51 protein-coding genes and 1 pseudogene (1 of these 52 only partly in view) are annotated in these 55,551 nt (G+C 71.6%); 29 read left to right on the forward strand and 23 right to left on the reverse strand.

The genetic code is table 11. The features are described 5' to 3' along the window. Both FFT10_RS22240 and FFT10_RS22245 read left to right on the forward strand, forming a co-directional pair. Window positions 1–394 (forward strand): annotated as a pseudogene (locus FFT10_RS22240) (hypothetical protein); the annotation flags it as partial. A gap of 13 nt (window positions 395–407) precedes the next feature. After that, window positions 408–713, forward strand: a complete 306-nt coding sequence (locus tag FFT10_RS22245; RefSeq protein ID WP_137735080.1) for a hypothetical protein — start codon at window positions 408–410, stop codon at window positions 711–713. Here the strand turns inward: FFT10_RS22245 and bchO are convergent, their stop codons facing one another. After that, complete coding sequence (gene bchO / locus FFT10_RS22250; protein ID WP_137735081.1) at window positions 714–1,619, reverse strand: alpha/beta fold hydrolase BchO; 906 nt, start codon at window positions 1,617–1,619, stop codon at window positions 714–716. A gap of 68 nt (window positions 1,620–1,687) precedes the next feature. On the opposite strand from bchO, the gene FFT10_RS22255 reads away from it, so the two are divergent. Beyond that, window positions 1,688–2,335, forward strand: coding sequence for a biliverdin-producing heme oxygenase (locus tag FFT10_RS22255; protein WP_137735082.1), 648 nt, complete (start codon window positions 1,688–1,690; stop codon window positions 2,333–2,335). 91 nt (window positions 2,336–2,426) lie between these two features. On the opposite strand, the gene FFT10_RS22260 is transcribed toward FFT10_RS22255, so the two are convergent. Together FFT10_RS22260 and ppsR (FFT10_RS22265) are read right to left on the reverse strand one after the other, a co-directional pair. Then, window positions 2,427–4,637 (reverse strand): GAF domain-containing protein, encoded by a 2,211-nt coding sequence (locus FFT10_RS22260; RefSeq protein WP_228027245.1) that lies wholly within the window; start codon window positions 4,635–4,637, stop codon window positions 2,427–2,429. A 74-nt stretch (window positions 4,638–4,711) separates the two neighbouring features. Continuing rightward, complete coding sequence (gene ppsR, locus FFT10_RS22265) at window positions 4,712–6,172, reverse strand: transcriptional regulator PpsR (RefSeq protein WP_137735084.1); 1,461 nt, start codon at window positions 6,170–6,172, stop codon at window positions 4,712–4,714. Window positions 6,173–6,343: 171 nt separating this feature from the next. Here ppsR (FFT10_RS22265) and FFT10_RS22270 point away from each other — a divergent pair, with 171 nt between their 5' ends. The 3 genes from FFT10_RS22270 to FFT10_RS28645 are packed head-to-tail and all read left to right on the forward strand — an operon-like array spanning window position 6,344 to window position 9,180. Further along, window positions 6,344–7,918, forward strand: a complete 1,575-nt coding sequence (locus FFT10_RS22270) for a phytoene desaturase (protein WP_137735085.1) — start codon at window positions 6,344–6,346, stop codon at window positions 7,916–7,918. Window positions 7,919–7,928: 10 nt separating this feature from the next. Next, complete coding sequence (locus tag FFT10_RS22275) at window positions 7,929–9,020, forward strand: phytoene/squalene synthase family protein (RefSeq protein WP_137735086.1); 1,092 nt, start codon at window positions 7,929–7,931, stop codon at window positions 9,018–9,020. 25 nt (window positions 9,021–9,045) lie between these two features. Then, window positions 9,046–9,180: a hypothetical protein gene (locus FFT10_RS28645; protein ID WP_265575361.1), complete on the forward strand. Its 135-nt coding sequence runs from the start codon at window positions 9,046–9,048 to the stop codon at window positions 9,178–9,180. Window positions 9,181–9,236: 56 nt separating this feature from the next. Here the strand turns inward: FFT10_RS28645 and FFT10_RS22280 are convergent, their stop codons facing one another. Beyond that, on the reverse strand, window positions 9,237–10,166 hold the full coding sequence (locus tag FFT10_RS22280; RefSeq protein WP_137735087.1) for a carotenoid 1,2-hydratase family protein: 930 nt from the start codon (window positions 10,164–10,166) through the stop codon (window positions 9,237–9,239). Then, window positions 10,124–11,692: a 1-hydroxycarotenoid 3,4-desaturase CrtD gene (gene crtD / locus FFT10_RS22285; RefSeq protein WP_137735088.1), complete on the reverse strand. Its 1,569-nt coding sequence runs from the start codon at window positions 11,690–11,692 to the stop codon at window positions 10,124–10,126. The genes FFT10_RS22280 and crtD overlap by 43 nt, the downstream gene beginning before the upstream one ends. Before the next feature lie 149 nt (window positions 11,693–11,841). Here crtD and FFT10_RS22290 point away from each other — a divergent pair, with 149 nt between their 5' ends. The 15 genes from FFT10_RS22290 to FFT10_RS22355 all read left to right on the forward strand — a co-directional run bounded on the left by FFT10_RS22290 (window position 11,842) and on the right by FFT10_RS22355 (window position 25,638). Next, the gene (locus FFT10_RS22290; protein WP_137735089.1) at window positions 11,842–12,735 is read left to right on the forward strand and encodes a polyprenyl synthetase family protein; all 894 of its coding nucleotides are present in this window, start codon (window positions 11,842–11,844) and stop codon (window positions 12,733–12,735) included. Window positions 12,736–12,750: 15 nt separating this feature from the next. Then, complete coding sequence (locus FFT10_RS22295; RefSeq protein WP_137735090.1) at window positions 12,751–13,944, forward strand: methyltransferase; 1,194 nt, start codon at window positions 12,751–12,753, stop codon at window positions 13,942–13,944. A 157-nt stretch (window positions 13,945–14,101) separates the two neighbouring features. Continuing rightward, window positions 14,102–15,064 (forward strand): chlorophyll synthesis pathway protein BchC, encoded by a 963-nt coding sequence (gene bchC / locus FFT10_RS22300; RefSeq protein WP_137735091.1) that lies wholly within the window; start codon window positions 14,102–14,104, stop codon window positions 15,062–15,064. Window position 15,065: 1 nt separating this feature from the next. Beyond that, entirely contained in the window at window positions 15,066–16,094 is a 1,029-nt protein-coding gene (locus FFT10_RS22305; RefSeq protein ID WP_137735092.1) for a chlorophyllide a reductase iron protein subunit X, read from the forward strand. Window positions 16,095–16,107: 13 nt separating this feature from the next. After that, the gene (gene bchY / locus FFT10_RS22310; RefSeq protein ID WP_137735093.1) at window positions 16,108–17,628 is read left to right on the forward strand and encodes a chlorophyllide a reductase subunit Y; all 1,521 of its coding nucleotides are present in this window, start codon (window positions 16,108–16,110) and stop codon (window positions 17,626–17,628) included. Then, window positions 17,628–19,109: a chlorophyllide a reductase subunit Z gene (gene bchZ / locus FFT10_RS22315; RefSeq protein ID WP_137735094.1), complete on the forward strand. Its 1,482-nt coding sequence runs from the start codon at window positions 17,628–17,630 to the stop codon at window positions 19,107–19,109. Before bchY ends, bchZ begins: the two co-directional genes overlap by 1 nt. Continuing rightward, window positions 19,106–19,276: a hypothetical protein gene (locus tag FFT10_RS27705; RefSeq protein WP_154694098.1), complete on the forward strand. Its 171-nt coding sequence runs from the start codon at window positions 19,106–19,108 to the stop codon at window positions 19,274–19,276. Before bchZ ends, FFT10_RS27705 begins: the two co-directional genes overlap by 4 nt. Window positions 19,277–19,291: 15 nt before the next feature. Then, window positions 19,292–19,441, forward strand: a complete 150-nt coding sequence (pufB, locus tag FFT10_RS22320; RefSeq protein ID WP_137735095.1) for a light-harvesting antenna LH1, beta subunit — start codon at window positions 19,292–19,294, stop codon at window positions 19,439–19,441. Window positions 19,442–19,484: 43 nt separating this feature from the next. Further along, window positions 19,485–19,706, forward strand: a complete 222-nt coding sequence (locus FFT10_RS22325) for a hypothetical protein (protein WP_137735096.1) — start codon at window positions 19,485–19,487, stop codon at window positions 19,704–19,706. 11 nt (window positions 19,707–19,717) lie between these two features. Then, window positions 19,718–19,903, forward strand: coding sequence for a light-harvesting antenna LH1, alpha subunit (gene pufA, locus FFT10_RS22330; protein ID WP_137735097.1), 186 nt, complete (start codon window positions 19,718–19,720; stop codon window positions 19,901–19,903). Window positions 19,904–20,044: 141 nt separating this feature from the next. Beyond that, entirely contained in the window at window positions 20,045–20,863 is an 819-nt protein-coding gene (gene pufL, locus FFT10_RS22335; RefSeq protein ID WP_228027246.1) for a photosynthetic reaction center subunit L, read from the forward strand. A 48-nt stretch (window positions 20,864–20,911) separates the two neighbouring features. Further along, window positions 20,912–21,883 carry a photosynthetic reaction center subunit M gene (gene pufM / locus FFT10_RS22340; RefSeq protein WP_137735099.1) on the forward strand — a complete coding sequence of 324 codons (972 nt, stop codon included), beginning with the start codon at window positions 20,912–20,914 and terminating at the stop codon, window positions 21,881–21,883. 98 nt (window positions 21,884–21,981) lie between these two features. Next, window positions 21,982–23,112 (forward strand): photosynthetic reaction center cytochrome PufC, encoded by a 1,131-nt coding sequence (gene pufC, locus FFT10_RS22345; protein WP_137735100.1) that lies wholly within the window; start codon window positions 21,982–21,984, stop codon window positions 23,110–23,112. Window positions 23,113–23,151: 39 nt separating this feature from the next. Beyond that, entirely contained in the window at window positions 23,152–24,132 is a 981-nt protein-coding gene (gene ispH / locus FFT10_RS22350; RefSeq protein WP_137735101.1) for a 4-hydroxy-3-methylbut-2-enyl diphosphate reductase, read from the forward strand. Window positions 24,133–24,210: 78 nt separating this feature from the next. After that, the gene (locus FFT10_RS22355) at window positions 24,211–25,638 is read left to right on the forward strand and encodes a PucC family protein (protein ID WP_137735102.1); all 1,428 of its coding nucleotides are present in this window, start codon (window positions 24,211–24,213) and stop codon (window positions 25,636–25,638) included. Between the two features lie 129 nt (window positions 25,639–25,767). Here the strand turns inward: FFT10_RS22355 and FFT10_RS22360 are convergent, their stop codons facing one another. From FFT10_RS22360 to bchF, 14 genes are all read right to left on the reverse strand, one after another. Then, window positions 25,768–26,031, reverse strand: a complete 264-nt coding sequence (locus FFT10_RS22360) for a light-harvesting protein (RefSeq protein ID WP_137735103.1) — start codon at window positions 26,029–26,031, stop codon at window positions 25,768–25,770. An 11-nt stretch (window positions 26,032–26,042) separates the two neighbouring features. Beyond that, window positions 26,043–26,198, reverse strand: a complete 156-nt coding sequence (pufB, locus tag FFT10_RS22365) for a light-harvesting antenna LH1, beta subunit (protein WP_137735104.1) — start codon at window positions 26,196–26,198, stop codon at window positions 26,043–26,045. Between the two features lie 1,161 nt (window positions 26,199–27,359). After that, a complete protein-coding gene (gene puhE / locus FFT10_RS22370) occupies window positions 27,360–28,178 on the reverse strand; it encodes a putative photosynthetic complex assembly protein PuhE (protein ID WP_137735105.1) in 819 nt (272 codons plus the stop codon). Window positions 28,179–28,226: 48 nt separating this feature from the next. Continuing rightward, entirely contained in the window at window positions 28,227–29,315 is a 1,089-nt protein-coding gene (gene acsF, locus FFT10_RS22375) for a magnesium-protoporphyrin IX monomethyl ester (oxidative) cyclase (RefSeq protein WP_137735106.1), read from the reverse strand. Window positions 29,316–29,341: 26 nt separating this feature from the next. Then, entirely contained in the window at window positions 29,342–29,851 is a 510-nt protein-coding gene (gene puhC / locus FFT10_RS22380; protein ID WP_137735107.1) for a photosynthetic complex assembly protein PuhC, read from the reverse strand. Window positions 29,852–29,886: 35 nt separating this feature from the next. Continuing rightward, window positions 29,887–30,582: a photosynthetic complex putative assembly protein PuhB gene (puhB, locus tag FFT10_RS22385; RefSeq protein ID WP_137735108.1), complete on the reverse strand. Its 696-nt coding sequence runs from the start codon at window positions 30,580–30,582 to the stop codon at window positions 29,887–29,889. Beyond that, window positions 30,579–31,355, reverse strand: coding sequence for a photosynthetic reaction center subunit H (gene puhA / locus FFT10_RS22390; protein WP_137735109.1), 777 nt, complete (start codon window positions 31,353–31,355; stop codon window positions 30,579–30,581). The genes puhB and puhA overlap by 4 nt, the downstream gene beginning before the upstream one ends. A gap of 51 nt (window positions 31,356–31,406) precedes the next feature. Continuing rightward, window positions 31,407–32,867 carry a BCD family MFS transporter gene (locus tag FFT10_RS22395; protein ID WP_137735110.1) on the reverse strand — a complete coding sequence of 487 codons (1,461 nt, stop codon included), beginning with the start codon at window positions 32,865–32,867 and terminating at the stop codon, window positions 31,407–31,409. Next, window positions 32,864–33,577 (reverse strand): magnesium protoporphyrin IX methyltransferase, encoded by a 714-nt coding sequence (gene bchM, locus FFT10_RS22400; protein WP_137735111.1) that lies wholly within the window; start codon window positions 33,575–33,577, stop codon window positions 32,864–32,866. The genes FFT10_RS22395 and bchM overlap by 4 nt, the downstream gene beginning before the upstream one ends. A 20-nt stretch (window positions 33,578–33,597) precedes the next feature. Then, window positions 33,598–34,521 carry a ferredoxin:protochlorophyllide reductase (ATP-dependent) iron-sulfur ATP-binding protein gene (bchL, locus tag FFT10_RS22405; protein WP_137735112.1) on the reverse strand — a complete coding sequence of 308 codons (924 nt, stop codon included), beginning with the start codon at window positions 34,519–34,521 and terminating at the stop codon, window positions 33,598–33,600. Then, entirely contained in the window at window positions 34,518–38,342 is a 3,825-nt protein-coding gene (locus FFT10_RS22410) for a magnesium chelatase subunit H (RefSeq protein WP_137735113.1), read from the reverse strand. Before FFT10_RS22410 ends, bchL begins: the two co-directional genes overlap by 4 nt. Continuing rightward, the gene (gene bchB / locus FFT10_RS22415) at window positions 38,314–39,969 is read right to left on the reverse strand and encodes a ferredoxin:protochlorophyllide reductase (ATP-dependent) subunit B (RefSeq protein WP_137735114.1); all 1,656 of its coding nucleotides are present in this window, start codon (window positions 39,967–39,969) and stop codon (window positions 38,314–38,316) included. The genes FFT10_RS22410 and bchB overlap by 29 nt, the downstream gene beginning before the upstream one ends. A 12-nt stretch (window positions 39,970–39,981) precedes the next feature. Beyond that, the gene (locus FFT10_RS22420) at window positions 39,982–41,289 is read right to left on the reverse strand and encodes a ferredoxin:protochlorophyllide reductase (ATP-dependent) subunit N (RefSeq protein WP_137735115.1); all 1,308 of its coding nucleotides are present in this window, start codon (window positions 41,287–41,289) and stop codon (window positions 39,982–39,984) included. After that, window positions 41,286–41,822, reverse strand: coding sequence for a 2-vinyl bacteriochlorophyllide hydratase (gene bchF / locus FFT10_RS22425; protein ID WP_137735116.1), 537 nt, complete (start codon window positions 41,820–41,822; stop codon window positions 41,286–41,288). The genes FFT10_RS22420 and bchF overlap by 4 nt, the downstream gene beginning before the upstream one ends. Window positions 41,823–42,053: 231 nt before the next feature. Here bchF and FFT10_RS22430 point away from each other — a divergent pair, with 231 nt between their 5' ends. The 8 genes from FFT10_RS22430 (at window position 42,054) to FFT10_RS28040 (ending at window position 51,149) form a co-directional block, all read left to right on the forward strand. Then, complete coding sequence (locus tag FFT10_RS22430) at window positions 42,054–42,989, forward strand: cobalamin B12-binding domain-containing protein (protein ID WP_137735117.1); 936 nt, start codon at window positions 42,054–42,056, stop codon at window positions 42,987–42,989. 34 nt (window positions 42,990–43,023) lie between these two features. Continuing rightward, the gene (gene ppsR, locus FFT10_RS22435) at window positions 43,024–44,481 is read left to right on the forward strand and encodes a transcriptional regulator PpsR (protein WP_137735118.1); all 1,458 of its coding nucleotides are present in this window, start codon (window positions 43,024–43,026) and stop codon (window positions 44,479–44,481) included. A 51-nt stretch (window positions 44,482–44,532) separates the two neighbouring features. Next, window positions 44,533–45,456, forward strand: a complete 924-nt coding sequence (gene chlG / locus FFT10_RS22440; protein WP_373282579.1) for a chlorophyll synthase ChlG — start codon at window positions 44,533–44,535, stop codon at window positions 45,454–45,456. Beyond that, window positions 45,453–46,820 carry a BCD family MFS transporter gene (locus FFT10_RS22445; RefSeq protein WP_228027247.1) on the forward strand — a complete coding sequence of 456 codons (1,368 nt, stop codon included), beginning with the start codon at window positions 45,453–45,455 and terminating at the stop codon, window positions 46,818–46,820. The genes chlG and FFT10_RS22445 overlap by 4 nt, the downstream gene beginning before the upstream one ends. Further along, complete coding sequence (locus FFT10_RS22450) at window positions 46,817–48,046, forward strand: geranylgeranyl diphosphate reductase (protein WP_137735120.1); 1,230 nt, start codon at window positions 46,817–46,819, stop codon at window positions 48,044–48,046. Before FFT10_RS22445 ends, FFT10_RS22450 begins: the two co-directional genes overlap by 4 nt. A gap of 7 nt (window positions 48,047–48,053) precedes the next feature. Continuing rightward, the gene (locus tag FFT10_RS22455; protein WP_137735121.1) at window positions 48,054–48,392 is read left to right on the forward strand and encodes a hypothetical protein; all 339 of its coding nucleotides are present in this window, start codon (window positions 48,054–48,056) and stop codon (window positions 48,390–48,392) included. Between the two features lie 133 nt (window positions 48,393–48,525). Continuing rightward, window positions 48,526–49,518, forward strand: coding sequence for a DNRLRE domain-containing protein (locus FFT10_RS28650; RefSeq protein WP_137735122.1), 993 nt, complete (start codon window positions 48,526–48,528; stop codon window positions 49,516–49,518). Between the two features lie 26 nt (window positions 49,519–49,544). Beyond that, a complete protein-coding gene (locus FFT10_RS28040) occupies window positions 49,545–51,149 on the forward strand; it encodes a DVUA0089 family protein (RefSeq protein WP_137735123.1) in 1,605 nt (534 codons plus the stop codon). An 18-nt stretch (window positions 51,150–51,167) separates the two neighbouring features. On the opposite strand, the gene FFT10_RS22470 is transcribed toward FFT10_RS28040, so the two are convergent. The 4 genes from FFT10_RS22470 to FFT10_RS22485 form a co-directional block, all read right to left on the reverse strand. Further along, the gene (locus FFT10_RS22470) at window positions 51,168–52,754 is read right to left on the reverse strand and encodes an acyl-CoA synthetase (RefSeq protein WP_137735124.1); all 1,587 of its coding nucleotides are present in this window, start codon (window positions 52,752–52,754) and stop codon (window positions 51,168–51,170) included. 97 nt (window positions 52,755–52,851) lie between these two features. After that, window positions 52,852–53,268, reverse strand: a complete 417-nt coding sequence (locus FFT10_RS22475) for a BLUF domain-containing protein (RefSeq protein WP_137735125.1) — start codon at window positions 53,266–53,268, stop codon at window positions 52,852–52,854. Between the two features lie 107 nt (window positions 53,269–53,375). Continuing rightward, window positions 53,376–54,770 (reverse strand): MmgE/PrpD family protein, encoded by a 1,395-nt coding sequence (locus FFT10_RS22480; RefSeq protein WP_137735126.1) that lies wholly within the window; start codon window positions 54,768–54,770, stop codon window positions 53,376–53,378. Between the two features lie 60 nt (window positions 54,771–54,830). After that, window positions 54,831–55,551: the 3' portion of an NAD(P)-dependent oxidoreductase gene (locus tag FFT10_RS22485; protein WP_137735127.1), read on the reverse strand. It continues 215 nt past the right edge of the window; 721 of the gene's 936 nt are visible here — the last part of the coding sequence; the start codon falls outside the window, past its right edge — the gene reads right to left on this strand; it ends in the stop codon at window positions 54,831–54,833.

A 55,551-nucleotide genomic window follows, 5' to 3' on the forward strand; every position in this document is an offset into this window, starting at 1 on the left:
GCCATGGCAGCGGGTGGATCAGCGGAGGGTCTCGGCGGTGGCCAGTGCCTTCGCCGCCGCGCTGGCCGCCACCCTGCTGCGCCGCGGCGGCACGCCGGTGCTGGTGCTGCTGACCGATGCCCGCGCCAACATCGCCCGCAACGGCGCGCCGGGACGCGACCTGGCCACCGCCGACGCGCTGGCCAGCGCCCGCCAGCTGCGCGCGCTGGGCCTGGGCATGCTGGTGGTCGACACCGCGCCGGGCGCCAGCCGCAGCACCAACGGCGCCGCGCCCAGCGTGGCGCGGCAACTCTCCGACGCGCTGGCCGCGCGCTATCTGCCGCTGCCGCAGATGGATGCGGCCGGGCTGTCGCGGGCGGCGAAGGCACTGGCCACCGCCGAGACCCTCCGCTGATCCACCCGCTGCCATGGCCCTGCAATCCACCTCCAAGCTGCGCTGGTCGGTCTTCGGCGGCATGACCGCCACGATGCTGGGTGGCGTGGCGCTGGCGTTCTGGCCGTTCTTCTCGGCCGACCGCCAGCTGCAGGCCTTCTGCGCTGCCCAGGCCGCCGGCACGCCGCTGGCCCGGGTGCAGGCCCAGGCCGCGGCGCATGGTTATGCGGTGGCCGCTGCCGCCTCGGGCGCGGTGGTGGTCGATGATCCGGCGGGCTTCGGCCGCCGGCAGTGCATGCTGGCGCTGGACGCGCAGGGCCGGGTGGCACCGCCCCGCTGATCAGGCCGCCTGGCGCGGCGGCCGCCGGTGCAGGCCGGCCACGCCCAGCACCGCCAGTGCATCGGCCACCCGCTGCGGCGCCTCTTCATGCGCCAGGTGGCCCAGGCCGTCGAGCAGCTGCACCCGGGTGGGCGGCAGCTTCAGCCGCACCCGTTGCGCCTGGGCCGGCGGCACGGTGCCGTCCTGCCCGCCGGCCAACAGCAGCAGCGGCGCCGGCAGCCGGGGCAGCTCTTGCCAGAGGCTGTCCAGGTCCCAGTCGGCCATCATCGCCAGCGCACCGGCCACATGGGCCGGGCTGCGCATCAGCCGGGCGTACAAGGCCAGGCCCTGGGCATCCAGCGTGGAGCCGGTGGCGGCCACCAGGCGCTGCACCGCCGCCGCATCGCCGGCACGGCGGGCGAACAGCCACGGCACCCAGGCCTGGCGGGCCATCAGCCGCGCCATCGGCGCGAACACCCGGCCGGCCAGCCCTTCGAACGGCAGCAGCGCCGCATTGATGCCGACCAGCTGCTGCGGCGCCAGGTGGCCATCGAGCACGGCGCGCACGGCCAGCGCGCAGCCGGCCGAATGGCCCAGCACGGCCGTCGGCGGCAAGGCCAGGGCATCGGCCAGCGCCGCAAGCGACCGCGCCATCGTCGGCAGCGATGCACCACGCAGCGGCCCGCTGAAGCCATGGCCCGGCAGATCGGGCACCACCAGCGTGGCATGCGGCGCCAGCAGGGCCATCAGCGCGCGCCAGGAATGGCTGGCCGCGCCGGTGCCGTGCAGCAGCCACAGCACCGGCTGGCCCGGCGCGCCGCGCAGCACCTGCACATGCCAGGCACAGCCGCCGGCCTCGACGAACCGGCTGGCGCCACGGTGCGGCCAGTGCGCGCCATCGCGCGACCAGTCGAGCGCGCCGGTCATGGTGCGGCCGCTATCATCGGCCGATGGGGCCGCCAACCGGGCCGCCCTCCGGCAGCGCGAAGGCATGCATGAACCTGGGTCTGGCGCAGCGCCTGCGTGATGGCACCTCGGCCTGGCACGCCGCCGCCGAGCGGGCGGGCGTGATGCCGGCCCTGCTGCGCGGCACCCTGCCGGCGGCCGGTTTCTGGCAGCTGCAGCGCAACCTGCTGCTGGTCTACCAGGCGCTGGAAGCCGGTCTGGAGCAGCATGCCGCCCACCCGCAGCTGGCCCCGCTGCAGCTCGGCCCGCTGGCCCGCAGCGCGGCCCTGCAGACCGACCTGGCCGACCTGGCGCCGCTGGCCGCCACCGCCGACACCGCCGTGTTGCTGCACGCCGACGCGGCCACCGTCTATGTGCAACGGCTGCAGACGCTGGCGGACCAGCAGCCGCCGGTGCTGGCCGCCCATGCCTATGTGCGCTATCTGGGCGATCTGGCCGGCGGCCAGGCGCTGCGCCGGGTGGCCCAGCGGGCCTACGGCCTGCAAGGTGACACCGGCACCCGCTTTTTCGACTTCGGCCCGCCAGCGCAGGTGGCGCAGCGGGGCCAGGCCCTGCGCCGGGCGCTGGACGGCCTGGTGCTGGACGAGGCGACAGCGCAGGCCCTGGTGGCCGAGGCGCAGTGGGCGTTCGCGCAGCATGTGCGGCTGTTCGAGGAGCTGGCCGGGCCGGTGCACTAGCGCAACGCGTCCGGGCTGCCCCACGGCCTCGCAGAGCTCGGCCGCTTCGCCAGGCGCATGACAGGACGCAGGTCCTGTCCCGCGTCCGGGCTCAGACCAGCTGACGGATGCGGCCATAGAGCACCGCGGCGCGGCGCGCCGAGGCCTCCACCTCTTCCAGCAGCGGCGCCACGCCGGGGCCGCCGGCGCTGTCGGCGATGTCCATTGCCGCCAGGCTGGCATTGGTGAGGATGGCGCTGATGACCTGGTCGGCCGGGCTGCCAGGGACCTCGGCGGCGGCATCGTTGCGGCCGCCGCGGCCAGCCTGCTGCAGCGCGTCTTCCAGGTGGCGGCGGGCGGCGTCGGCGCGGTGGCTGTCGCGCAGGTCGCTCAGCACCAGGATGTAGCCCAGCACCTGGCCGTCACGGCCGGGCACCAGCTCGATGCGCAAGCCCACCGGCAGCGCCTCGCCGCCGTCGCCGTCGCCGCTGCGGCGCAGGCCCAGCTCGCCGCGCCAGGCCTGGTGCAGGCTGCGCACCGAGTCCAGCCCGGCCTGCAGCTGGGCGGGGTCGGTGAAGGCGGCGGCCAGCGCATCCAGCGTGGCCAGGCTGTCGGGCGCGCGGCCCATCAGCGCGGCGAAGGCCGGGTTGGCGAACAGCAGGTGGCCGTTGCCGTCGGCGATGGCCACCGGCTCGCGCGAGCTCTGCACCGTGGCGCGCACACCAGCCAGCTGGTGCTCGGCCACCAGCAGCCGCACGGCATTGACCTGCACGATGATGTCGACCAGCGAGGCGCCGATGGCCCGGCCCAGCGCCAGCTCGGCCGCGCTCCAGGGCAGCGCGGTGCCGCGCACGATCTCGCTCCAGGCGGCGAACGAGCGCCGTGGCGACAGCGTCAGCGGGTCATCGTCGACCGTCGGCTTGGCCGGGTCACCGGCCCAGGTGACGGTGCGCAGCTGCTCCTTGCGGAACCACAGCAGGTAGTCGGGCCGCTGGTTCGACAGCTTGACCGCCAGCACGCCGCTGGCCACCGGCGTCAGCGATTCCAGCAACGGCTCGTCGCGCCCCACCGAGGCGGTGGCGAACGGCGCCTCGGCATAGCGTTCATCCACCCACAGCAGCAGCTGGCGCAGCTCGGGCGTGGACGGCACCTCGCCGGTGGTCAGCCATTCGCCGTCATGGAACAGCGCGGCGCCGGTGGCCTCCAGCGGCTGCAGCAGGGTGCGCGGGTTGCGGAACAGCGCCAGCCGCCAGTCGCCCTCGGTGGACGTGGCCTCGACCAGGCGCTGCTCCAGCCGCCGCACCAGGATGGCCACCTGGGCATGCGCATAGTTCTCGATCGCGGCGATGCGGGTGGCCGCCACCTCGGCCAGCAGGTCGCAGGCGGCGCGCAGTGCCGGCGAGATCGCCCGGGGCGTGTCATGGTGGGCGGCGATCAGGCCCCACAACCGACCCTCGCGCACCAGCGACACCACCAGCGTGCCGGTGACGCCCATGTTCTTCAGGTACTGCAGATGCAGCGGCGACATGCTGCGCAGCGCGCACATCGACATGTCGAGTTCCTCGGCCTGCGGCCGGCCGCCGTCCGGGTCGGCCGGCAGCTGCACCGGCACCAGCGGCACCGGCTGGTAGTGCACGTCGACCAGCACCCGCACCCGGTTGGCCAGGTACAGCGCGCGGGCGCGCTGCGGGATGTCGGTGGACGGGTACTGGTGGCCCAGCAGCGTCTCCAGCCGGGGATGGCGGGCCTCGGCAATGATCTTGCCGTGGCCGTCGGGGTCGAACTTGTAGACCATCACCCGGTCGTAGCCGGTCAGGTCGCGCACGCAGCGGGTGATGCCGTCACACAGCGCCGGGATGGTGGCGGCCTGGCCGAAGCGCTGCACCGCCTCCGACAGACGCGCCATCAGGGACGGCGTCTCGGCCACCAGCACTTCCGGTGCACTGCCGCCGGCGGCCTCGAACTCCAGCGCCAGCACACCCTGCTGCGGCACCCGGTGCAGCACCAGCAGCCATTCCCGGGCCTTGCCAGCCACCACGGTGTGGGCCTGCAGCGGCCGCGGCTCGGCCAGGTCGGGCGCCGCCGACAGCAGCCGCACCCGGGCGTCCAGGTCGCCACCCAGCACCGACAAGGGGCGCATCAGCAGGCGGTCGGCGGGCAGGCCCAACAGATCACCGCAGTTGGCGGAGGCTTGCACCACCAGGCCGTCACGCTCGCGCAGCACCAGCAGCGCACCGTGCGGCTGGATCGAGCCGGCGAGGTGGATGAGCTCGCGCTCGCAGTTGCTGAGGTCGGCCTGGCCGAAGGCGGGGCTGTGGTCCACGGGCGCGAGGTTAACCCAGCCCGCAGCGGCCGCGCCGGCGGCAATCCCGGGCTTGCGCTGGGCGCCGCCTGGTGTCAGTTCAGCAGCGGCGGGGTCTCGCCGTCGGCAACCAGGCCATGCCGCATCAGCCGCAGCGACAGGCTCTCGGGCGTGATGCCCAGCCATTCGGCCGCGGTGGCGGCGTGGCCGCGCGAACGCTCCAGCGCGCTGCGGATCAGGTGGCGCTCGGCCAGGTGGGTGGCCTCCTGCATCAGCTCGGGCAAGGAGACGCGCCCCAGCTGCGCGGCCAGGTTCTCGATGGCCATCGCCAGGCCGTCCACCGGCTGCAGCGGCAGGTCGGAGCGCGGCGACTGGCGGCGCAGGATGAAGCCGATGCACTCCTGGTCACCCTCGGCCAGCAGGGCGGCCGAGACCTCGACCTCGTCGGTGCGCACGCCCATCCAGGGGCCGCGCAGCCCGCCGATGGGCGCGCGCACCTGGCTGGCGATGCCGTTGCGACGCACCTCGGCCACCAGGGCGGCCAGGCGGTGGCCGGGATCGCCCAGCAGATCGCCCAGGTTGCGGCCCTTGACGGTGCTGTCGGTGGCGCCGGCGGCACACAGCGCCAGGAAGGCCGGGTTGGCGCTCTGCAGGCGGCCATGGCTGTCGGTGATGACCACCGCATCGGGCGTGTGCTCGACGAAGTCGGCCAGCCGGCGGGCGGCATCGCTGCCGCGGCGCTCGGTGCTGCGCACCCGCACCAGCAGCAGCAGCTGGCTGGTGCCGTCGGCAGTGGCGCGGAACGGCGTCGCCGACACATCCACCAGCGCCAGGCTGGTGGTGCCGCCCGGGCCGGCCAGGCGGGCGCGGATCTCGGCCGGCTTGCCGCTGGCGCGGGCGGCGCTGAGCAGTTCCTCCACCGCCGGGCGCGAACCGGCATCGATGCCGGCGGCCGCCTGCTGGCCGGCCATCTGCGCCGGCGCGCTGCCGAACAGCTCGGCCGCGGCGCGGTTGGCCTCGATGATGGTCAGCGTGGCGGCATCGACCACCAGCACCGCATCGGTGGCCACCTGGAACAGCAGGCGGTAGCGAGCTTCGGTCTGGCGCTGGCGCCAGTAGTCGCGCTCCAGCTCCTGCTGGGCGTCGAGGAAGCGCTGCTGGATCGCGGCGATGGCCCGCAGGTCGCGGCCCACGGCCAGCACCGGGCCGTCGGCGCCCAGGCGGATGGCGGCAAAGGCCACCGGAATGCTGGTGCCGCCCACGCCGGGCACGTTGACTTCGCGGCGGCGCGAGACGCCGGTGCGCTGCACCTCCTGCAGCAGCTGCTCGATCTTGCTGCGGGTGTCCTGGGTGACGGTGTCGGTGAAATGGCAGCCGATCCATTGGTCGGCACGGCGGCCGATGCCGGCATCGCCCAGGGCCACGTTGCGGATCACGCCGGCAGCGTCGATCACCAGCGCGATGTCGCTGGCGATGGAGGCGAAGGTGTTCGCCAGCTCGGGCGCCAGCCCGGCCAATGCGCCCAGATCCGCCACTTCAGGAGGGCTTGGACTCATGCCAGTGTCCCTTCTCTACGGTTCGCTGCCACCAGACTCCTTTGGATGGCGCCGTCGAAATGGGCACACCTGGAGAATGGACTTTACCGCATCACCACCGCGCGGAACAAGCCAGCGGAGAAGGAGGGCAACCCTATTGTCAATCAAACTAGACACAAATACCATCAAGAAATGTTGACACATGCACTGCCGGCCCACGGGGCCCCGACCCACCCTGCCACCACGGCCGGCACGGCCCGGGGCAAGGCCCCTCCCCACGCGGTGGTGATCGGCAGCGGCTTCGGCGGCCTGGCCGCCGCAGTGCGGCTGGGCGCCCGCGGCTGGCGCGTCACCGTGCTGGAACAGCTGGACGCCCCGGGCGGCCGCGCCTATGTCTACAAGCAGGACGGCTTCACCTTCGACGCCGGCCCCACGGTGATCACCGCGCCCTTCCTGCTGGAGGAGCTGTGGGCCCTGTGCGGCAAGCGCCTGGCCGACGACGTCCAGGTCGTCCCGGTGAGCCCGTTCTACCGCGTGCGCTTCGACAGCGGCGAAGAGTTCAACTACACCGGCGATCCGGCCCAGATGCGTGCCGAGATCGGCCGGTTCGCGCCCGGCGACGTGCAGGGCTACGAGAACTTCCTGAAGGCCAGCGAGGCCATCTACAAGGTGGGCTTCGAGCAGCTCGGCGACAAGCCCTTCAGCCACTGGACCGACATGGCCAAGGTGGTGCCGCAGATGGTCAAGCTGGAGGCCTGGCGTACCGTGTGGCAGCTGGCCTGCAAGCATGTGCAGGACCCGCGGCTGCGCGTGGTGCTGACCTTCCAGTCGCTGCTGGTGGGCGGCAACCCGTTCGCCACCACCTCGGTGTACTGCCTGATCGCCTTCCTGGAGCGGCGCTTCGGCGTGCACTTCGCCATCGGCGGCACCGGCGCGCTGGTCACCGGCCTGGTCAAGCTGATCGAGGGCCAGGGCAATGTGGTGCGCTGCAACACCAGCGTGGCGCAGATCCTGGTGAAGGACGGCCAGGCCTGCGGCGTGCAGCTGGCCAATGGGGAGCGCCTGGCGGCGGACGCGGTGGTTTCCAACGCGGATTCAGCCACCACCTACCGCAAGCTGATCGCGCCCGAGCACCGCAAGCGCTGGACCGACGCCAAGATCGAGCGCGCCAAGTACTCGATGAGCCTGTTCGTCTGGTACTTCGGCACCAAGCGCCAGTACCACGACGTGGCCCACCACACCATCGCCCTGGGCCCGCGCTACCAGGGCCTGCTGACCGACATCTTCGACCGCAAGCACCTGGCCGACGACTTCAGCCTCTACCTGCACCGGCCCACGGCGACGGACACCTCGCTGGCGCCGCCCGGCTGCGACGCGTTCTACGTGCTGTCGCCGGTGCCACACCTGCAGGGCGATGCCGACTGGACCAAGGCCGCCGAGCCCTACCGCCAGAAGATCGAGCGCCGGCTGGAGAGCACGCTGCTGCCCGGGCTGTCGAAGGCCGTGGTCAGCTCGCACATGATCACGCCGCTGGACTTCCAGGACCGGCTGTCGTCCTTCCGCGGCGCGGCCTTCGGCCTGGAGCCGGTGCTGCTGCAGAGCGCCTGGTTCCGTCCGCACAACCAGAGCGAAGACATCGCCCGGCTGTACCTGGTGGGTGCCGGCACCCACCCGGGCGCCGGCCTGCCCGGGGTGCTGTCCTCGGCGCGCATTCTTGACACGGTGGTTCCGCATGGCGATGAAGTTGCAGCCGCAGCACGGGCCTGAGGCCCCGGGCATGGACGAGGCCCGCGATCTCGCGGCCTGCAAGCAGCTGCTGGCCAATGGCTCGCGCACCTTCCTGGCCGCCAGCAAGCTGCTGCCGGCCGCAGTGCGGGACCCGGCCTGCGCGCTGTATGCCTTCTGCCGCCTGGCCGATGACGAGGTCGACGGCCAGACCGGCGGCGGCACACCGCATGCGGCCGACGATGCCGCGGCCCGCATCGCCGCCAGCCAGGCGGTCGGACGGCTGCGCAAGCGCCTGGACAGCATCTACGCCGGCCGCCCCGGCCCCGAGGCGGCCGACCGCGCGCTGGCCGCGGTGGTGCGGCGCTTCGACATCCCGGCGGTGCTGCCGCATGCACTGATCGAAGGCTTCGAGTGGGATGCCGCCGGCCGCCGCTATGAGACGCTGCACGAGGTGCAGGCCTATGCCGCGCGTGTGGCCGGCACGGTGGGCGCGATGATGGCCCTGCTGATGGGCGTGCGCAGCGCCGCCGGCCTGGCCCGCGCCTGCGACCTGGGCGTGGCCATGCAGCTCTCCAACATTGCCCGCGACGTGGGCGAGGATGCCCGCCTGGGCCGGCTGTACCTGCCGCGCCAGTGGCTGCGCGAGGCCGGCCTCTGCCCTGACCGCTGGCTGGCCGAGCCGCGGCACAGCCCGGCGCTCGGCGCGGTGGTGCAGCGCCTGCTGCGCGAAGCCGATGCGCTCTACACCCGGGTGGACGCCGGTGTGGCTGCGCTGCCGCTGGGCTGCCGCCCGGGCATCAACGCGGCGCGCTTCCTGTATGCCCAGATCGGCCTGGAGGTGGAACGCCAGGGCCTGAATGCGGTGGACCGCCGCGCCGTCGTCAGCCGCCGGCGCAAGGCCACCAGCCTGCTGCGCGCGATGCTGACGCTGATGCCCGACGACAGCTGGCGGCCGCAGCCGCCGCTGCCAGCCACCCGCTACCTGGTGGAGGCGGTGACCGGCCCGCTGCACGACGGCCACTTCGTGCCGCCGGCGCCCAAGCGCCTGGCCGCGGTGGTGGCGCTGTTCGACCGGCTGGAGCGGCGCGACCGCGGCTGGAACATGGCCGAGGGCAATGCCATGGCCGGCGGCGCCGAGTAGGCCCGCACGCCAGCCGCGCGACGCAATGATTGAATGGGAGCTGCTGCTGTTCTTCGGCGCGCCGCTGGTCTGGGGCGCCTGGCAGCTCTACAGCCTGCGGCGTGACCGCCGCGCGGCCGAGCGCGACAAACCGCCCGGGCCGCCCCCGCCCAAGCCCTGAGCTCGGCCGATTCGCCAGACGCATGCCAGGACGCAGGTCCAGGCATGCGTCCGGGCTCAGCCGCGCCGCGGCATGCGGAACGGCAGCATCGCCTGCACGATGGGCTGGCTGAAGCGGCCCAGGTCCAGGCTCTCATGCATCGCCAGCGCCGGCTGGCCCAGCCACTGCGTGGTCACCAGGCTGCGGTTGTAGAACGGCGTGTCCTCCAGCGTGGTGTGCACCCGCGGCGGCTGGCCGGCATCGCTGCGCTGGCTGCGCGGCACGCGGAACACCGCCGTGCGCGCCAAGGCCTGCATCGGCGGCGCAGCCACCGGCTGGCAGCGGCCCTGCGCATCGAACTGCAGGCCGATGTGGCGGGCCGTGCCGTCGCGTTCCAGCGCGTCGTAGGCCACGGCGCTGCGCTGCCCATCCAGGCTGGCGCGGGCCCACTGCCAGCTGGCGAAACTGTGCTCCAGCGGCACGCTGCCGCGGTTGCTGTCCAGGTAGGCATGGCCGCGCCAGCGCCAGCCGGGGTCGGCCAGGTCGACATCGATGCGGGCGCAGGGCGCGATCGGCCACCAGTGGTGCTGGCCGGCACTGTCGAGCTGCAGCGGCGCCGGTGCGCCCAGCGCCTGCGGATGCAGCCGCAAGGTGCCGCGCAGGCGACGCGGCAGCGGCACGCACCATTCATCCAGCGTGACGGTCAGCGCATCACCCTCCCAGCGCAGCGCGCTGGGCCCGATGGCCAACGTGTGGGCATTGCGCTGCAGCGCGCCGGCACCCCGCTCGGTCATCGCCCAGCGGGCACCCGGCCCGCCGCCGGGGGTGTACAGCGCCACGTTGATGGCCACATGCTGCTGCGGATCGGCCAGCCCGCCCTGGCGCCGGCGGGCCCAGGCGTAGTACGGCGAGAAGACGCTGCCGACGAAGGCAATCACCACCAGGCCGTGGCGGCCGTCGTCGCTCAGCGCGTCGAGGTACCACCAGGCATAGCCGCCGGGCGCCACTGCATGGTCGAAATCGGGCCAGGGCGCTCGGCCAGCACCTGCTGTGCCGCCTGCAGACCCGACAGCGCGGCCATCGGCACCCCCGCCCCGGGGTGCGTGCTGCCCCCCGCCAGGAACAGCCCCGGCACCGCCGTGGCCGCCGCCGGCCGGCTGAACGAGGCCTGCCAGCCGTGCGTGGCCTGGCCATACAGCGCCCCGCCCGTCGCCGGGAAGCGCTGTGCCCAGTGCGCCGGGCTGTGGCGCAGCCGGCCCGGGCTGTCGGGCTGCAGCTGCAGGCCCAGCCGGCGCAGATGCGCGAAGGTGCGTTGCTCGCATGCGGCGATCTCCTCGTCGGTGGGCGCGCCGCGGTCGCCGGTGGCCGGGGCGTTGACCAGGCACAGCAGGCGCTCGGGTCCGCTGTCGGTGGGCAGCGGATCGTCGGCGCGGTCCTGGGCGCAGATGTAGACGGTGGGCTCGGTGGGCAGGCGGCCCTGGGCGAACAGTTCCTGGAACTCCAGCGGATAGTCGCCCGAGAAGAACACCGTGTGCCGCAGCAGCGGGAAGCCGCGCGTCGGCGCGTGCAGGTTCCAGGTCAGCGCCGACAGCGAGCGGCCGGCCACCGGCCGCACCGGCACCGCGCGGCGCACACCGTCGCCCAGCAGGCCGGCGCCCAGCGCCGCGGCATCGCCGTTGAACACCACGCTGGCCGCGGCCACCGTCTCGCCGGGCTGGCCGTCGGGGCCGACCAGCTGCACGCCGGCCGCCCGGCCCTGGTGCAGCAGCACCCGCGAGACCTGCTGGCCGCAGCTGAAGCGCACGCCCAGCCGCTGCGCCAGCTGCACCAGGGCTTGCGCCAGCTGGTGCATGCCGCCGTCCACGCTCCACACGCCGGCCTGTTCCACATGGGCGATCAGCATCAGCGTGGCTGGCGCGGCCAGCGGCGACGAGCCGCCGTAGGTGGCATAGCGGGCGAACAGCTGGCGCAGGCGCGGGTCGCTGAACTGGCGGCCCAGTTCACGCCACAGCGTCTGGAACGGCGAGATGCGCGCCAGCGCCAGCCACTGCGCCAGCCCGCCCTGGGCACAGCGCCAGGCCAGCGACACCGGGTTGGGCCGGCTGCGGCGCAGGTAGGGGCCGTTCAGCGTCTCGTAGATGGATTGCGAGCGGGTGCAGAAATCAGCGTACTGCCGCGCCGCCGCCGCGCCCGACAGCCGGCCGATGGCGTCCAGCGTGGCGGCGCGGTCGGCATGCAGGTCGAAGCAACTGCCGTCGGGCCAGGTGTGGCGGGCCAGCGTGCGCAGCGGGGTCAGACGCAGGTGGTCGTCCAGCCGCTCGCCGGCCAGCGCGAACAGGCCGTCGAACACATCGCGCATGGTCATCACCGTGGGGCCGGCATCCAGTGCCTGGCCGCCGATGCGCACCGGCCGCAGCTTGCCGCCGGGGGCGGCGTCGCGCTCGATCACCCGCACCGCGCGGCCCTGGGCCGCCAGCGCCACCGCAGTGGCCAGGCCACCGACACCGGCGCCGATGACGATCACCGGCAGCATCGCGCCCCGCCGACCGGTCTGTGGCGGAGTGACAACCAGAGTTGACGCTTCCAGCCCGTGTGTCTATCCTGCATGACACATCATAACGTCATGTCGCGCTGACAACAGGTCCGAAACCTGGGGTTTGCCCGGCATCCGCCGGAGGATCCATGGACCCCATGCAACGCATCGAGCAGGCGCTGTCGGCCGCACTTTCCAGCACCGAGGTGCCTGGCGCCCCGCCACGTCTGGCTGCTGCGATGCGGCATGCGGTGTTTCCGGGCGGCGCCCGGGTGCGGCCGCGCCTGTGCGTGGCCGTGGCCCTGGCCTGTGGCGACGACGACCCCGGATTGACCGATGCCGCCGCGGTGGCGCTGGAGCTGCTGCACTGTGCCTCGCTGGTGCATGACGACCTGCCCTGCTTCGACGATTCACCGATGCGCCGCGGCGTGCCCTCGGTGCACAGCGCCTTCGGCGAACGGCTGGCGGTGCTGTCGGGCGACGCGCTCATCGTGCTGGCCTTCCAGGCGCTGGCCGCCGCGCCGGCGCGCCATCCACAGCGGCTGGCCAGCCTGCTGGGACTGATCGCCCGCGGCGTGGGCCAGCCCCACGGCATCGTGGCCGGCCAGGCCTGGGAATGCGAGCCGCAGGTGTCGCTGCGCGACTACCAGCGGGCCAAGACCGGCGCGCTGTTCGCTGCCGCCACCATGGCCGGCGCCGAAGCCGCCGGCGGCGCCCCGGCCACCTGGCGGGCGCTGGGCGAGTGGCTGGGCGAGGCCTACCAGGTGGCCGACGACATCCGCGACGTGGCGGCCGACCCGCTGCTGCTGGGCAAGCCGGTGGGCCGCGACCAGGCCCTGGGCCGCCCCAGCATGGCCGCCGCCCATGGCCTGCTCGGCGCGGTGGCGCATTTCCAGCAGCTGGTGGAACGTGCCGCTGCGGCCGTGCCCGATTGCCGCGGCGCCGCCCGCCTGCGTGCCCTGGTGCGGGCCGAGTCCGAGCGCCTGGTGCCCGCCGCGCTGTGCGACCAGCTCGCCCAGACCCACGCCCGCGCGGTGGCCTGAGCAGCACGCCGCCCGATGGCCACCCTGCCCGCGGTGCCCGGCACCCCTGCACTGGACGACGCCCCGCCCGGCCTGTGGACACGCTGGGCTGAGGGCCTGCAGCGCTGGGCCGACCGCCAGGTGGCCAGCCCGGCCTTCCGCCGCTGGGCGGCCCGCTTCCCGCTCACCCGGCCGATCGCCCGCCGGCGGGCCAGCCAGCTGTTCGACCTGGTGGCCGGCTTCAGCTACACCCAGGTGCTGCTGGCCTGCGTGCAGCTGAAGCTGTTCGACCGCCTGGCCCAGGGCCCGGCCAGCATCGAGACCCTGGCGCCGGCGCTGCAGCTGCCGCCCGAAGGCTGCCGCCGCCTGCTCGATGCGGCCGTGGCGCTGCGCCTGCTGGCCCGCCGCCAGCGCCGCGGTCACCCCGCGGTCTATGGCCTGGGGCCGCTGGGCGCGCCGATGGTGGGCAATGCCGCCATCGCCGCGATGGTCGAGCACCATGTGCTGCTGTACGCCGACCTGGCCGACCCGCTGGCCATGCTGCGCGCCACACCCGGCCAGGGCGAACTGGCGCGCTACTGGGCCTATGCCCGCAGCGCCCAGCCGCACACGCTTGCCCGTGAGCAGGTGGCCGACTACTCGGTGCTGATGGCCGCCTCGCAACCGCTGGTGGCCGACGAGATCCTCGACACCTACCCGCTGCAGCGCCACCAGTGCCTGCTGGACGTGGGCGGTGGCGAGGGCGTGTTCGTGGCCGCTGCGGCCCAGCGCTGGCCGCACCTGAAACTGATGGTGTTCGACCTGCCCGAGGTGGCCCGCCGCGCCCAGGGCCGGCTGGCCGCCCTGGGCCTGAGCGACCGCGCCACCGCCGTGGGTGGCGACTTCACCACCGACGCCCTGCCTGCCGGCGCCGACGTGATCAGCCTGGTGCGCGTGGTGCACGACCACGACGACCACCGCGTGATGGCCCTGCTGCATGCGGCCCGCCGCGCGCTGCCGCCGCACGGCGTGCTGCTGCTGGCCGAGCCGATGGCCGGCACCGCCGGCGCGCAGGCCATGGGCGACGCGTACTTCGGCCTGTATCTGTGGGCCATGGGCAGCGGCCGGCCACGCACCATCGCCCAGCTGGGCGCGATGCTGCAGGCCGCCGGCTTCAGCGCACCGCGCCACCTGCGCAACGCCATGCCGCTGCAGACGCAGGTGCTGGTGGCCCGGCCGGTGGCGCGATGAGCGTGGCGGCAGCGGGCAACCCGCAAGCTGGGACTATCCCGATGTCAGCTTTGCTTGACACTTTTTCAAGTCAGCGTAAAGTGACAGATGACCGAGTTTCCCCACGCATGCTGACCCTGCCCTCCCCCCTCCACTGCGCCTGCGGCGCCGCCACGGCATGAACACCACCGCCGTCCTGCTGGCCCGCCCCGACCAGATCCGCCTGGCGGATCTGGTGCTGGCCACACCCACCACGGAGGATGTGGTGGTCGACGTGCACTGGAGCGGCATCTCCACCGGCACCGAACGCCTGCTGTTCACCGGCGCCATGCCCAGCTTCCCCGGCATGGGTTACCCGCTGGTGCCGGGCTATGAATCGGTGGGCCGGGTGGTCGAGGCCGGCGAGGCCAGCGGCCTGCGGGTCGGCCAGCAGGTCTTCGTGCCGGGCGCCAACTGCTTCGGTCCGCTGGACGGCCAGCCGGTGCGCGGCCTGTTCGGCGGCTCCGCCTCGCGCCTGGTGGTGCCGGGCCGGCGGGTGATCGCAGTCGACGAGGCGCTGGGTGAACAGGCCGTGCTGCTGGCGCTGGCCGCCACCGCCTACCACGCGGTGTCCGACGGCGGCCGCATCGAGCACCCCAAGGCACCGCAGCTGATCGTCGGCCACGGCGTGCTGGGCCGGCTGCTGGCACGCCTGAACGTGGCCGCCGGGTTCCCCGACACCGTGGTCTGGGAGACCAACCCAGTGCGCGCCCAGGGCGCCCAGGGCTACACCGTGCTGCACCCCGATGCCGACCCGCGGCGCAACTACGACGTCATTTGCGATGTCAGCGGCGACGCCAAGCTGCTCGACACCCTGATCAGCCGCCTCGCCCCCGGTGGCGAGGTGATCCTGGCCGGCTTCTACAGCCAGCCACTGCAGTTCAACTTTGCACCGGCCTTCATGCGTGAAGCCCGGTTGCGGGCCGCCGCCGAATGGCAGCGCCCCGACTTGCTGGCCGTGCAGGCGCTGATCGCCAACGGCCTGCTGACGCTGGACGGGCTCATCACCCACCACGCGCCCTCCGCACAGGCCGACAACGCCTACCGCACCGCCTTCGGCGATGTGGCCTGTCTCAAGATGGTTTTGGATTGGACCCACTGACATGACGCACAGCATCAACAGCCCGCAAGGTCCGGCCACCGCTCCGATCCAGATCCTGCGAGACCTGCAGTTGCGCGCCGAAGCCGCCATCGAGCCCGATGCCGTGGCCACCGGCCCGGTGACCAAGGAAACCCAGATCATCGCCATCTACGGCAAGGGCGGCATCGGCAAGAGCTTCACCCTGGCCAACCTGAGCTACATGATGGCCCAGCAGGGCAAGAAGGTGCTGCTGATCGGCTGCGACCCGAAGAGCGACACCACCAGCCTGCTGTTCGGCGGCAAGGCCTGCCCCACCATCATCGAGACCAGCAGCAAGAAGAAGCTGGCCGGCGAGGCGGTGGCCATCGGCGATGTCTGCTTCAAGCGCGACGGCGTCTACGCCATGGAGCTGGGCGGGCCCGAGGTGGGCCGCGGCTGCGGCGGGCGCGGCATCATCCACGGCTTCGAGACCCTGGAGAAGCTGGGCTTCCACGACTGGGGCTTCGACTACGTGCTGCTCGACTTCCTGGGCGACGTGGTGTGCGGCGGCTTCGGCCTGCCGATCGCCCGCGACATGTGCCAGAAGGTCATCGTCGTCGCCAGCAACGACCTGCAGAGCCTGTACGTGGCCAACAACGTCTGCTCGGCGGTGGAGTACTTCCGCAAGCTCGGCGGCAACGTCGGCGTGGCCGGCATGGTGATCAACCGCGACGACGGCACCGGCGAGGCCAAGCAGTTCGCCTCGGCCGCCGGCATCCCGGTGCTGGCCACCATCCCGGCGAACGAAGACATCCGCCGCAAGAGCGCCAGCTACGAAATCATCGGCCGCCCCGGCACCCAGTGGGCGCCGCTGTTCGAGGAACTGGCCACCAACGTCGCCATCGCCCCGCCGGTGCGGCCCAAGCCGCAGACGCAGGACCAGCTGCTGGGCCTGTTCAGCGCCGAGAGCACCGGCCGCGACTTCAAGATGGAGCCGGCCACGCTGTTCGACATGGTCGGCAAGACCGAGATCGTCAAGCCGACGCTCGAAGTCATCTACGACGAAGTCTGAGCACAGCGCCGCCATGGACACGCCCACCCCCATCGCCAACCCGGCCGCCCTGAAAGAGGACGGTGTCGGCTGCCATTCCGGCGCCGAGACCATGCTGGCCGCGGCCAAGGCCGCCGGCAAGAGCGAGACGCTGGCGCAGTACGCGGTGGACTATCCCAAGGGCCCGCACGACCAGCCGCAGAGCATGTGTCCGGCCTTCGGCTCGCTGCGGGTGGGCCTGCGCATGAAGCGCACGGCCACGGTGCTCAGCGGCTCGGCCTGCTGTGTCTACGGCCTCACTTTCACCAGCCACTTCTACGGCGCCCGCCGCAGCGTGGGCTATGTGCCCTTCAACAGCGAGAGCCTGGTCACCGGCAAGCTGTTCGAGGACATCCGCGAGGCCACCTACAAGCTGGCCGACCCCGCCCAGTACGACAGCATCGTGCTGATCAACCTGTGCGTGCCCACCGCCAGCGGTGTGCCGCTGCAGCTGCTGCCCAAGCAGATCAACGGCGTGCGCATCATCGGCATCGACGTGCCCGGCTTCGGCGTGCCCACCCATGCCGAGGCCAAGGACGTGCTGGCCGGCGCCATGCTGAAGTACGCCCGCACCGAAGTGGAAGCCGGCCCGGTGCAGGCACCGCAGGGTGGCCGCTCCACCAAGCCGACGGTCACGCTGCTCGGCGAGATGTTCCCGGCCGATCCGGTGATCCTGGGCATGATGCTGGAGCCGATGGGCCTGGCCGCCGGGCCGGTGGTGCCCACCCGTGAATGGCGCGAGCTGTATGCCGCGCTCGATGGCAGCGTGGTCGCCGCCATCCACCCGTTCTACACCGCCAGCATCCGCGAGTTCGAAGCGGCCGGCCGGCCCATCGTCGGCTCGGCCCCGGTGGGGCATGACGGCACCGCAGCCTGGCTGCAGGGCATCGGCCATGCCGCCAATGTGCCCCAGGCGCTGATCGACGCGGCCAAGAACCGCATCCTGCCGGCCATCCGCGGCGCGCTGGCGGCCAAGCCGATCAAGGGCCGGATCACGCTGTCGGGCTACGAGGGCAGCGAGCTGATCGTCGCCCGCCTGCTGGTGGAAAGCGGGGCCGACCTGCGCTACGTCGGCACCGCCTGCCCGCGCACCCCCTGGAGCGATGCCGACCGCCAGTGGCTGGAAGCCCGCGGCGTGCATGTGCAGTACCGCGCCAGCCTGGAGCAGGACATCGCGGCGATGCATGAATTCAAACCCGATCTGGCCATCGGCACCACGCCGGTGGTGCAGGCGGCCAAGGAAGCCCGCATCCCCGGCCTGTACTTCACCAACCTGATCTCGGCGCGGCCGCTGATGGGCCCGGCCGGTGCCGGCTCGCTGGCGGCGGTGATCAACGCGGCCATCGCCAACAAGCACCGCTTCGACACCATGAGCGCCTTCTTCGGCGATGCCGGCCAGGGCGACAAGGCGGGCGTGTGGACCGACACCCCGCAAGCACGGCCGGAGTTCCGCGCCGACTTCAAGCGGCAGGTGATCAAGCTGCATGCCAAGCGCAAGGCGGAGGCAATGATCTGATGGCACTCGTCCTCGACCACGATCGCGCTGGCGGCTACTGGGGCGCCGTTTACGTCTTCACGGCCATCAAGGGCCTGCAGGTCGTCATCGACGGCCCGGTGGGCTGCGAGAACCTGCCGGTCACCAGCGTGCTGCACTACACCGATGCGCTGCCGCCGCATGAACTGCCCATCGTCGTGACCGGCCTGGCCGAGGAGCAGCTGGGCCGCGAAGGCACCGAAGGCGCGATGAAGCGTGCCCACGCCGTGCTCGACCCCGACCTGCCCAGCGTGGTGGTCACCGGCAGCATCGCCGAGATGATCGGCGGCGGCGTCACACCCGAGGGCACGGCGCTGCAGCGCTTCCTGCCGCGCACCATCGACGAAGACCAGTGGCAGTGCGCCAACCGCGCGATGTTCTGGCTGTGGGCCCAGTACGGCCTGCGCCACATCCCGGCGCGCAAGCCGATGGCCGAACGGCCGGCGGGCAGCAAGCCGCGCGTCAACATCATCGGCCCCAGCTACGGCAGCTTCAATCTGCCGAGCGATCTGCACGAGATCCGCCGCCTGGTCGAAGGCATCGGCGCCGAGATCAACATGGTGTTCCCGCTCGGCAGCCACCTGGCCGATGTGCAGAAGCTGGCCGATGCCGACGCCAACATCAACCTCTACCGCGAGTACGGCACCATGCTGTGCGAGGCGCTGGAGCGGCCATGGCTGCAGGCCCCCATCGGCCTGCACAGCACCACCAAGTTCCTGCGCAGCCTGGGTGCCTTGCTGGGCCTGGACCCGGAGCCCTTCATCGAGCGCGAGAAGCACACCACGGTCAAGCCGGTGTGGGACCTGTGGCGCTCGGTCACGCAGGATTTCTTCGGCACCGCCAGCTTCGCGGTGGTGGCCGGCGAGACCTACACCCGCGGCCTGCGCCACTACCTGGAAGACGAGCTGGGCCTGCCCTGCCAGTTCGCCGTGCCGCGCATCCCCGGCGCCAAGACCGACAACGCCGCCATCCGGCAGATGACGCACGAGAAGCCGCCGCTGGTGATGTTCGGAAGCTACAACGAGCGCATGTACCTGGCCGAAGCCGGCGGTGGCCATGGCCCACGGCCGAGCTACATCCCGGCCTCGTTCCCCGGCGCCATCATCCGCCGCGCCACCGGCACGCCGTTCATGGGTTATGCCGGCGCTACCTACATCCTGCAGGAGTACTGCAACGCGCTGTTCGATGCGCTGTTCCATGTGCTGCCGCTGGGCACCGACCTGGACCGCGCGCCGGCCACGCCGTCGCGGCTGGACGAGGCCACCACCAGCCCCTGGGACGACGACGCACAACAGCTGCTGAACGATCTGGTCAGCGCCCAGCCGGTGCTGGTGCAGATCTCGGCGGCCAAGCGCCTGCGCGACCGTGCCGAGGCCGATGCGCGCCAGGCCGGCGAGGCCCGCATCACGGCCGACCGCGTGGCCCGTGCCCGCGCCGCCCTCACCACCGGAGCGCCGGCATGACGGCGCGCCGCAACCTTGTTCTGGCACACGGCAACGTGGGCCGGGCCAACCCAACCGCGCGGGCACAGCGCGGTAAAGGTGGCCTTGCGCGCACCGGCCTCGCGGCCGATGCGGGCCGGGCTGTCGACGGCGGCCGAAAGGCCAATCTAGGCCGCGAGGCCCATTGAAAAAGGAAAGACGTCATGGCAAACGACCGACAAGGCTCGCTGTCCGGGTTGACCGAACAGGAAGCGCGGGAGTTTCACGGCATGTTCGTGAGCAGCTTCATCGGCTTCACCGTGATCGCGATCGTCGCGCACGTCCTGGTCTGGAACTGGCGCTCGTGGCTGTAAGCCGCTAGCACCTGTTTCGAACCCGCTCAACAAGGAGCAAACCATGGCAGCTTCAACACTCAAGACCGATGTGCAACACCCTGGCGGCGGCGCGCTGTCACCGGTGGTGTTTCTCGTCGGATTTGCCGTGTTTCTGGTGATCGCCCTCATCGCCCAGATGCTGACCATGCGCTGGCGGACCTGGTTGCCAGGCGCCGAGGGTGAGGGGTCGTTGATCGCAGGCGTCAAGTCGGCGGTCTACACCTTCATGTCCTACATCCCTTAAAGGAGTCTTCCATGTGGAGATTGTGGTTGTTGTTTGATCCCCGCCGGATCCTGGTCGCGATGGGCACGTTCCTGTTCGGCCTCGCCATCCTGATTCACTTCATCCTGCTCAGCACTGACAAGTTCAACTGGCTCGATGGCGCGAAGAAGACCAAGACGGCTGCCGTGCAGATGGAAGTGCTGCCGCCCCAGGCCTGACGGCCCGGCTGCAGTGCATCCATGCACACCCGCAGTCAGCGGGGCCTGCGGGCCCTGTTGACTGCCAAGAATTCGCAAGACCGGCTGCCTGCCGCCCGACCTGGGTGACAGGGGCCAGCAAACCGGGAGCCGGCGATGGCCATGCTCAGCTTTGAAAAGAAATACCGGGTCCGCGGCGGCACCCTGCTCGGGGGCGACCTGTTCGACTTCTGGGTCGGGCCGTTCTATGTCGGCTTCTTCGGTGTCACCGCGGCATTCTTCGCCATCCTCGGTACGCTGCTGATCATCTGGGGTGCCAGCATGGGCACCACCTGGAACATCTGGCAGATCAACATCGCCCCGCCCGACCTGAGCTACGGCCTGCGCATGGCGCCGATGGCCGAGGGCGGCCTGTGGCAGGTGATCACGATCTGCGCCACCGGGGCATTCGTCTCGTGGGCGCTGCGCGAGGTGGAGATCTGCCGCAAGCTGGGCATGGGCTTCCATGTGCCCATCGCCTTCGGCGTGGCCATCTTCGCCTACGTCACGCTGGTGATCTTCCGCCCGCTGCTGCTGGGTGCCTGGGGCCACGGCTTCCCGTACGGCATCCTGAGCCACCTGGACTGGGTGTCGAACACCGGCTACCAGTACCTGCACTTCCACTACAACCCGGCGCACATGCTGGCCATCACGTTCTTCTTCACGAACGCGCTGGCCCTGTCGATGCACGGCGGCCTCATCCTGGCGATGACCAACCCGCAGAAGGGTGAGCCGGTCAAGACGCCGGAACACGAGAACACCTTCTTCCGCGACGCCATCGGCTACTCCATCGGCTCGCTCGGCATCCACCGCCTGGGCCTGTTCCTGGCGCTGTCGGCAGGCTTCTGGAGCGCGGTGTGCATCATCATCAGCGGGCCCTTCTGGACCCGCGGCTGGCCCGAGTGGTGGGGCTGGTGGCTCAGCCTGCCGGTCTGGCGCTGACAGCCCGCACCGCCAAGACGCAACAAGAACCAGCCAGGAGCCCAGAACATGGCCGAGTACCAGAACATCTTCACCCGCGTGCAAGTGCACGGGCCGTCGTATCCCGGGGTGCCGCTCAGCTACCCGGGCGAGGAGCAGGAGCGCAAGGGCCCGCCCCTGCACATCCACCTGCTGGGGCGCATCGGCGATGCGCAGCTCGGCCCCATCTACCTTGGCTGGCTGGGCGTGGTGTCGCTGATCTGCGGCTTCATCGCCTTCGAGATCATCGGCCTGAACATGCTGGCCCAGGTGAACTGGGACCCGATCCAGTTCGTGCGGCAGCTGTTCTGGCTGGCGCTGGAGCCGCCTGCGGCCGAGTACGGCCTGCGCATTCCACCGCTGGCCAAGGGCGGCTGGTGGCTGATCGCCGGCTTCTTCCTGACGCTGTCGATCCTGCTGTGGTGGCTGCGCATGTACCGCCGTGCCAAGGCGCTGGGCATCGGCACCCACATCCCCTGGGCCTTTGCGGCGGCGATCTGGCTGTACCTGGTGCTGGGTTTCATCCGCCCGGTGATGATGGGCAGCTGGAGTGAAGCGGTTCCGTTCGGGATCTTCCCCCACCTCGACTGGACGGCGGCCTTCTCGCTACGCTACGGCAACCTGTTCTACAACCCGTTCCACATGCTGTCGATCGCCTTCCTCTACGGGTCGGCGCTGATCTTCGCGATGCACGGTGCCACCATCCTGGCGGTCACCCGCTTCGGCGGCGAGCGCGAGATCGAGCAGATCTACGACCGCGGCACCGCCAGCGAGCGGGCCGCCCTGTTCTGGCGCTGGACCATGGGCTTCAACGCCACGATGGAATCCATCCACCGCTGGGCCTGGTGGTTCGCGGTGCTGACCCCGCTGACCGGCGGCATCGGCATCCTGCTCACCGGCACCGTGGTCGACAACTGGTACCTGTGGGCCGTGGAGCACGGTGTGGCCCCGTCCTACCCGGCGGTCTACCCCACCGGCCCGGATCCCGCGCTGACCAAGTAACCAGTTCCACGCGCCTGCGGGCCGGCCCAGCCGGTTCCGTGGCGCCGGTTTGGCGGCGCAGTTGCCGCCAACACCACCAACGCCAAGAGGTGATCCGCATGAAGCGCATCCACACTGCCCTGCTGGCCGCACTGCTGGGCCCCCTGCTGCTCGCCGGCTGCGAACGCCCGCCGATGGAATCCACGCAGACCGGCTACCGCGGCACCGCCATGGGCGCCGTGGTCAACCCGCGCATTGCCGGGCCGATCGAAGCCGCCCAGACCCTGCCCGAGCCCATCGCCGCCATCCCGGTGGCGCCTGGCGCGCCGCTGGCGAAGGATTCGTACCAGAACGTGCAGGTGCTCGGCGACCTGCCGGCCACCGAGTTCACCCGCACCATGCTGGCCATCACCGCCTGGGTGGCGCCCAAGCAGGGCTGCGCCTACTGCCATGCACCGGGTGAGGCGCTGTCGTCGGACAAGCTCTACACCAAGGTGGTGGCGCGCAAGATGATCGCGATGACGCGGCACCTGAACGCCGACTGGAAGGCCCACGTCGCGCCCACCGGCGTCACCTGCTACACCTGCCACCGCGGCGAGCCGGTGCCGGCCCAGGTGTGGTTCACCGAGCCCGCGCCGCGCTCGTCGGGCGGGGCGACCACGGATTCCGGCGGACAGAACCATCCGTCGCTGCAGGCCGGACTGACCTCGCTGGGCATCGACCCGCTGACGCCCTACCTGCTGGGCAACGAGCGCATCCGCGTGGCCGGGCCCACCTCGCTGCCCACGGGCAACGTGGCCAGCATCCGCCAGACCGAGGGCACCTTCGGCCTGATGGTGCACATGAGCAAGTCGCTGGGCGTCAACTGCACCCATTGCCACAACACCCGCTCGCATGCCGAATGGGCCGAGAGCCCGCTGACCCGCACCAAGGCCTTCCACGGCATCAACATGGCGCGCGATCTCAACAACGCCTACATGGTGCCGCTCACGCCCACCTTCCCGGCCACCCGGCTGGGCGCGCTGGGCGATGTCGCCAAGGTCAGCTGCGCCACCTGCCACCAGGGCCTGAACAAGCCGCTGAAGGGCGCGCCGCTGCTGAAGGACCACCCGGCCCTGGCCGGCCCCTGGGGCACCGTCAGTGCCGCGACGGCGGCGGCCGCACCGGACAGCACCGCCGTGCCGGCCGACGCCGTGGCCAAGGTGGCGCAGGTGGTCAGCGCCACGGCCACCACACCGGCCAAGCGCTGAGCCGGACACACCCGAGACGCACCACCGGAGCCAGCCACCATGGACATGCGCGTGGCCCCCGCCGAGCTGCTGCTGGCGCAGCCGCGCGGCTTCTGCGCCGGCGTGGTGCGGGCCATCGACGTGGTGGAGCAGGCGCTGGCGCTGTTCGGTGCACCGGTCTATGTGTTCCACGAGATCGTCCACAACGGCCACGTGGTGCAGGGCCTGCAGTGCCGCGGTGCGGTCTTCGTCGACCAGATCGACCAGATCCCGCCCCGGTCGGTGACGATCTTCAGCGCCCACGGCGTGGCCCGGTCGGTGGTGGATGAGGCCCGCAGCCGCCAGCTGCGGGTGATTGACGCCACCTGCCCGCTGGTGGCCAAGGTGCAGCTGCAGGCGCAGCGCTATGCCCAGGCCGGCCGCACGGTGCTGGTGATCGGCCACCCCGGGCATGACGAAGTGGTGGCCACGCTGGGTCGCATCGATGGCCCGGCCCATGTGGTGCCGTCGGCCGAGGCGGCCCGCCAGCTCGACCTGCCGGCCGACACGCCGCTGGCCTATGTCACCCAGACCACGCTCAGCGTGGACGACACCCGCGGCATCATCGCGGTGCTGGTGGCGCGCTTCCCCGGCATCCAGGGGCCGGCACTGGCGGACATCTGCTACGCCACCCAGAACCGCCAGACCGCCGTGCGCATCATGGCCCAGCGCGTCGACCGCCTGCTGGTGGTGGGATCGCGCAACAGCAGCAATGCCTGCCGCCTGCGCGAGGTGGGCGAGCAGCAGGGCGTGCCGTCCTGGCTGGTGGAGGATGCCAGCGAGATCGACCCCGACTGGCTGCTCGGCGCCCGCTGCATCGGCGTGACGGCCGGCGCCAGCACCCCCGAGTGCCTGGTGCAGGGCGTCTGCGACCGGCTGCGCGGGCTGGGCGCGCGCCATGTGCGCCAGTTGCCGGGCAAGCCCGAGACCGTGAGCTTTCGCCTGCCCACCGATCTGACCGATGCCCGTGCCCATCTGGACGCCCCGGGCCTGCCGGCCTGACACCTGCCCGCACCGGGCGCCCAGGCGGGCCCGTGGCCCCTGCCATGCCTGCCGGCGCCTGACCGCCAACCCGCTGCCATGAACCCCCTCAGCCAGAAGATGATGCGCGCGTGGGCCGACGCCGGCCCGCGGTTCCTGCCGTTTGCCGATGCCGCCACGCCCGAGTTGCCACTGGGCCGGCTGCTGCGCCTGTCGCTGTTCCAGGTGTCGGTGGGCATGGCGCTGGTGCTGCTGGTGGGCACGCTGAACCGGGTGATGATCGTGGAGCTGGGCGTGCCCGCCTCGCTGGTGGCGGTGATGATCTCGCTGCCGGTGCTGTTCGCGCCCTTCCGCGCGCTGATCGGTTACAAGTCCGACAACCACCGCTCGGCCCTGGGCTGGCGCCGCGTGCCCTTCATCTGGAAGGGCACGATGGTGCAGTTCGGCGGCCTGGCCATCATGCCGTTTGCACTGCTGGTGCTCTCCGGCGGTGGCAATGCGGCACAGTGGCCGGCCTGGATCGGCCAGGCCGGTGCCGGCATCGCGTTCCTGCTGGTGGGCGCGGGCCTGCACATCACCCAGACCGCCGGCCTCGCCCTGGCCACCGACCTGGCGCCCGAGGAATCGCACCCGCGGGTGGTGGGCCTGATGTACGTGATGCTGCTGTTCGGCAGCATCGTCAGCGCCCTGCTGTTCGGCGCCCTGCTGCACGACTTCACCCCTGGCCGCCTGATCGAGGTGATCCAGGGCTCGGCCGTGGCCACCATCGCACTGAACATGCTGGCGCTGTGGAAGCAGGAGCTGCGGCGCCCGCTGCGCGGTGCCGCGCCGCCGCCACCGCCGCCCAGCTTCCGCGAGAGCTGGGGCATGTTCGCCAGCGGTCCGGGTGCGCTGCGGCGGTTGCTGGCCGTGGGCCTGGGGACGATGGCCTTCAGCATGCAGGATGTGCTGCTGGAACCCTACGGCGGACAGATCCTGCAACTCACCGTCAGTGCGACCACTCTGCTCACCGCCACGCTGGCCATGGGCGGCCTGCTGGGCTTCTGGGTGGCCTCGCGGGTGCTGGGCAAGGGGGCCGATGCCTTCCGCATCTCCAGCCATGGTGCGCTGTGCGGCGTGGTGGCGTTCCTGGCGGTGATCGCCGCCGCATCGCTGCAATCGACGCTGCTGTTCGGCATGGGCGTGCTGCTGATCGGCCTGGGCGGCGGCCTGTTCGGCCACGGCACGCTCACGGCCACGATGAACCATGCCCCGAAGGACCAGGCCGGCCTGGCCCTGGGCGCCTGGGGCGCGGTGCAGGCCACCGCGGCCGGTGTGGCCGTGGCGCTGGGCGGCATCGGGCGCGACTTGGTGCAAGCCCTGGCGACAGCCGAGGTGCTGCCGGCGCGCTGGACCGGGCCGGCCACCGGCTACATCGCCGTCTACAGCCTGGAGGTGCTGCTGCTGCTGGCCACGCTGGCCGCGATGGCACCGCTGATCCGCCGCCCGCGCCTGCACGGCGCGGTGGTGGGCGCCACGCCCGACTGACCCGCGGCCGCGGCGTCGCACGCTGCGCCCAGCGCGCCTCCTGAGCGTCCAGCTCGAACCCCTGAAAAGAACAGGGGCCGGGATCTTGCGATCCCGGCCCCTGTCGGGCCTTCGACCATCCAGGCCTCACTAGGGCTTGGCGGTCGTCGCCTTTGCCACCAGCGTGGACGCATCGGCCGGGGCGGCCGCCGTCGCCACGGGCGCCGGGGTGGCCGCTGCCGTCTTCGGCATCGCTGCCGACACGGCCGCCTTGCCGCTGTAGTACGCGGGGTACCAGGCGGTGGACGTGAGGATGGCGGTGTGCACCGCCAGCGCGATCACGGTCACGCCGCCCAGGAACAGCGGCAGGCCCACGGTGGGCTTGACCACGAGCCAGATCTTGCCTTGGTTCATGTTCTATCCCTTCAGTGGAGCCACGGCGTATAGATGTACGCCAGCAGGTGCGCCAGAGCGGCGATGAAACCGAAGATCCGCGTGCCCTCGATGACGTGGCGGTGCAGTTCTTCGCTTTCGGCCAAGGTGAGCCCTGTGGGCCAAACCTTGTTCGGATCAATCTCCATACCGATTCTCCTTGTCAGTCCTTCGATCATTCCCGTGCTGAACCCGCACGTGGGTCCGCGGCTCTGTGGCCACGTGTTCTCCCTCACAGCCGCATGTATCGCTACCTTGACACGCTGTGGTGTGAGTCTAACTTGACACTCTTGACAGGGTCAACCGATCTCGGGCATGGATGCACCGGCTGTTGCGATGACGCTGACCACTGCGGGAAACCTCGCTCGACAATCGCGTCGAAGCACGGGGCAACGGCGGTGGCCCCAGGGCCCGCGCAGGCGCACCGGGACCGCACCAACGCCTGGCGCTTGCTGCCGAGGCAAGCCGACCCAGCAGGCAAGCTGAGCGACGCAAACCGGTGACTGCTGATCGGTCGGTTGCCAACGACACAGTGAGCGCTGGCGCGTCAGCGGCGCGCGGCGGGTGCGCTGGATGGACAGCAGCACCGTCGCACTGGCTGCAGGGAGCGAGCGCCAGATGCTGCTGGCGCGGCGCCACCGACGTTGCCGATCGGCGTCGGAGGTCGCATGCTGTCCACGGCCTGCGCTGCCGCCAGGAGCCGCCACACCATGACTGCAGAACGGTCGCCGGTGCGCCACCACAGCACCATCCGCCAGGGCTCGTGGCAGGCCTGGGCAGTAGGCAGTGCGCCCGCGCAGCCTGCCGGTGGCCGTCAGCCCGGTGCTGGTGCTGGGCTGCGCGCTGCCGATCCAGCGTCGCCAACTGCTGGCCGCCGCCCTGCCCGCCTGGGCCGCAGCGCCGGCGCGTGCGGCGGTGGTTCCGCAGCAACCGGTGCGGCGCCGGGGCCAGCCGGTGCTGGTGGCCGTGGTAGCGGGCGGCGTGGATGTCACGCCCATCGGGCATGCACAGCGTGGCCGGCCCGATGGCCAGTGGCAAGCTGCGCCCGCTGGCATGCACGCCGGCCTCGAGCTGACGCCCGCCAGCCTGCTGTTCGACATGATCGAGGCGGCCGAGCACGGTCCGCGCTTCCTGCCCTGGTACGCCGGCGCGCAGCGCCTGGCGACCGATGCCTGCAAGGTGGTGCTCCGGCTGGACGACGCCTTTGCCAGCGGCGGGATGGCGCAATTGGCCGGGACGGTGTTGCGCCAGGTGGGCAACACCCTGGTGGATGCCTTCGTGGCCCGCGCCCAGGCGCTGGCCGCGCTGGTTCAGCCCGCCTTGGTGGGCAGCGTGGCCGCTGGCACCGCCGGTGCCGCGGCGGCCGACTTGCGGTGCGACTTCATGCTCCAGCGCCACAGCGCCTCGGAGGGCAGCGGCAGCACCAGCAGCCAGTGCTCCAGCGCGCCCAGCGCCAGCATCGTGCCCACCAGCGACAGCCCGGCCGTTTCGAACGGGGTCAGCGGCCCCTCGATCAACCGCCACCAGACCAGCACCGCCGCGCCGGTGGCCAGCGTCACCGACAGCGGGAACAGCGGGTTCATCGGCGCGCGCTTGAAGTAGCTGGCCATGTAGCGCAGGTGCGGCGGCAGGAAGTTGTCGCCGATGTTGCGCACGCCCAGGAAGATGTTGAGCTTGGCGCTCTGGCGCATGCCCCACAGCGCCATGAAGGTCCACACGCCCACCCGGTTCTCGCCCGGGCCGACACAGGCCACCACGCCGATGGCCAGCACGATCAGCGCCAGCTCGTGGTACAGCACCGCCTGGATGGCGAAGCCGGTGCGGCGCCAACCGGTGGCGCCCGGCGGGCAGGCGGTGCGGCGCGGGCCGGTCACCACGCCCAGCAGGAAGGCCACCTCCTGCCAGGCCCAGACCAGCAGCGCGCAGGTGAAGGCGCAGTAGGCGCCGGCCACCGAGGTGTCGTTGCGGGTGTGCACCAGCGCGTACAGCGCCGCACCCAGCACCAGGGTGGCGGCCTGCAGCGTCAGCGGGAAGGTGCGCGGCGGCAGGCCGTCCAGGTACAGGATCACCCCCGTGCTGAACCACCACGCGAACAGCGTGTACAGCAGCGGCAGGCCGAGCTCAGACATCGTTCACCAGCCGCAGGCGGGAGGCGGCCTCGGGCCGGCGGCCGGCAATCACCACACCGGCGCCATGCGGATGGTGGCCGGCAGGCCGTGCTTGTGCACCGGCAGCAGGTACAGGCGGGCGAAGGTGCCGAAGGCCTGCACTGCGCACTTGGCCTGGGTCAGCTTGCCCAGCAGGCCGCCGCGAACCTTGGCGGCATCCACCTCGGTCTGCAGGTCGCACAGGCGGCGCAGGCCGGCGCGGAACACCGGGTTGTCGGTGTCCAGCGACAGCGGGAACACCTGCTTGGTGCATTCGGTGGTGATGCGGTAGACGTCGAAGTCGTACTGGTCGGCGTCCAGACCCATGGCGTTGTGCATCTCGGGCCGGTTGTGGTCGCGCACGTACATGGTGGCGTAGACCGCCAGCAGGAAGAAGCGGATCCACAGCTTGTTGCCACCGGTCAGCAGGTGGGGATGGGCCCGCATGATCAGCGCGAAGGATTCGCCGTGGCGGAATTCATCGTTGCACCAGCGCTCGAACCAGCGAAAGATCGGGTGGAAGCGCAGCTCGGGGTGGCGCTCCAGCTGGCGGTAGATGGCGATGTAGCGGGCGTAGCCGATCTTCTCCGACAGGTAGGTGGCGTAGAAGATGTACTTCGGCTTGAAGTAGGTGACGGCCTTGGTGCGCTTGAGCGTGCCCAGGTCCACGCCCAGGCCGTAGTCCTTCAGCGCGCTGTTGATGAAGGCCGCATGGCGCGATTCATCGCGCGCCATGTAGGTCATCAATTGCTTGATGTCGGGGTTGTCGACGTTCTTGCGGATCTCGTTGTAGAGCACGCAGCCGCTGAACTCGGACGTCATCGAGCTGACCAGGAAGTCGAGGAACTCCTGCTTCAGCGCCGGCGGCAGTTCCTGGATCTCGCTCTTGAACTGCTCGTCGCGCTGGAAGTGGTCGTGGTTGTTGTCGCCCTCGTACTCGGCCATCATCTTGTCCCACTCGGCGCGCACCGGCGAGACATCGAGCTTGTCCATGGCCTTGAAATCGGTGGTGTAGAAGCGCGGCGTCAGCAGCGATTCGGCACGCGCGCGGGCGATGGCGGCATCCGGGCTGTCCAGCGGTGCGGGGGCGACCAGGGTGTTGACGGCGGTGGGGGGCATGGTGGGTCTCCTGAAGCAACGGGCGGTCAGCGCTGGGGCGCCGGCCGCGGGGCCGCCAGCAGCTGCGCGAACACCGCTGCATTGGTGGGGCCGAAGGATTCGAGGTCGACACGCTCGGTGGTGGCAGGGTCGACCAGGGTGAGGCGGCCGTCGGCGCGGGCCGTCAGCACGAAGGGCGCCTCGGCGCCCAGGCCGGCGGCGCGCCGCTGGCGCACCAGGGCACGCAGCGCGCCGCGCAGGAAGCCGCCGGCACCGGCGTCGACCACCTGCAGGGGCTGCGGCGCCTGGCCCGGCAGGGCTTCCAGCACGCGCACGCCGCCGTTGGGCATGTCTTCGAAGTGCAGCGCCCGCTGCGCCACCACCGGCGCCTGGCTGCGGGTGGACACGTCGACGCCGGTGGCGCGGATGGTGGCCACGCCAACCAGCGTGGCGATGATCAGCGCCGCCGCCGCCAGCAGCGGGCCACGCGGCACCGGCATGTGGTGGCTGTGGATGTCGGGGGCCGACGTGGTGTGCAGCGGAGCGTGGGCGGCCATGCGGATCTCGGGCAAAGGATGGGCGGGCGGCCCGGTCAGGCGGCGTTGGCCATCGGCGGGTGGCCGCTGCGGCTGTCGGCGGCCGGCTCGGCACCGGCGCGTTCACCGACGGTGCGCACCGGCGTCACCAGCGACTGCTGCAGCGCATCGGCCATCAGCTGGGCGACGTTGGCCGCATCGGGCAGGGCACGCAGCATCGGCTCGGTGCGGGTGAAGTGCCAGGGCCGGGCATGCGGCCACAGGTGGATGTAGCCGATGCGGTCGGCGGGGTTGAGCACCAGGGCGATGTCACCGGCGCCGCCGGGCAGCGCATGCAGGCGGGCCGTCTCGATGCGGCGCAGCGGCAGGTTGAAGGTGACGGTGAGCACGATGCCGATGCGCATCACCACCCGCCGGTCGGTCAGGGTGTAGACGGTGTTGCTGGCCGCCAGCCAGGACAGCAGCGCGATCAGGCCCAGCGCCAGGCCGGCCAGCGGCACCGTCCACAGGGTGCTGGCCGCCGCCATACCCAGCGTGCCACCATCGACCAGGCCGGTGATGAAACGCCAGGCGATCAGCACGCCGAAGTACGCGGCCACCTTGCGCAGGTGGAAGCTGCGCTGCGCCAGCACCCGCCAGTCGGGCGCGCCGCGCCACAGCAGCCGCTCGCCCGGCGGCAGCGGTGCCGGCAGGCCCGGCAGGGCCTCGTCGTCATGCTCGCCGCGGAACGGCGTGTTGCGCACCGCCTTCACAGCAGCGGCTCCTGGCGGCCGGGCGTGGCGTACAGCGTGCCGGCGCCGTAGTAGGCCGAGACCTTCTCTTCTTCCAGCCGGGTGATGCGGCCGTCCTGGCGCAGGCCGGGCACATCGGCAAAGTGGTCGGCCAGGATGGACCGCGCCTTGACGAAGCGGCGGTTGACGCGGGCGAAGTTCATCGGCAGCAGCACACGGCGCTTGCCGGCCGGGGCGTCCACTTCCAGCTCGATGTAGCGGAAGATGGCTTCGGACTTGTCCACCCACAGGTCGACCACCGTGCCGCCGACCTTGTCATCAGCGCCCAGCACCTGCATGCCACGCGGATCCGGGTCGTGGTGGTCCACGTCGTACTCGGGCGCGTCGCGCAGCGGCACGATGCGCAGGCCGCCTTCAAACGTCATGTCCGGCACGTCGGCGCGCTCGGCATAGGCGCCCGGGCCCACGCCGGCCAGCATCGGGTTGCCGATCGGCACGATGGGCGCACCAGGCAGGCGCGACGTGGGTTCGCCGCCGACCAGTGGCGTGATCGCCGAGTTGGGGCCGGGGGCCAGCCACACCTCGCCATTGGCCAGGGTGAAGGTCTTGGGATCGGGCGTGGCGGGGAAGCCCTCGTAGCGGTTGCGGCCCATGCCGGTGTCGCTCTCGAGCGGATAGCCCTCGCGCTTGTTCTCGCGGTGGAGGTAGTAGATGAGGCCGGCGAAGAAGGCCCAGAACATGTAGAGCACGACCTGGGCGACGTCGATGTTGTTGGTGATGGCACCGGAGTACATGGTTTTCTCCTTGGAGTCGTGGGAGCGGGCGCAGGCGCGTGCAGCGTCGGGTCAGCCGGGGAACTCGGCGAGGCCGAACTTGGGGTTGGAGCCGCGGTCAGCCGGCTCGGCCGTGCGGCTGCGCCGCACCAGCGGGCCGATGGCCACCAGGGTGGCGAACAGCAGCAGGATCTCGAGGTGGTAGACCACGCCGTAGCCGGTGACCGGGCTGTCGAGCGCGCCGCCGAGCACGCCGTGGTCGACCAGCATGGCCACCCCGTCGCGCAGGCCACCGCCCACCGCCACCGAGACGCCCATGGCCGTGGCCTGCACCGCGCCGAAGGCGCCCAGTGCGATGCCGTGGCCCAGGCCGGTGGCGGCGCCGGTGCGCACGTCCAGGCCCATGGCCTCGGTCAGCGTGCTGACGGCGAACAGGCCGCCGCCCAGGCCGATCAGCACCGCGCCGGTGTAGAACACCAGCGGCATGCCCAGCGGGTTGGCAAAGATCACCAGCGCGAACGCCACCAGGCCGACCAGCGCGCCATGCGCCGCCAGGCGCACCGGGTCTGCACCCTGCTGCAGCCGCCGTGCGGCCAGCGCGAAGGCGGCCAGCGCACCCCAGGCGGTGAGCGCGGTCAGCGCCGAGGTGCTGCCCACAGGCAGGCCCAGGATCTGGCCGCCGTAGGGCTCGAGCAGGATGTCCTGCATGCTGAAGGCCGCGGTGCCCAGGCCCACGGCCCACATCAGCCGGCGCGCCCGCGGCAGGTTGATGAAGGCCGACCAGGCCTGGCGGAAGCTGGGGGCGGCCGGCTCGGCGGCCAGCGCACCGCGCGGACGGCGCGGCTCCTGCTTCCACAGCGCGATGGCGTTCAGCAGCATCGTGACCACGGCAGCGCCCTGCACCACCTGCACCAGCCGGGTGCCGCTGAAGTTGGCCAGCAGCCAGCTGAAGCCCAGCGAGCTGACCACCATGCCCAGCAGCAGTGCCACGTACAGCAGCGCCACCACCCGCGGGCGGGTGGCCGGCGGCGCCAGGTCGGTGGCCAGCGCCAGGCCGGCGGTCTGCGTGGTGTGCACGCCGGCGCCCAGCAGCAGGAAGCCCAGCGCCGCACCGGCCTGGCCCACCCAGGCCGGGCCTTCGCCCTGCCCGGTGAGCACCAGCACCGCGAACGGGATGATGGCCAGCCCGCCGAACATCATCAGCGAGCCGAACCAGATGTAGGGCACCCGCTTCCAGCCCAGGGCCGAGAAGTGGTTGTCGCTCCGGTGGCCGACCAGGGCGCGCAGCGGCGCGAAGACGATGGGCAGCGCCACCATCAGGCTCACCAGCCAGGCCGGCACCGCCAGCTCGACGATCATCACCCGGTTCAGCGTGCCGTTGAGCAGCGCCAGCGCCATGCCCACCGACACCTGGAACAGCGACAGCCGCAGCAGGCGCGGCAGCGGCAGGTCGGTGCTGGCGGCATCGGCAAAGGGCAGGAAGCGGGTCCCGACCCGCGTCCAGCCCTTGATGGCGAGCTGCTGCAGGCTCATGCCCGGTGCCCCGGTGCCCGCCACTGCAGGGCCTGCGACTTGTAGAAGCCGCTGTTGACCCGGTGCGTGGGGCCGGCGTGCCAGTGCTGCAGCACGGCATCCTGCGCGCGCATCGCGGCCAGGCGGTCGGCGGCCATCGGGTTGAGCCAGGGCGCGCGGTCGCCGCGCGGGAACAGCCGGCCCACGCTGATCATCGCGGCCAGCAGCGGCGTGCGCGGCGCGAAGGTGAAGTTGATCGAGCCGCGGGTGCGCTCGGCCAGCTTGGACAGCGCGGCCACCGCATCCTCGGTGCCGTAGTGGATGATGGAATCCATCGCCACCACATGGTCGAACTGGCCCAGGGCCGGATCGAGCATGTCGCCGCTGCGGAAATCGATGCTGCCGGCGCCCAGGTCGGCCGGCGCGCGTTCACGCGCCAGGTTCACCAGCGTGGGCGACAGGTCGATGGCCACCACCTCGGCGCCGCGGCGGGCGGCCTCGATGGCCAGCGCACCGGTGCCGCAACCGGCATCGAGCAGGCGCTGACCACGCAGGTCGGCCGGCAGCCACGACAACAGCGTGGCGCGCATCTGGTCGCGCCCGGCGCGCACGGTGGCGCGGATGCGGCCCACCGGCGCGTCGCTGGTCAGCTTCTCCCAGGCCGCCACGGCAGTGCGGTCGAAGTAGTGCTCGATCTCGCCGCGGCGGGTGGTGTAGGTGGTGCTGTTCATGGCGTCAGGCAAGGGGCGGGTCAGTCGAAGCCGAGCAGGTCGAAGATGTCGCGGTCCTTCATCGGCACCGCGCTGTACTCGGCATTGCCGAGGTAGAGGTCGGCCGCCAGGCGCATGTACTCGCGCTGCACCGCCTCCAGTTCGGGCGACGCCTCCATCTCGAACAGGGTGCACTTCTTCAGCCGGCTGCGGCGGATCACGTCGAGCGACGGGAACTGCGCGGCGATCTTCAGGCCGATCTTGTCGGTGTACTTCTCGATCTGGTCGGTGGCATCGCTGCGGTTGGCGATCACGCCGCCCAGGCGCACGTTGTAGTTCTTGGCCTTGGCGCCGATGGCCTGCACGATGCGGTTCATCGCGAAGATCGAATCGAAGTCGTTGGCGGTGACGATCATGGCCCGGTCGGCATGCTGCAGCGGCGCGGCAAAGCCGCCGCACACCACATCGCCCAGCACGTCGAAGATCACCACGTCGGTGTCTTCCAGCAGGTGGTGTTCCTTCAGCAGCTTCACGGTCTGGCCGACCACGTAGCCGCCGCAGCCGGTGCCCGCCGGCGGGCCGCCGGCCTCGACGCACATCACGCCGTTGTAGCCCTCGAAGACGAAGTCCTCGACACGCAGTTCCTCGGCATGGAAGTTCACCGTCTCGAGGATGTCGATGACGGTGGGCAGCATCTTCTTGGTCAGGGTGAAGGTGCTGTCGTGCTTGGGGTCGCAGCCGATCTGCAGCACCCGCTTGCCCATCTTGCTGAAGGCGGCGCTCAGGTTGGAACTGGTGGTGCTCTTGCCGATGCCGCCCTTGCCGTAGATGGCGAAGACCTTGGCCGTGCCGATCTTGACCGACGGATCCAGCTGGACCTGCTGGCTGCCCTCGCCGTCGAGGCGCGGGTCGCCGGGCTTGGGGCCGCGGGCGATCTGGCTGGGGGAGATGGTGGCGATGTTCATGCTGCGGCCCTTTCGGTGGCCTTGTCCGCCCCGGGGACAGGATGGGAGGGGACGAAGACGCCTTCGAGGCGGTCTTCCAGTTCTTCACCCACCCGGCGCAGCGCGTCCAGGGTGGCGGCATCGGGTTGCCAGTAGTTGCGCTCGGACGCCTCGATCAGCCGATTGGCCACGCGGGCCGACGCGGTGGGGTTCAGCTTCGCCAGCCGGTCCCGCATCTCGGGGTCGAGCATGAAGGTCTCGGTCAGCTGCTTGTAGACCCAGGGCTGCACCTGGCCGGTGGTGGCGCTCCAGCCCATGGTGTTGGTGACATGCACCTCGATCTGGCGCACGCCCTCGTAGCCGTGTTCCAGCATGCCCTCGTACCACTTGGGGTTCAGCATGCGGGTGCGGGTTTCCAGCGCCACCTGCTCACGCAGGGTGCGCACCGCGCCGTCACCCTTGGTCTGGTCACCGATGTAGACCGGCGGCGTGGCACCGCCCTTGGCCACCTTGACGGCCTGGGTGATGCCGCCCAGGGTGTCGAAGTAGTTGTCCACCGTGGTCACGCCCAGCTCCACCGAATCCAGGTTCTGGTAGGTCAGCTGCACATCGGCCAGTGCGCTCTTGAGCATGGCGGTGTGCTGCACCGCGCGGCCGGTGCGGCCGTAGGCAAAGCCCTTGCGGCGGGTGTAGGTCTCGGCCAGCTCATCCTCGCCGTCCCACTTGCCGCTCTCGACCAGGTTGTTGACGTTGGAGCCGTAGGCGCCTTCGGCATTGCCGTAGACGCGCAGCGCGGCGATCTCCAACGTGCAGCCGTGCTCCTGCTGGTAGTCCAGCGCATGCTTGCGCACCCAGTTCATCGCCACCGGCTCGTCGGCCGACGCGGCCAGCCAGGCGGCCTCGGCCAGCAGGCGGATCTGCAGCGGCATCAGGTCGCGGAAGATGCCTGAGAGCGTGATCACCACATCCACCCGGGGCCGGCCCAGCGTGGCCAGCGGGATCAGCGTGGCGCCGGCGATGCGGCCATAGCTGTCGAAGCGCGGCAGCGCGCCCATCAGGGCCAGGGCCTGGGCGATGGGGGCGCCTTCGTTCTTCAGGTTGTCGCTGCCCCACAGCACCATGGCGATGGATTCGGGCGCCGGATGGCCCTCGGCCGCATGCCGGTCCAGCAGCAGCTGGGCCTGCTTGGCGCCGTCCTGCACCGCGAAGGCGCTGGGGATGCGGAACGGATCGAAGCCGTGGATGTTGCGGCCGGTGGGCAGCACCGCCGGCGTGCGCAGGATGTCGCCGCCGGGCGCCGGGCGGGTGAAGCCACCGTCCAGCGCATGCAGCAGGGCCGGGACCTCGGCATCGACGGCCAGCAGTGCGTCGGTGTCGGCCAGTTCGCGCAGCAGGGCCAGGTTGTCGTCGTCGCGGCGCAGACCACCGGCCTGCAGCGCCCCGTCGATGCCCCGGCCGGCCACCAGCGCGGCCACCGTCTCGCGCGGCAGGCTGCGGCCGTGCGAGGCATCGGCCATGGCCAGCAGCATGTCCACCCGCTCGGCCGCTGACGGCGCGCGGCCGGTGACATGCAGGCCATGCGGGATCAGTGTGTATTCCAGCTCCAGCACCTGGTCGGCCAGGGCCAGCACGCGGGCATCGGCCTCGCCGGCCGGCACATCCCACAGCGGCTCGGCGGCGGCCAGGTCCAGCTCGGCGGCCTGGCTCTGCAGCAGCACGGCCAGGTCGGCCCGCTCGGCCGATTGCGGGGCCACGGCGCGCCAGCGCTCGATGCTGCCCTTGAGCTCGTTCAGGCCTTTGTACAGGCCGGCCTGGGCGATGGGCGGCGTCAGGTAGCTGATCAGCGTGGCACCGGCGCGGCGCTTGGCGATGGCGCCTTCGGACGGGTTGTTCGACGCGTACAGGTAGATGTTGGGCAGGTCGCCGATCAGCCGGTCGGGCCAGCAGCTGCCGGCCATGCCGCTCTGCTTGCCGGGCATGAATTCCAGCGCGCCGTGGGTGCCGAAGTGCAGCACGGCATCGGCGGCGAAGTCTTCACGCAGGTAGCGGTAGAAGGCCGAGAAGGCATGGGTGGGCGCCAGGCCATGCTCGAACAGCAGGCGCATCGGGTCGCCTTCGTAGCCGAAGGACGGCTGCACCGCCACCAGCACATTGCCGAACTGCCGGCCCAGCACCCAGATGGCGCGGCCGTTGCTCAGCTGCTTGCCCGGCGCGGGGCCCCACTGGCCCTCGATCTCGGCCAGCCAGCGCTCGCGCCGCACATGGTCGTCGGTGGGGATCAGCGCATGCACGTTGGCATCGGCACCATGCTGCTGGGCATTGCCCTGCAGCACCGCCTCGCGCAGCGCATCCACGCTGGCGGGCAGGTCGACGGTGTAGCCCTGGGCCTGCATGGCCACCAGGGTGTGGAACATCGACTCGAACACCGACAGGTAGGCGGCGCTGCCGATGTTGCCGGCGTTGGGCGGGAAGTTGAAGACCACCACCGCCACCTTGCGCTGGGCCCGCTGGCTGCGGCGCAGCGCCACCAGCTTGGCCACGCGGCCGGCCAGCATCAGCGCCCGCTCGGGGCAGCTGGCCATGTCCTGCGCGGTGTCGGTGGCCTGGAAGGTGCAGCGGTGGTCGCAGCCCTGGCAGGTGACGCCCGGCGCGCCGGGCCGGCCGCCGAAGACGATCGGGCCGGTGGCGCCGTCCAGCTCGGGGATGGCCACCATGATGGTCGATTCCACCGGCAGCAGGCCGCGGTCGGAGCCGCCCCACTGGTCCAAGGTCTGGAATTCCACCGGGTGTGCGGCGAGGTAGGGCACGTCCAGCCGGGACAGCACGTCCTCGGCGGCCTTGGCATCGTTGTAGGCCGGGCCGCCCACCAGCGAGAAGCCGGTCAGCGACACCACGGCATCCACCACCGGCCGGCCATCCTGCAGGAAGTACTGGTCGATCGCGGGGCGCGAATCCAGCCCGGCGGCAAATGCCGGGATGACACGCAGGCCACGGGCTTCCAATGCAGCGATCACGCCGTCGTAGTGGCCGGCGTTGTTCGACAGCAGGTAGCTGCGCAGCAGCAGCAGGCCCACGGTGCCCTGTACCTGGGCCGGCCGCGGCAAGCCGCCGGCGTCGGCCGACAGGCGGCCGGCCATGCGCGGGTGGTAGACGCCCAGCTCGGGATAGTCGACCGGCGCCTGCGGCTTGACCAGGCCACGCAGGGCCTGGCGCGGGCCGCCTGCGCCACGGTCGATCACATGCCGCACGAGGTTGAGCATGTTCTCGTCGGAGCCGCCCATCCAGTACTGCATCGCGACGAAGTAGGCCCGCACATCCTGGGCCGTGCCGGGGATGAAGCGCAGCATCTGCGGCAGGCGGCGCAGCATCTTCATCTGCGCGGCACCGCCGGTGGCCGGCTTGTCCTTGCCACCCCCACGCAGCTTCTTCAGCAGCGCCATCGGGCCGCTGGCCGGCTTGCTCATGTCGAAGTGGCCCAGCCGGGTGAGGCGGGTCACCTCGGTGGCCGAGGCCATGCAGACCATCGCATCGCAGTGGTCGCGCCGGGCCTGCAGCGCCGGCAGGATCGGCAGGAAGTGGTCTTCCAGGAACAGCATGCCGGCGACGATGATGTCGGCGGCGTCGATGTCGGCGACGCAGCGGGCGGTGGCGGCCTCGTTGCCGGCGTACTCGGACGCGGCATGCAGGCTGAGCTGCAGGCCGGGGAACTCACGGCGCAGGGCCGGACGGGCCCGCTCGACCGAGCTGGCCAGGTGCGAGTCCATCGTGACGATGACCAGCCGCAGGGGCGTGCTGGCGACGGCGCGCCTGGCTTCAGCGGCTGAAGTGGGCTTTGGCGTCATACAGGGTCTCGACGGTGATGGTGGCCAGGCCACGTTCCTGCGCATAGCGCTCGGTGTTGCGGCGGGCCTTGCCACGCACGAAGAACGGGATCTTCTTCAGCTCCAGTTCGGCGTCCTGTGCCCAGGTGCTGGCGGTGGGCGTGCCGTCGCGCTGGGCGGCGGTGGCCAGCACCGCGGCGGCTTCCACTGCGGCGGCGGCCTGCACCGGGTTGGTGGAGACAGCCGGCGATGGCGAGGGCATCTGCACCTGCATCGGCGTGCCGGCACGGCCCAGGTGGGACGGCGCGGCATCCTCATGGAACTCGATGTCGCCCTTGAACATGCCCAGCAGGTGCTCTTCCAGGCCCATCATCAGCGGGTGCACCCAGGTGTCGAACAGCACGTTCGCGCCTTCGATGCCCATCTGCGGCGAGTAGCGCGCCGGGAAGTCCTGCACATGCACCGGCGCGGAGATGACCGCGCAGGGCACGCCCAGGCGCTTCGCGATGTGGCGCTCCATCTGCGTGCCCAGCACCAGCTCGGGCAGGGCCTCGGCGATGGCGGCCTCGACCTGAAGGTAGTCGTCGCTGATCAGCGGCTCGACGCCATAGAGCTTGGCGGCTTCGCGGATCTCGCGGGCGAATTCGCGGCTGTAGGTGCCCAGGCCCACCACGGTGAAGCCCAGCTCGGTGGCCGCCACCCGGGCGGCGGCCACCGCATGGCTGGCGTCGCCGAAGACGAACACCCGCTTGCCGGTGAGGTAGGTGCTGTCGACCGAGCGCGCATACCAGGGCGCGCGGGTGCCGCCGGCGCCCATGTCGGCGCCGATCTCGGCCAGCAGCGGCGCGGCATCGATACCGGCCAGCTGCGCCACCTCGGCGATGAAATCCCGCGTGGCGCCCATGCCGATGGGCACGACGGTGGTGTGCGGCAGCGCATGGGTGCGCTTGAGCCACGCGGCGGCGATGCCGGCGATCTCGGGGTACAGCACCACGTTGAAGTCGGCCTCGGCCAGGCGGCGCAGGTCGGCCACGGTGGCGCCCTGCGGCGCGCAGACATGCACGTCCACGCCCAGGCGGGCCAGCAGGCGGGTGACCTCGGTCACGTCGTCGCGGTGGCGGAAGCCCAGCGCGGTGGCGCCCAGCAGGTTGCAGCGCGGGCGCTGGCCGGTGGGCCGGGGGGCGCTGCGGTCGGGCCGCTGCGCCGGCGCCGGGCACAGGTGGCGCACCAGCTGGTAGAAGGTCTCGGCGGCGCCCCAGTTTTCCTTGCGCTGGTAGCTGGGCAGCTCGAGCGGCACCACCGGCAGCGGCAGGGCCAGGGCCTGGGCGAGGCCGCCCGGGTCGTCCTGGATCAGTTCGGCAGTGCAGGACGATCCCACCAGCATCGCGGCAGGTCGGAAGCGCTCGTAGGCATCCTTGGCGGCGGTCTTGAACAGCTCGGCGGTGTCACCGCCCAGGTCGCGCGCCTGAAAGGTGGTGTAGGTGACCGGCGGGCGCTTGTCGCTGCGCTGGATCATCGTGAACAGCAGGTCGGCGTAGGTGTCGCCCTGCGGCGCATGCAGCACGTAATGCACGTCCTGCATCGCGGTGGCGATGCGCATGGCGCCGACATGCGGCGGGCCTTCATAGGTCCAGAGCGTGAGCTGCATGTGCAGACCCTGTCAGGCGGCGGCGCGCACAGCCGGGGGGATGCCCAGCTTGTGGCGGCGCAGCAACGGGCGGGCAAACAATTCGGCCAGATCGCCGGCCTGGTCGAAGCCCTGGATCGGGCTGAACACCAGCTCGATCGCCCACTTGGTGGTCATGCCCTCGGCCTCCAGCGGGTTGGCCAGGCCCAGGCCGCAGACCACCAGATCGGGCGCCAGCGCGCGGCAACGGTCGAGCTGGCTGTCCACATGCTGGCCTTCGGACAGCGTGGTGCCGGCGGGCAGCAACGCCAGCTCGGCCGCCATGTGGCTGCGGTGCAGGTAAGGCGTGCCCACCTCGGTGAGCTGCATGCCCATCTCGCGCGACAGGAAGCGCGCCAGCGGCAGCTCCAGCTGCGAATCGGGGAAGAAGAAGATGCGCTGACCGGCCAGGCGCGGCCGGTGCGCCGCGGTGGCCTGCAGCGCCCGGGCCTTGGCCGGGCCGATGGCCTGCTGGAACACCGCCGGGGCGATGCCGAAGGCGGTGGCGGCGGCCTGCAGCCAGGCCTCGGTGCCCTCGGCGCCCAGCGGGAACGGCGCCACCAGGCGCTGGGCGCCACGCGCCTCCAGGGCCCGGGCGGTGTCGGCCAGGAAAGGCTGGGCCAGCAGCAGCTTGGTGTTCGGCCCGATGGCCGGCAGCGCCCCGGCGCGCCGCGGCGGGAAGAACTGCACCGGGCCCAGGCCCATGGCGGCGAACAGGCGCTGGAACTGGTCTTCGACCACATCGGCCAGCACGCCGGCCACCAGCAGCGTGGGCGGCGCAGCGGCCGGGGCCACCGGCATCTCGGGCACCAGCGCGGCCAGGCAGGCGTCCTCGCCCTGGGTGAACGTGGTCTCGATGCCGCTGCCCGAGTAGCTGAGCACCCGCACGTTGGGCAGGTGGCGGGTCGACAGGCGCTGGGCAGCGCGCGACAGGTCGAGCTTGATCACCTCCGACGGGCAGCTGCCGACCAGGAACAGGAGCTTGATCTCGGGCCGGCGCGCCAGCAGCTGCTGCACCACGCGGTCAAGCTCGTCCTGGGCGTCGGCCAGGCCAGCGAGGTCGCGCTCGTCGATGATGGCGGTGGCGAAGCGCGGCTCGGCGAAGATCATCACGCCGGCGGCGCTCTGCAGCAGGTGGGCGCAGGTGCGCGAACCCACCACCAGGAAGAAGGCATCCTGGATCTTGCGGTGCAGCCAGACGATGCCGGTGAGGCCGCAGAACACCTCGCGCTGGCCGCGTTCACGCAGCACCGGGGCGTCGGTGCAACCCGTGTCGGACTGGATGGGGATCACGGCGCTCATCGGGCGGCTCCTGCCAGTGCGGCGTCGGCACGCGCCATGTCGAGCCGGGCCATGCGCAGCTTCCAGAGGAACTGGCCGGCGTTGATCAGGTAGGCGGCATAGGCCGCCAGCGCCAGCAGCATCTGGCCGCGGGCATCGAGCGCGCCGGTGTACAGCGCCGCCAGGTAGGCGGTGTGCAATGCCAGCACCCCCATGCTGAACACGTCTTCCCAATAGAAGGCGGGGGCAAACAGGTACTGACCGAAGACCACCTTCTCCCAGATGCAGCCGGTGACCATGATGGTGTACAGCGTCAGGGTTTTCACCACCACCGAGAGGGTGGCCGCCTCCAGGCCGGCGCCGGTGGCCAGGTAGCGCAGCACCAGCACCAGGCTGACGGCGAACACCAGGAACTGCAAAGGCGCCAGCAGACCCTGCACCAGCGTCCACTTGCTGGCGTCGCGCCGGACGCGCTGCTCCGGGGTGTACAGCGGGGCACGGGCGGCGCGGGCCGGGGCCGGGCGAAGCGGGGAACTGGTCCGGAGACTGGGCATGGACCGGAATCTAGAGGGGCGCCCGCAAAGTGTCAATCCGGGTTGACGTCTTTCACGCCTGACATTAACCTTGTGCTCAACTCGGCATTGCCCCCCACTTGACGGACCCTGGGGAGGAACTGACATTCGATCCGAGTTCCGAACGACAGACGCTTGACGACTGCCCGGGTGCCCGTTGAGCCTGCCGCTTTGGTGCCGGCTGCACGTGGAACCCTGGTGGAGGAGATCGCAGTGAGCCGCATCCAACGAGACAATACAAGCGCCTCAGACGCGCCCGCCGCCGACTGGCACAGCGCCGAGCAACCCGATTGCTGGGCAGAGATGCAGGCCGTCAATGCCGACGATGGCCCCAATGCCTGGGCCCGCCTGGCCGCACAGCGCCCCGCGGTCGAAGAGCGGCTGTCGCGGCTGGTCAGCACCATCGAGCACGACATCATCCCGCGCCTGGTGAGGGCGCATGCGCAGGCGCCCGTGGCTGCCGGCAGCGCCGAGCTGAACCTGCCGACCCGGGCCGAGGTGCTGGCCTTCACCCAGCTGGTGATGGACCGTGACGACGCCGGCATCCACGGCCACCTGGCGGCGCAGCGCGCGCGTGGCGTCAGCGTCGAATCGCTCTACGTCGGCCTGCTGGCGCCCGCCGCCCGGCACCTGGGTGAACTGTGGGACGATGACCGCTGCCACTTTGCCGACGTCACTGTCGGCATGGGGCGGCTGCAGCAGATCATGCGCGGCCTGAGCACCGCGTTCGGCACCGAGATCGATCCGCCAGCCGGTGGCCGCCGCGCGTTGTTGATGCCCGCACCCGGCGACCAGCATACTTTCGGGTTGTCGATGGTGGCCGAATTCTTCGCCCGGGCGGGCTGGGAAGTGGTGGGCGTGATGGACCCGCAGGCCACCGGGTTCGAAGACAAGGTCAAGGAAGAATGGTTCGATCTGGTGGGCATCTCCGCGGGCAGCACCACGCGCCTGGAGAGCATGCTCTCGTGCATTGCCAAGGTGCGGCGGCTGTCACACAACCGCTCGGTGGCCGTGATGGTCGGCGGGCCGCTGTTCGTCACCCACCCCGAGCTGGTGGAACAACTGGGCGCCGACGGTGTCGTCACCGATGGCCAGCATGCGCCCGCCCTGGCCGAGCGCCTGCTCGGCCGACGCGTCAAAGGGTTCTGAACCGCCACGCACTCCGGCAACAGGAATTTCCGGCATGAAAAAGAAGAAGCCGGCTGTCCCCCGCGCGCTGGGGGAGTTCACGCTGGCCAGCCAGACCCTCGCGGACCTCAGTCCGCAGGCGATCTCGCTGCTGCTGTGCACCGCAGCCGACATCACCCTGGTGCTGGATGACACCGGCACGATCATCGACATCGCCTATGGCGACGAGGCCCTGGCCGCCGAGCTGGGGGACGAGTGGATCGGCCAGCGCTGGGTCGACACCGTCACCGAGGACAGCCACCCCAAGATCCGTGCGCTGCTGGCACCGCCGGCGCCCGGCGCCATGCGCTGGCGGCAGATCAACCACCCGCAGCCCGACGGCGGCACCATGGCATTGAGCTTCGCCAGCCATGCCATCCCGGCGCAGGGCCGCCACCCGGCGCGCTGGTTCGCCTTCGGCCGCGACCAGCGGGTGACCATGGCGCTGCAGCAGCGCCTGGTGGAAGCCCAGCTGTCGGTCGAGCGCGACTACGCCCGCTTCCGGCAGGCCGAGCTGCGCTACCGCCAGCTGTTCCAGATGGCTGGCGAGGCCGTGCTGGTGATCGACGCCGGCACCGGGCGGGTGCTGGAGGCCAACCCGGCCGCCGTCACGATGATGGGCACGCCAGCAGACAAGATGGTGGGCCAGGTGTTCCCGCTGGGGCTCACCGCGCGCAGCACGAAGCTGGTGGCCGGCCTGCTGGCCACCGCACGGCGCACCGGCCGCGCCGACCCGGTCAACGCCGAGCTGGCCGAAGGCCGCAGCGCGGTGCAGGTGTCGGCCTCGCTGCTGCACCAGGACCAGTCCCACTTGCTGCTGGTGCGGCTGTCACGCATCGACAGCCAGGCCGCCCAGGCCCACGGCGCCGAATCGGCCATGCTGCTGCAGCTGGCCCAGGGCGCGCCCGACGGCCTGGTGGTGACCGACCTGGACGGCCTGGTGCAGGCCGCCAATGCCGAATTCCTGACGCTGTGCCAGGTGGCCGGTGAGGAGCAGATGCGCGGCCAGTCGCTGGAGCGCTGGCTGGGGCGCACCGACGTCGACCTGGGCGTGCTGGTCTCCAACCTGCGCCAGCGTGGCACGGTCAAGCTGTTCGCCACCACGCTGCGCGGCGAGTTCGGCGCCAACACCGAGGTCGAGATCTCGGCCGTCACCGTCACCCGGTCCGATCCGATGCTGCTGGGCTTCACCGTGCGCGATGTCGGCCGCCGGCTGCAGCCGGAGGCGGCGGCCACCCAGGCGCTGCCGCGTTCGGTCAACCAGCTCACCGAGCTGGTGGGCCGGGTGCCGATGAAGGACATCGTCGGCGAGACGACGGACCTGATCGAGAAGCGCTGCATCGAGGCCGCGCTGGAGCTCACCCGCGACAACCGCGCCTCGGCCGCCGAGATCCTGGGCCTGTCGCGGCAAAGCCTGTACGTCAAGCTGCGGCGCTACGGGCTGGGCGACCTGGGACCGGGCGTCGACAAGTAGCCGGCCCCCGCCGGGCACCGGTTCGCATGCCCGGCCTCCTGTAAATCCCGGTTGACACTTTTGCGTGTCAGGCTGAAGAATGGACGCATGTCCAGGCCTGCACTGTCCACCGTCGCCGAGCTGTTCAAGCCGATCACCTGGTTCCCGCCGATGTGGGCCTTTGGCTGCGGCGTCGTGGCCTCGGGCGCGCCGGTGTCCGAGCGCTGGGGCCTGGTGCTGGTGGGCGTGCTGCTGGCCGGGCCGCTGGTCTGCGCCACCAGCCAGGCGGTGAACGACTGGTTCGACCGCCATGTCGATGCCATCAACGAGCCGAACCGGCCGATCCCGTCGGGCCGCATGCCGGGCCGCTGGGGGCTGTACATCGCGGTGCTGTGGACGTTGCTGTCGCTGGCCGTGGGCCTGGTGCTGGGGCCGGTGGGCTTTGCCGCTGCGGCCGTGGGCCTGCTGCTGGCCTGGGCCTACAGCGCGCCGCCGCTGCGCCTGAAGCGCAACGGCTGGTGGGGCAACGCGGCCTGCGGGCTGTCCTATGAAGGCCTGGCCTGGATCACCGGTGCCGCGGTGATGGCCGCCGGCGGCTGGCCCAGCGAGCGCTCGATGCTGCTGGCCCTGCTCTACAGCGTGGGCGCGCACGGCATCATGACGCTGAACGACTTCAAGTCGATCGAGGGCGACAAGCAGATGGGCATCGGCTCGCTGCCGGTGCGCCTGGGCGTGGACGGCGCCGCCCGCGCCGCCTGCTTCCTGATGGCCGGGCCGCAGGCGGTGGTGGTGGCCATGCTGATCGAGTGGGGCGCCATCGGCCATGCGCTGGGCGTGGCCGGCCTGCTGGCAGTGCAGCTGGGCCTGATGTGGCGCTTCCTGGCCGCACCGCGCGAGCGCGCCACCTGGTACAGCGCGCTGGGCATCAACTTCTTCGTGCTCGGCATGCTGGTCAGCGCCTTCGCGCTGCGCGCGACGACGGGGCAGACGGGGTGAGCACCGCGGCCGGTCAGCACTTCGGGTGGGTGCAGATCCTGCGGCTGGGCCTGGTACAGGCCTGCCTGGGTGCGGTGGTGGTCACCACCACCTCGACGCTGAACCGGGTGATGGTGGTGGAGCTGGCCCTGCCGGCGCTGCTGCCCGGCGCCCTGGTGGCGCTGCACTACCTGGTGCAGATGCTGCGGCCCAGGCTGGGCCATGGCAGCGACGTGACGGCCCGGCGCACGCCGTGGATCATCGGCGGCATGGCGGTGCTGGCGTCCGGCGGCTTCCTGGCGGCGCTGGCCACGGTGTGGATGGGCAGCGCTCCGGCGGCCGGCATCGTGCTGGCGGTGGCCGCCTTCGTGCTGATCGGCCTGGGCGTCGGCGCTGCCGGCACCTCGCTGCTGGTGCTGCTGGCCAAGCGGGTGGCGGCCGAGCGCCGCGCCGCCGCCGCCACCACGGTGTGGCTGATGATGATCGTCGGCTTCGCCGTCACCGCCGGCATCAGCGGCAAGCTGCTGGATCCGTACACCCCGGCCCGCCTGCTGCAGGTGTGCGGCGGCGTGTGCCTGCTCGCCCTGGTGGTGGCCTTGCTGGCGGTGTGGGGCGTGGAGACGGCGCAGCGGCCTGCCCACGCCGAGGCCGAGGCCCCCAAGCCCGACTTCCGCACCGCGCTGGCCCAGGTGTGGGCCGACGCCGACGCCCGCCGCTTCACCATCTTCGTCTTCGTCTCGATGCTGGCCTACAGCGCGCAGGACCTGATCCTGGAGCCGTTCGCCGGCCTGGTGCATGGCTACACGCCCGGCGAGAGCACCCAGCTGTCCGGCGTGCAGCACGGCGGCGTGCTGCTGGGCATGCTGATGGCCGCGTTCGCCGGCCGGCGCCTGGCCGGCCGCGCACTGGGCTCGCTGCGCGGCTGGGTGGTGGGTGGCTGCATCGCCTCGGCGCTGGCCATGGCCGGCCTGGTGGCCGCCGGTCTGCTGGGCCCGGCCTGGCCGCTGCGGGCCACGGTGTTCCTGCTGGGCGTGTCCAACGGCGCGTTCTCCATCGCTGCCATCGGCGCCATGATGGCCCTGGCCACCGAGGGCAGCCCCGGCCGCGAAGGCGTGCGCATGGGCCTGTGGGGCGCGGCGCAGGCCGTGGCCTTCGGCCTCGGCGGATTGCTGGGCGCAGCCGCCAGCGATCTGACACGCCGCCTGATCGGCAGCCCGGGCACGGCCTACGCGGCGGTGTTCGCGCTCGAAGCCCTGTTGTTCCTGGTGGCCGCCGCGCTGGCCTGGCGCGTTGCGGTACCGGCGCCTGCACCCTCCCCCAGCCCCGCCGCCGGCCCGCGGCGCGGCAGCCTCACCCACGCCAACGATCTCGGAGCGGCGACATGACACCCAAGCCCAGCACGGCAGCGACGCCAGAGACTTTCGATGTGGTGGTGGTGGGCGGCGGACCCGCCGGCGCCACTGCGGCCGACGACCTGGCCCGCCAGGGCCGCAAGGTGCTGCTGCTCGACCGCGCCGGCCGCATCAAGCCCTGTGGCGGTGCCATCCCGCCGCGGCTGATCAAGGACTTCGCCATCCCCGATTCGCAGCTGGCCGCGCGCGCGCACTCGGCGCGCATGGTGTCGCCGTCGGATGTGCGGGTCGACATCCCGATCGAAGGCGGCTTCGTCGGCATGGTCGACCGCGAGCACTTCGACGAATGGCTGCGCGAACGCGCCGCCAGCCACGGGGCCCAGCGCCGCAGCGGCCGCTTCGAGCGGCTGGAGCGCGACGCCGACGGCACCGCGATGATCCTCTACCGGCCCAGCGGCGGCGATGGGGCCGAGGCCGACGGCCCGCTGTGGTCGGTGCGGGCCAAGGCGGTGATCGGGGCCGACGGCGCCCGCTCCGCGGTGGCACAGCAGGCCATCCCGGGCATCGAGAAGGTGGCCTGCGTGTTCGCGTACCACGAGATCATCGCCCTGCCCGAGCAGCAGCCCGCGGGCTACGACCCGACCCGCTGCGACGTGGTCTACCGCGGCAGCATCTCGCCCGACTTCTATGGCTGGGTGTTCCCGCACGGCAAGACGCTGTCGATCGGCACCGGCAGCGCCGACAAGGGCTTCAGCCTGCGCAGCGCCGTGGCCACGCTGCGCGCCGACGCCGGCCTGGCCGGCGCCCGCACCATCCGCCGCGAGGGTGCGCCACTGCCGATGAAGCCGCTCAAGCGCTGGGACAACGGCCGCGACGTGGTGGTGGTGGGCGATGCCGCCGGCGTGATCGCGCCGTCGTCGGGCGAGGGGATCTACTACGCCATGGCCAGCGGCCGGCATGCCGCCACGGCGGTGGGCGCGCTGCTGGAAGGCGCCTCGCCCCGCTGCCTGGGCCAGGCACGCAAGCTGTTCATGCGCGAGCATGGCCGCGTCTTCTGGGTGCTGGGCATCATGCAGCGCTTCTGGTATTCCAGCGACAAGCGCCGCGAGCGCTTCGTCAGCATCTGCAAGGACAAGGACGTGCAGCAGCTGACCTTCGACGCCTACATGAACAAGCGCCTGGTGCGCAAGAAGCCGATGGCCCACGTCCGCATCTTCTTCAAGGACATGGCGCACCTGCTGGGCCTGGTGCGGGTGTGAGGCGGCGGTGAACGACCCCATCGTCCTGCTCTGGAGCTGGCTGGCCGTGGGCCAGCCGGAGGCACCACTGGTGCCGACCTGGTTGACGCTGACCGTGGCCCTGGCCACCGCCGCGATGCTGGTGGAGGCCGTGCTGCTGCTGGCCTGGCACCGCCGCACCGGCGGCGGCTTGCCGCCGCGCAGCCTGCTGCCCACGTTGGTGGCAGGCGGTGGCCTGATGGGCGCCCTGCTGGCGCTGCTGGCGGGCGCGCCGCTGGGCTTCCTGCTGGCGCTGCTGGCCCTGGCCGGCATCGGCCATGTGGTCGACCTGCGGCACCGTTGGCAGCCCCGCAGCCGCCAGGGCTGAGCCGCCGCCGCAGCTGTCAAAGTTCAACCGGATTCCCCCGAACGAAGGGGTTGGGGTGGCTGCGCCTGGCGCCGCCGGATGCCACATTGCCGAGCAGTGCCGCCGACGCGGCGCATGACTGCGAGGTGGTCCCATGGTCCTTCGTTCAACCCAACGGCTGCTGGGCGCGGCCGCCCTGGCCTCGCTGACCGCAGGCCACGCCCTGGCGCTGGACGCGCCGCTGGCCGCCGATGCCCACACCAGCACCGCCGTGCCCGCCAGCAACTTCGGCAGCGCCGCCACGCTGAACGTCGGCGGTGGCGCCACCGGCCTGCTGCGCTTCGACCTCGGCACGCTGCCCGCGGGCACCACTGCCGCCAAGCTGAGCAAGGCCACGCTGGTGCTGTACGTCAACCGCGTCGGCAGCCCCGGCGCCATCGACCTGCATCCGGTCAACGGCAACTGGACCGAGTCCGCCGTCACCGCCGCCAGCCAGCCGCCGGCCGGCGGCAGCAGCCTGTTCAGCCTGGCCCTGCCGGCAGCCGGCCAGTACATGGCGGTGGACGTGACCGCCCAGGTGAAGACCTGGATCAGCAACCCGGCCACCAACTTCGGCTGGGCCATCGCCCCGGCCCTGACCGCGCCGGCCACGGTCGCGTTCTTCGACAGCAAGGAGAACACCGCCACCGGCCATGTGGCACGCCTGGACCTGACGCTGGCCGACCAGGGCCCCAAGGGGGACCCGGGCCCGCAGGGCCTGCCCGGGCTCCCTGGCGCGCCCGGTGCGACCGGCGCCACCGGACCCACGGGCGCCACCGGGCCCCAGGGCCCACGGGGCCTGACCGGTGCCACCGGCCCGGCCGGCCCAGTGAACCTGTTCTACCGCCGCAACGACAGCAGCATGGCCGGCAATGTGCGGGCCGAGCGCACCCTCGCCTGCCCCGCCGGCACCCGGGTCGTCGGCGGCGGCTGCGGCCACCGGGACTTCAACGACGCCGCGCCGGACATCAAGATCAACTTCAGCGGCCCCAACCCGTCGACGCCGACGACCACCTGGCGCTGTGTGATGACCAACAACAGCAGCGCGTCCCGCGCGGTGCAGATCTATGCCATCTGCGCCGAGGCCAGCAACACCAACGGCCCCTGAGCGACCAGCCCCCCACAGGAGTTCCCATGTTCCTTCGGTCCACCCGGCGGTTGCTGAGCGCCGCTTTCCTGGCCATGGGCCTGGCGCAGGCCAGCACGGCTGCCGTGCAGTCCTTCCAGGGCAGCTTCCAGAACGATGACGACCTGGCGCTGTTCAGCTTCATGCTGGATGCGGCCGGGCCGCTGCGCATCAGCACCTGGTCGCACAGCGGCGGTGTCAACGCCGCAGGCACGCTGGTGGCGGCCGGCGGCTTTGCGCCGGTGGTGTCGCTGTTCGGACCGGACGGCTTCCACGTCACCGGCCAGAGCGGCAGCGGCAACACCTGCACCGGCGTCGGCAGCTTCTGCTGGGATGTGCGCCTGGACACCGGCATCACCGCCGGCAGCTACCTGCTGGTGCTGTCGCAGGACGACAACCTGCCCGACACCAGCCTGCCCGCCAGCCTGGCCACGGTGGCCAGCCTGTACAGCCAGACCGGCCAACCCCATTACACCGCCGCCAACCTGGGCAACCCGGCCGAACCGACCGCCCGCTTCGTGCGGGTGGACGGCAGCCAGCGCACCGGCCAGTGGGCGCTGGACATCGATGTGGCCGCCCCCGTCACCGCCGTGCCCGAGCCCGGCACCGCGCTGCTGTGGGCCGGCGGGCTCGCGGCGCTGGCCGGCCTGCTGCGTCGGCGCCGCCGTGCGGCACCCGCGCTGCTGGCCGCCCTGGCCGCTGGCCCGGCCCTGGCGCTGGACGCGCCGCTGGCCGCCGATGCCCACACCAGCACCGCCGTGCCCGCCAGCAACTTCGGCAGCGCCGCCACGCTGAACGTGGGCGGTGGCGCCACCGGCCTGCTGCGCTTCGACCTGGGCACCCTGCCGGCCGGCACCACCGCGGCCAAGCTGGTGAAGGCCACGCTGGTGCTGTACGTCAACCGCGTCGGCAGCCCCGGCGCCATCGACCTGCATCCGGTCAACGGCAACTGGGCCGAGTCCGCCGTCACCGCCGCCAGCCAGCCACCGGCCGGCGGCAGCAGCCTGTTCAACCTGGCCCTGCCGGCAGCCGGCCAGTACATGGCGGTGGACGTGACCGCCCAGGTGAAGTCCTGGATCAGCAACCCGGCCACCAACTTCGGCTGGGCGATCGCTCCGGCGCTGACCAGCCCGGCCACGGTCGCGTTCTTCGACAGCAAGGAGAACACCGCCACCGGCCATGTGGCGCGCCTGGACCTGACGCTGGCCGACCAGGGCCCCAAGGGCGACCGCGGCCCGCAGGGCCTGCCCGGGCTCAACGGCGCGCCGGGTGCAACTGGCGCCCCCGGGGCGACGGGTGCGCAGGGGCCGCGCGGCGAGACCGGACCGGCCGGGCCGGTCAACCTCACCTTCATCAGCAACACCTACGACATGCCGGCCGGCACCGGCGCGGCACGGGCGCTGACCTGCCCCGCCAACACCTATGCCGTGGGCGGCAGCTGCGGCTACATCGGCTTCGACGCAGGCGCCTACGACGTGCGGGTGGCCTATGCGGGCACCGACAACCCGAGCACCTGGCGCTGCATGGCGGTCAACACTGGCTCGGTCACGCGCAGGCTGACCACCCGCGTGCACTGCGCCTCTGCCACCAACGTGAGCAGCAGCACACGCTGATGGTGGGGCGGTGGCTGCTCAGGGGCCGTAATGGGCCTCGAAGCGCAGCCGCAACTCGCGCTTGAGCAGCTTGCCGCTGGGGTTCTTGGGCAGGCTGTCAACGAAGACCACGCCCTTGGGCGTCTTGAAGTGCGCCAGCTGGCTGGCGCAGTGGGCGATGACCTGGGCTTCATCGAGCCGGGCATCGGGCTTCTGCACCACCACCGCGGTCACCGCCTCGATCCAGCGCGGGTGCGGCAGGCCGATCACCGCCACCTCGCTGACGCCGGCCAGGCGGTACAGCGCCTCCTCCACCTCGCGGCTGGCCACGTTCTCGCCGCCGGTCTTGATCATGTCCTTCTTGCGGTCGACCACGCTGATGTAGCCCTCGTCGTCGACCACCGCCAGGTCGCCCGAGTGGAACCAGCCGCCGGCAAAGGCCGCGGCCGTGCGCTCGGGGTCGTGGAAGTAGCCCAGCAGCAGCTGCGGGCTGCGGTGCACGATCTCGCCGATCTCGCCCACCGCCACGTCGTTCATCTGGTCGTCGACCACCCGGGTCTCGACATTGATGGCCGGCTTGCCCGCCGAGCCGGGCTTGCGCAATTGATCTTCCGGTTTCAACACGGTGGCCAGCGGCGCGATCTCGGTCTGGCCGTAGAAGTTCCAGATGCGCATCTGCGGGATGCGTTCGATCAGCTCCTGCATCACCGCCACCGGCATGATGCTGGCACCGTAGTAGCCCTTGCGCAGGCTGGACAGGTCATGCTGGCTGAACAGCGGGCTGCGCAGCACGGCGATCCACACCGTGGGCGGCAGGAAGAACTGGCTGACGCGGTGCTTCTCGACCAGCGGCAGCAGGTTCTCGGGTGTCGGCTTGCTGGTGATGATGCTGGTGCTGCCCAGGTAGACGCTGGGGCCCAGGAAGACATCGAGCTGGGCGCAGTGGTACAGCGGCAGCGCATGCAGCACGGTGTCGCCCTCGGCCATCTCGCCTTCGATGATGCAGCTGACGTACTGGTCGATCACCGCGCCATGGGTGAGCATCGCGCCCTTGGGCAGGCTCTCGGTGCCGCTGGTGTAGACGATCTGCAGCAGGTGGTGGCTGTTGAACGTTGGCTCGGGGCAGGGGTGCGTGGCCAGGTCGGTCTGGATCAGCGCGTGGAAGTCCAGGCAGCCTTCCGGGCAGGTGCTCGGGTCTTCCGACGGCAGCCACAGGAAGCGGCTGATCTGGGTGTCCTTCGCCGCCGCGTCACGGCCCAGCGCATGCAGGCCGCTGTCGACGGCCAGCAGCTTGACGCCGGCGTGGCGCAGGATGTAGGCCGCCTCGTCGGCATTGAGCATGAAGTTCACCGGCACCATCACCGCGCCCAGCCGGGCCAGCGCGAAGCGCAGCGCCGCGAAGCCATGGCTGTTGCGCGACAGCACGCCCACATGCTCGCCCTGGGCCACGCCCTGGGCATGCAGGCCGGCGGCCAGGCGGGTGACGACGGCGTCGAACTGGCCCCAGGTCCAGGTGGTGGCGCCGCAGACGATGCCGGGCTTGTGGGGCAGGCGCTTGGCGGTGCGGTGCAGCAGGTCGGACAGGGTCTGGCGGCGCAGGGCGGGGTGTGCGAGGTCTTGGGTCATGCGGCGGCTCCGTGGAAGGCTGCGGCCACCGTATCCGCTGGTGCAGCCTGCTGCCATCGGTGCATCACCGGGTGGCCCGCGGGCACGGGCCGCAGCCTCAGTTCATGCGCCGGAACACATGCATCAGGTCCATGCAGCGCTGCGGCGCGGGCAGGAAGGCCTCGTCGCGCAACGGCGTGTCCAGGAACTCGGTGTAGCCGGCCGGCAGGTCACCGGCCGGTGCCCGCAGGTCGTAGAAGCCCATGGTCCAGTCGCTGAACTGGCGCTGCGGCACGGTGCCGCTGTGCAGCGTCACCATGCCCTGGTGGCGGCGGTCGGCGGCGATGCGGGCCTCCAGCGCCCGCACCGTGCGCTCCTCGCCCTCGAGCGCCTGCATGAAATTGCCGTCCTTGTAGAGCAGCATGCCGGTGATGCCGGTCTGCGCATTGCTGAGCCGGCACTGCGCCAGCAGCGCCCGCAGCTCGCGGTCAGAGAACCAGGTGACCGCCGCGCTGACATAGACCAGGGTGAACATGCTGCATCCTCGCGCCGCGCCCGGCCAGGATGGGCACGGCTGCGACGGGCCCAGTATGGCCCGCCGTGCCGCTTGCCAGCGCCTGTTTACCCGCGTGGTGTGCGGCCTCAGGTCACCAGCAGTGCCGCCAGCTGGCGGGCATCGGGCAGCCCGCCCAGGTCGGCCAGCGCCGCCTGCAGCGCCTGCACCTGCGCGGCCGACAACGCCCGCGGCGCGGCGCTGGCGGCATAAGCCAGGCAGTCGGCGAACCGGGTCTGGTGCTGGGCGTCGCTGAGCGCGGCGCCCGGGTAGCCGGGCGCGGTGTCCAGGCCGGCCTGCAGCTGCCGGCCGTCGGTGGTGGTGATGGCGAGGTCCACCGCGGTGTGGCCGCGCACGTCCAGCGCCGGATCGGCCAGCACGGTGATGCGCTGGATCAGCGGCTGCAGGGCCGGATCGGCCACCCGCGCCGGCTCGAAGTGCGCCAGCTGCGGCCGGCCGCGCAGCAGCGCGTTGGCCACGCACCAGGCCGCGCTGAACTGGGCATCGACCCGCGGGTTGGCGCCGATCTTGAACGGCTGGCCCACCAGCCGGTGGGCATAGGGCGGCAGGCGCACCGTGGCCTGGGTCACCTGGTCGGCCTGCAGCCGATGCTGTGCTGCCAGCTGCAGCACCAGCGCGGTGACACCCTGGGTGACGCCACAGCTGGGGAACTGCTTGAACATCATGCGGTCCAGCCGCCAGGTCCGCCCCAGACCGGCCACCAGGCTGGCCGGATCCAGCGTGCCGCGGCCGTACAGATGGGCGTAGCCGCAGCTGCCGGCCAGGAAGTGCTGCGGCCCGGTGATGCCCAGCCGGGCCATCTGCGCGCATTCCACCCCGGCCTGCGCCACCCAGCCCTGGGTGATGCGCACGCCCAGCGAGCCGTCGACATGGCTCTGGAAGCTGCCGCCGCAGCGGTTGAAGGCCAGGGCCAGCGCATGCAGGGTCTGGGTCTCGGTCAGCCGCAGCAGCCGCGCCGCGGTGGCGGCGGCGCCGAAGACCACGCAGAGGCCGGTGGGGTCGAAGCCGTCGTACTGCGCCTCGCTGAGGTTGAACCGCGCCGCCAGTTCGGCGCCCACGGCCAGCGCGGCCACCAGGTCCTCGCCGGTGCAGACCGGCGCCAGCGCGGCCGCGGCCAGCGCCGCCGGCAGCAGGGCCGCACCCAGGTGCGGGCCGGGGGCCATGGCATCGCAGTAGTCCAGCGCGCGGCACAGCGTGGCGTTGAACTGGGCGGCCGCTGCCGCAGGCAGCAGATCGCCGAAAACCAGCAGCGGCGCCTGCGGCGCGCCGCCACGCTCCAGCAGCAGCTGGCGCAGCGCGGCGATGCCGTCCTCGCCCGCGCCGGCCAGCGCGGTGCCAGCCACCGCGCGCACCATGTGCTGCACGGTGCGGCGGGCATCGGCCGGCACATCCGCTGGCGCCAGCTGGACGACGAAGCGGGCGAGCTGCTGCTCGGGGGTGGCGTCGGTGGTGGTCGGCAGCATCGGGCGGATGTCCCAGGTCTGGATGGTGGTGCGTGCGAGGCCGGTGGTGCCCTGCCGGGGTCAGCCCTGGCGTGGCCCGGCGCCGGGCGTGATGGCCGTGCCGCTGAGCTGCTCCACCCAGCGCACCAGCTCGCTGACGCTGGCCTCCGGCCCGGCGGCATGCTCGGCGGCCTGCCACAGCTGCTGGCCCAGGCCGGCCAGCGGCGCGGCGGTGCCGGTCTCGCGCGCCAGGGTGTTGGCGATGCCCACGTCCTTGCGCATCAGCGCCAGCTTGAACGGATCGTCGAAGCTGCGGCTGAGGATGCGCTGGCGGATGTGGTTCTGGGTGATCCAGCTCTGGCCGGTGCTCTCATTGAGCACGTCGACCATGGCCGCCGGGTCCAGCCCGTAGCGCTTGCCGATCACCAGGCCCTCGGCGGTGGCGCTGAAGGTCAGCGCGGTGATCAGGTTGTTGATGCACTTCATCGCATGGCCGGCGCCCAGCGGGCCGAGGTGGAACACGGCCCGGCCCATGCGGTCGAGCAGCGGGCGCACCCGGGCCAGATCGTCGGCAGCGCCGCCGACCATGAACACCAGGTTGGCCTCGGCCGCGCCCCAGGCGGCGCCCGACACCGGCGCGTCGACCATGCGGCCGCCGCGCTCGGCCAGCGCCGCGGCGGTGGCCTCGGTCAGCCAGGGCTCGGCCGACGAGCAATCCAGCAGCAGCGCCCCCGGCCGCAGGCCGTGGATCAGACCGGCCTCGCCCAGCGCCACCTGCTGCACCACGCTGCCGTTGGGCAGC

The organism is Pseudaquabacterium pictum, assembly GCF_005403045.1.
Taxonomy (GTDB): domain Bacteria; phylum Pseudomonadota; class Gammaproteobacteria; order Burkholderiales; family Burkholderiaceae_C; genus Pseudaquabacterium; species Pseudaquabacterium pictum.

What these genes read in the sequence shown, in the direction of transcription:
- FFT10_RS22245 (WP_137735080.1), top strand. Translation starts at nt 408, where the DNA reads ATGGCCCTGCAATCCACCTCCAAGCTGCGCTGGTCGGTCTTCGGCGGC.
- bchO (WP_137735081.1), bottom strand. Translation starts at nt 1,619, where the DNA reads ATGACCGGCGCGCTCGACTGGTCGCGCGATGGCGCGCACTGGCCGCAC.
- FFT10_RS22255 (WP_137735082.1), top strand. Translation starts at nt 1,688, where the DNA reads ATGAACCTGGGTCTGGCGCAGCGCCTGCGTGATGGCACCTCGGCCTGG.
- ppsR (WP_137735084.1), bottom strand. Translation starts at nt 6,172, where the DNA reads ATGAGTCCAAGCCCTCCTGAAGTGGCGGATCTGGGCGCATTGGCCGGG.
- FFT10_RS22270 (WP_137735085.1), top strand. Translation starts at nt 6,344, where the DNA reads ATGTTGACACATGCACTGCCGGCCCACGGGGCCCCGACCCACCCTGCC.
- FFT10_RS22275 (WP_137735086.1), top strand. Translation starts at nt 7,929, where the DNA reads ATGGACGAGGCCCGCGATCTCGCGGCCTGCAAGCAGCTGCTGGCCAAT.
- FFT10_RS28645 (WP_265575361.1), top strand. Translation starts at nt 9,046, where the DNA reads ATGATTGAATGGGAGCTGCTGCTGTTCTTCGGCGCGCCGCTGGTCTGG.
- crtD (WP_137735088.1), bottom strand. Translation starts at nt 11,692, where the DNA reads ATGCTGCCGGTGATCGTCATCGGCGCCGGTGTCGGTGGCCTGGCCACT.
- FFT10_RS22290 (WP_137735089.1), top strand. Translation starts at nt 11,842, where the DNA reads ATGGACCCCATGCAACGCATCGAGCAGGCGCTGTCGGCCGCACTTTCC.
- FFT10_RS22295 (WP_137735090.1), top strand. Translation starts at nt 12,751, where the DNA reads ATGGCCACCCTGCCCGCGGTGCCCGGCACCCCTGCACTGGACGACGCC.
- bchC (WP_137735091.1), top strand. Translation starts at nt 14,102, where the DNA reads ATGAACACCACCGCCGTCCTGCTGGCCCGCCCCGACCAGATCCGCCTG.
- FFT10_RS22305 (WP_137735092.1), top strand. Translation starts at nt 15,066, where the DNA reads ATGACGCACAGCATCAACAGCCCGCAAGGTCCGGCCACCGCTCCGATC.
- bchY (WP_137735093.1), top strand. Translation starts at nt 16,108, where the DNA reads ATGGACACGCCCACCCCCATCGCCAACCCGGCCGCCCTGAAAGAGGAC.
- bchZ (WP_137735094.1), top strand. Translation starts at nt 17,628, where the DNA reads ATGGCACTCGTCCTCGACCACGATCGCGCTGGCGGCTACTGGGGCGCC.
- FFT10_RS27705 (WP_154694098.1), top strand. Translation starts at nt 19,106, where the DNA reads ATGACGGCGCGCCGCAACCTTGTTCTGGCACACGGCAACGTGGGCCGG.
- pufB (WP_137735095.1), top strand. Translation starts at nt 19,292, where the DNA reads ATGGCAAACGACCGACAAGGCTCGCTGTCCGGGTTGACCGAACAGGAA.
- FFT10_RS22325 (WP_137735096.1), top strand. Translation starts at nt 19,485, where the DNA reads ATGGCAGCTTCAACACTCAAGACCGATGTGCAACACCCTGGCGGCGGC.
- pufA (WP_137735097.1), top strand. Translation starts at nt 19,718, where the DNA reads ATGTGGAGATTGTGGTTGTTGTTTGATCCCCGCCGGATCCTGGTCGCG.
- pufL (WP_228027246.1), top strand. Translation starts at nt 20,045, where the DNA reads ATGCTCAGCTTTGAAAAGAAATACCGGGTCCGCGGCGGCACCCTGCTC.
- pufM (WP_137735099.1), top strand. Translation starts at nt 20,912, where the DNA reads ATGGCCGAGTACCAGAACATCTTCACCCGCGTGCAAGTGCACGGGCCG.
- pufC (WP_137735100.1), top strand. Translation starts at nt 21,982, where the DNA reads ATGAAGCGCATCCACACTGCCCTGCTGGCCGCACTGCTGGGCCCCCTG.
- ispH (WP_137735101.1), top strand. Translation starts at nt 23,152, where the DNA reads ATGGACATGCGCGTGGCCCCCGCCGAGCTGCTGCTGGCGCAGCCGCGC.
- FFT10_RS22355 (WP_137735102.1), top strand. Translation starts at nt 24,211, where the DNA reads ATGAACCCCCTCAGCCAGAAGATGATGCGCGCGTGGGCCGACGCCGGC.
- FFT10_RS22360 (WP_137735103.1), bottom strand. Translation starts at nt 26,031, where the DNA reads ATGAACCAAGGCAAGATCTGGCTCGTGGTCAAGCCCACCGTGGGCCTG.
- pufB (WP_137735104.1), bottom strand. Translation starts at nt 26,198, where the DNA reads ATGGAGATTGATCCGAACAAGGTTTGGCCCACAGGGCTCACCTTGGCC.
- puhE (WP_137735105.1), bottom strand. Translation starts at nt 28,178, where the DNA reads ATGTCTGAGCTCGGCCTGCCGCTGCTGTACACGCTGTTCGCGTGGTGG.
- acsF (WP_137735106.1), bottom strand. Translation starts at nt 29,315, where the DNA reads ATGCCCCCCACCGCCGTCAACACCCTGGTCGCCCCCGCACCGCTGGAC.
- puhC (WP_137735107.1), bottom strand. Translation starts at nt 29,851, where the DNA reads ATGGCCGCCCACGCTCCGCTGCACACCACGTCGGCCCCCGACATCCAC.
- puhA (WP_137735109.1), bottom strand. Translation starts at nt 31,355, where the DNA reads ATGTACTCCGGTGCCATCACCAACAACATCGACGTCGCCCAGGTCGTG.
- FFT10_RS22395 (WP_137735110.1), bottom strand. Translation starts at nt 32,867, where the DNA reads ATGAGCCTGCAGCAGCTCGCCATCAAGGGCTGGACGCGGGTCGGGACC.
- bchM (WP_137735111.1), bottom strand. Translation starts at nt 33,577, where the DNA reads ATGAACAGCACCACCTACACCACCCGCCGCGGCGAGATCGAGCACTAC.
- bchL (WP_137735112.1), bottom strand. Translation starts at nt 34,521, where the DNA reads ATGAACATCGCCACCATCTCCCCCAGCCAGATCGCCCGCGGCCCCAAG.
- FFT10_RS22410 (WP_137735113.1), bottom strand. Translation starts at nt 38,342, where the DNA reads ATGACGCCAAAGCCCACTTCAGCCGCTGAAGCCAGGCGCGCCGTCGCC.
- bchB (WP_137735114.1), bottom strand. Translation starts at nt 39,969, where the DNA reads ATGCAGCTCACGCTCTGGACCTATGAAGGCCCGCCGCATGTCGGCGCC.
- FFT10_RS22420 (WP_137735115.1), bottom strand. Translation starts at nt 41,289, where the DNA reads ATGAGCGCCGTGATCCCCATCCAGTCCGACACGGGTTGCACCGACGCC.
- bchF (WP_137735116.1), bottom strand. Translation starts at nt 41,822, where the DNA reads ATGCCCAGTCTCCGGACCAGTTCCCCGCTTCGCCCGGCCCCGGCCCGC.
- ppsR (WP_137735118.1), top strand. Translation starts at nt 43,024, where the DNA reads ATGAAAAAGAAGAAGCCGGCTGTCCCCCGCGCGCTGGGGGAGTTCACG.
- FFT10_RS22450 (WP_137735120.1), top strand. Translation starts at nt 46,817, where the DNA reads ATGACACCCAAGCCCAGCACGGCAGCGACGCCAGAGACTTTCGATGTG.
- FFT10_RS28650 (WP_137735122.1), top strand. Translation starts at nt 48,526, where the DNA reads ATGGTCCTTCGTTCAACCCAACGGCTGCTGGGCGCGGCCGCCCTGGCC.
- FFT10_RS28040 (WP_137735123.1), top strand. Translation starts at nt 49,545, where the DNA reads ATGTTCCTTCGGTCCACCCGGCGGTTGCTGAGCGCCGCTTTCCTGGCC.
- FFT10_RS22470 (WP_137735124.1), bottom strand. Translation starts at nt 52,754, where the DNA reads ATGACCCAAGACCTCGCACACCCCGCCCTGCGCCGCCAGACCCTGTCC.
- FFT10_RS22475 (WP_137735125.1), bottom strand. Translation starts at nt 53,268, where the DNA reads ATGTTCACCCTGGTCTATGTCAGCGCGGCGGTCACCTGGTTCTCTGAC.
- FFT10_RS22480 (WP_137735126.1), bottom strand. Translation starts at nt 54,770, where the DNA reads ATGCTGCCGACCACCACCGACGCCACCCCCGAGCAGCAGCTCGCCCGC.